Source organism: Terriglobia bacterium (genome assembly GCA_032252755.1).
In the GTDB taxonomy this organism is placed as follows: Bacteria; Acidobacteriota; Terriglobia; order Terriglobales; family Acidobacteriaceae; genus JAVUPY01.
Genome location: JAVUPY010000029.1, coordinates 57,672 through 115,342 on the forward strand (window position 1 = coordinate 57,672; position 57,671 = coordinate 115,342).

The following is a 57,671-nucleotide window of genomic DNA, read 5'->3' on the forward strand; positions in this document are numbered from 1 at the left end:
ATCCAACTGTGATCTTCATTCTCGAATCCCCGCCCGCATCGGGATTGTATTTCTACAACCCCGATGGCAAGACGACGGAGCCGCTATTCAAAGCAATGATGAAAGATGTTCTCGGGAAATTCCCAAGCACGAAAGAGGAGGGTCTGCAGGACTTCGCAGCCAAAGGCTACCTCATCATCGACGCGACCTACACACCGGTGAACAACCTCGGCGACCCCGAAGCCGACGCGATCATCGTCCGCGACTTCCTTCAGCTCCTGGAAGAGTTGCGCGCACACGCGCAACCCAGCACGAAGATAGTTCTCGTCAAAACTAACATCTGCAGACTGCTCGAAAAACGATTGGATGAAGAAGGTTTCAGGGTCCTCAACGGGGGCGTCACCATCCCGTTTCCCAGCACCGGCCAACAATCGAAGTTCAGAGAAAAGATCCAGAGAGTGCTCTGGGATACCTGATCCTCACGTACGACCTTTCGTGATGACTTTCGTCATCTTCCGCGGGATAGCAGGAGAAGATTACTATCATCAACGGCGGTATGGCGGAATTGGCAGACGCGACGGCTTCTGGAGCAATCGAGTGTCTCGGTTTCTCCACAAGCCGTTGCCTTCGGGCGTGAGGGTTCGATCCCCTCTACCGCTACAAAACGTATCAATCCCGCGCACGTCCTCGGTCCGGACTGCCGGAATCTCGGCAGCGCCCAAGAAATCGACCACCAGCGTCCCCCGCAAGGAACGCCCCCCAAAACCATATTCCCAAACGAAAACCCGCAAAATCCGCGACCCAATCCTCATGACAAATTCGAGACCTGGCACACCCGCCAGGTCTCGAATTCTGCCTCTTCAAAAATCCTAGGATTGTAAGCTTTCCAGCAAAACTCATTTTTCCGGAGTGTGCGCTCGGTTAGGGCAATTCACCTGCCAACTATTTATTTTTATTTTTGCTTTCTCCAGGTGCCTCGCCACGGAATAATAAGTATGAGAGAAAAGATCCATAGAACGCTCGGCTTGCTAGTCTCCTCACTATTTCATGTTCCACCAAACTTTCACGTTATCTCTGCGCCGGAATGCGGGGGTAGTCACAGGCTCCAGCTGTTCACTACGCCCTACAAGTCGCGATCTACTAGTTACTGCTGGCCAGACTTGGCCATTTCGCAAGGTGGAGAAATTCGCCTCATCCTTGAAATAGAGGAAGCGGCGGTAACTCCCGCCAAGATCGGGAGCAAACTGTTACCAGTGTCGCCATCCAGATACCTGTGCTGCGAAGGGACCGACCAGAATCAGTTCCCAATCAGCTCCGGGATAACACTCATTCAGGTGGTCAATATAGCTTCATTGAAACCCGCGACACGAAAGATGGTTCAATACGAAAATCTGGAAGCGGATATTCGACGGCTCTTGCCCATTGGCTGTGTCGCTCAATATTTCCTATTCCCTATTCTCGCGGCTAATGCTCTGCCAGTTGAAACGGAGAAGTACAACAATTTACTAAATGCGATCGATCGCATATTGGTTTGAGGGAAGGAGCTCAGGACCCAAAGAAGCCGCCCAAAGAGCGGCTTTTCTGCTATCGAAATGAGTCGTAGGATTGTAACCTTTCTACATCTACACATCTCAATCCGAATTGCGGTTTAAGTCTACAATCAAACTTGTGGAAATTTCTCCGCTGGATCAACCTGACATCGACAGCCCTGGATATGCCTTAGCAAGTTCGTCGATAGACGAGGAAATTGTCGTGCGCTGATCGGACAACGAAGTCCTGCAATTCTTAACGAGGGCTTCTTCTTCTTGGCTGAGTTTCAAATTAAGGAACGAAGCGGTGTTCCCAAAAAACACATAAGGTATCAGTTGCAGATACGACCAAAACCCAGCGACGTCAGTCGAACTGAATAATCCGTAATTTGATACAAAAGTGGCCTGGTTATGGATCCCGTGCTCCTTAATGAATTGGATGAGGAAGGGGTTATAACAAGTTTCAACGTCGGTAGCGTGCGTGGCCGCACAAGCTGCCCGATAAATCGTCACATAGAGCTTTCCTACCCCGAAGTCGCTGGCGAGTTTTTCGAGTGTTTTGCCAGTCCAGGCCCTATTTCCCCCTAATTGTTTTGACTCTTCTGCTAGTACATTGGCTACGTGTGCGATTCTCTTATCACCGAGAGCGACCATACGGTTCGTCCAAGTGGCATCCTCTTTTTTGTAGAATGCGCGGTAGCTCTTGACTCGTGTCTCAGTATCTTTTTCAAGAATGTGCGCCTGATACAAATAGGTTTCAAAGAAAGTTCGCACTTGGCCGATGGCGGGCCCCACAGAACCAGCTTCAATTAACGCTCGGATTGCGAAGAGTTGGTCTATACCTTTCGCATGAAAACCCAAAACCACACCTCTGGGATCCCATGGGTCCACTTCCTGCTTATCCATAGAAGCCATGCCGTCGTGGAAGATTTTGATTCCGAATCTGAGAGGCATTACGGCAGCCTCGGAGCACCACTTTAGAACGGCCTTCGTCTCAGGCGCGAGAGTTCCGTATATCCTCTTTTCCAGTTCGAAAGGGGATTTCAACATCACCCGCTCGACTGGAGAACCGTGACAGCGCTTGTATTTCAATCCACTTCCGCATGGGCACTTTTGATTCGGACCGATCTTCATGGCAGTCACCTCGCTATGGAAACTCTCAAGGGACCATCAAAATAAATCACCGTTGCCGGGGGGCCTGTCTGTGCGTCGTAGAGATCATCTTACACAAAGGCCACTTTCCAGCAGTCTTGGTTTTCGTTGCCCAGATGTGCCAGGGGGCCAATTCAGCAAAAGGGTAGAAAGAAGTGAATCCTAGAACTTCTTGCGCCTGGCAGAGCAGCTGGGATAATTACGCTGTGATCAATAAGAGGATAGCCGTCGAGATCGCCATCGCCGCCGCGAAGAACTGCATTCACGTCTTCGAAGAGAAATATCCTACCGACGATCGGCCGCTCAAAGCACTAGAAGCGGCAGAAACATGGCTCGCCGATCCGACGAATGCAAACCACCAAGAAATTGAAATGATCGAGGTCAGAGTGTGGCGATCGAGGGACTGGGAGGGGAGGGCGCGATCCGCCGCCGAAGCCTGCGCCAGCGCCGCTAGGGCGCTCCGCCATCCGCAGACTTCGGCCATGGACGCGATTTGCTGCGAGAGCTGTGCCAACGGAATCGAATTCAACGAAGACTACGGAAGATGCTTTCTCTGGCACCTCATCAGAAGTTCCAACCGCACCTGACGCAAGGTTTGCCATCATTCAAAGACAGCCTTAATCCATGCTTCACGTAGTCACAGTTATCCTTATGATCATGAGCATTTAATGATCACTATGCGGCCCAGGATTCCAATCGAAAATCAATGCCACCCAGTTCTTGAGTTACTCCGAGCAGCGCGCCGCCCGTCCGGGCGGCTTTTCTTTATTTTGCGTTTATCTACTCGCAACCCATTCTTCATTTCGCACTCCACCGAAGTTTTTGGCTCTGCATTTGTCTCGTCCGACGTTCTAAGCTGAACGTGGAGCATGAAACAAACACCCGCCCAACAACAACTCAACGGTTTGTGGATCGCCAGGAAGAGAGCGGGCCTGGAACAAAAGGTCGTGGCGCGGCTGCTTGAACAGAAGAGCACGTCGCAGGTCTCTGAGTACGAGCGCGGCAGACTTCTGCCAAATCTCCGGACGGCATTGAAACTTGCCGTGATTTACAAGACTCCGGTCTGTGAGCTCTATCGAGAGCTCTACGACCGGGCGAAAGATGATGTCAATCGCGCAGGGTACAGGGTGCAAATTCCCAATACTCGCCCTAATCCATTCTATGTCTACTCGCAGCGTGCGCATTTTGGCGATTGATCCCGGCCTGCAATACCTGGGAGTTGCGATCCTCGAAGGTGAAGAACTCTTGTGGTATGGCGTGAAGACGTTCCCGAAGGTCACATGCCCGCTCGACCTCTGCTGCCAAGTCCGCCGATTTCTCACAAACCTCGCCGCAACCTACTCACCCTCAGTCGTCGCAATCGAATCGCCGTTCTATCCCCAGGCGGTCGGAAACGAGGAACTGAACAAGCTAACCGCAGCGCTCATTAGTTGGGCAAAGTGGAAAGGACTGAAAGTCGTCACCTCCACCCCGCCTGAGGTGAAGGCGTTCTTCTGCCGGGATCAGAAGACAAAACAATCGTTGGCCGAAGCGATGATCTCGCGCTATCCATTCCTTGCGCGCTACTTGAGTCCGCTGCCGTGGAGACGTCGCTATTGGTTCTACGTCTTCGACGCGGTCGGTCTCGGCCTCATGTGTGTCCGCAAAATGGCTCGTTCTTAGTTCTCTCCCCGAACGGATTCCTTCCCGTCCATATATAAGGAACGCACTATCACCGGAGTTCCGCGGGCATAAGGCATCCTGGAGGGTTCGGGGAGAGAGGTGATCGCGAGCCAACACTAACGCCCAGGAACATGCTCCCGAGATACCTCATCATCATTCGAGGAAATACGCTCTGCGGCATCACCGAAGAGGCCCTGCACTATACCTATTTCCTGCTCGGCCGCGCCCTTGCCCAACATCGAATGGAGGGCAGAAATGGCGAGTACGAGGCCTTCGCCATCGGCGTCCTCGCCCTCCTACAGAAATATCGTCACCTCTACACCACAATGCCCGAGGCCCCCGATCCGGAGCCCGGCCAGTCACTCTAAAGCTGGATTCGGGAGCGTTACACGGTTGGAACAGGGTGGGTCCGAGGCTTACAAATTGGCTTAACCACGCGACGCGAATTTGAATGGACGCAATTTCAGGTGTGTATTTCTGGAACAGGGTACCCGGTTTTTCCCCTTATAACTCCCTCTTAACCGCCGTAACGAATACCCCCTCAATATGAGGCAACTGCGGAAAGCGCATTTCGACCTTTTCCGACTCCTGAACGAGCACTTTTTGTTCTTAACTCGAAAGCAAGTCGCGCTGATTCTGACCCTATCCGCCAATCCCACCATCAAGTGGCTGCTGTGGCTCGTATCGGAGCACTACTTGGAGCGCCGCTATCGGGCAAGTTCGTTCTCGGATTTCCAAACGCCGCTCTACTACCTGGGACCAAAGGCCTGGCGGATGCTGGGAAACCCGCCGGAGAGCTACAAGCCGTACCGTGCGGGCATCGAGCAGTGGTCAGGTGTGCAGCTGGAACATCAGCTCGCGGTGTACGACGTCATCCTGAAATTCCTCCTCGAGGCAGGGGTGAGGCGGATCGTCCAAAGCCAAGACAGGTTTTGGCACGAATCGCTTAGCTTCGAAGTGATCCCCGACGCGTGGATCGAGTACGCAGGCGGCCAAGCCTTCCTCGAAATCGACCGCGCTACCGAGAGCCGACAAGTGGTAATGCAGAAACTTGAGAAGTACATCAGGTTCAACGAATCGGGACTGCACAAGATCCTTCTCCCCGGCACCACGTTCAGAGTCCTCTTCATTACGACAAGCGAGGAGTGGATCGAAGCTCTGGAGCAGCTGACGCGCTCGGACGACGTCTGGTTCGCAACAATGGAGGAATTCCTAAAGGAGCCGCTCGACCACCAACACTGGTTCGCCCTAAAGGGCTTCTATGCTCTACAGATTGCTCCAAAAGAAGAGGTGCAAGAGCTGCGGTAAGGTTAGCCACAAAGACGTTCTCTTCTGCTGGCTGTGCGGGAGCTCATTCGATAACCGAATTTGCACATCGGGACACTTGAATCCATCCTGGGTGTGCCACTGCCTCACCTGCGGCAAAGACCGCTCCTTGATGTCGCGACCGCATTCATCAACGGATCTCTCGTTCATTAAACATCCGGATAAACCCTTCACCTATGTTCCCGGACGACGGAAGATTGATCATATCTTCCCGTGGTTCGCGATCGGCTTGGGTGCTGCGATCCTCTGGTATTTGGCTTTCTTGATCACGAGCAAGGTGTAGATTTGCTATGCACTTCTGCATGAACACGAATCAATGTCCGAAAATAAGCGAAGTGTTGGTCGGGTTTACCGAATACATGTCCGCTGAAAGGCGGTTCTCACCCCGTACAGTAAAGAACTATGGGGAGGCATGTCGATACTTTGCGAAAGAACTGGGAGATCTGGGAGTCTCGGAAATTGAACTCCGCCACTTCATCTCGCTCAAGGCCCGAATGGAGGTACGCGGAACTGGTGCCTCGCGCGTTGCCAGCATCATCGTTGGAATGAAGTGTTTGCTCCAGTATGTCCGCGACGTCTTAGGCGTTGCGGTGATGGATCTCACTGGCATCAGAACCCCGAAAGCACCAAGTCGGGAGGTGACGTACCTGACCCATGACGAACTGGGGATATTTTTCGCAGCCATTCGGTTGCAGACATGGACAGGGGAGCCACGGTATTCGGGATATTGCTTTAGGGCGCTCGCCGAGACGCTGCTTGCGACCGGAATGAGAATCTCAGAGGCGCTCGCCCTGGACCGAAATTCTATCGATCTCGTTGCGAAAGAGGCCGTCATAGTGGGCAAGGGAAATAAGCAGCGTACAGTGTTCTTTACCGATCGGGCCCTCGAATGGCTCCAGAAGTATTTGGCACTCCGCAGAGATTCGAATCCGGCCTTGTTCCTGTCATCACGTTCGAGACGGCTGACTATTGATGCTGTCGGACGAACATTTTGTCGCGTACGCACATGGGCTGGGTTGGAAAAACACGTGACGCCCCATACGTTGCGGCACACGACGGCTACGAACCTGCTCGCGAATGGATGCCCCATCGGATTCATCCGTGAAGTTCTGGGTCATCAACGGCTGGAGACGACGTGCAGGTACTACCTCGGAATTCTCAATAGAGCCGACACCAAAAAAGCCCACGAAAAGTACTCATGTCTAGCTGCGTAGCGTCCATCAGCGCTCCTTGACGGACTTCGTCACAGCGGTAGAATGGGGATAATTACCTCTTAACTTTCCTGCTGAAATTGTTGATTGTTCTGAACGACAAGGCCTTTTGTGTCGGCATGTGAGTGTCCGCCCATCGCAAGGGCTGATCCGCCCATACAGCCGAAATATCCGCCCATAGCTCAGAGAGCATTCCTTCGCTTGTCGCACCATGACTTTCATTGTGCGGCATAGAACAGCGACACATACGTCGTTGCGCGATTCCTGAGTACAGCAGTGTGTTGATGGTCGGATATTTTGCCCGACGAGAGTGCCGAGTCATTCAGCAAGGCCAGCGTTTCGGCAGGTGGCATATGCCTGACCGTTTTTTGTTGGCTCAGCCGAACTCGGCCCTTTATCGGTCCGAAGGTCGGATGAATAGTGCGGAGAATACATCTTCTCGGGGAGATGCGGAATACGCCGAGGCTACGATCCGCGATCTTCTGCCGTTGTTTCTCGCCTATGCGGAATACGAGTGGAATCTTTCACCGCGGACGATTCGAAATTACCGAGAAGCACTTCTGCGTCTTCTCCAAGCAGTCGGTGATATCAAGCCCGTCGACTTCGACGTCAAGACGGTCCTGAAACTCAAGACCGATCTCGCTACGTCTCATGTTGGAGTGTGCTGGACTCGTGCCATCGTGAACGCACTGCGAAGTTTTCTGCGCTTCTGCAAACTCGTCCTCAACTTTGACGTTTTGGACCCCAAAGCCATTCGTTTGCCCGCGATTCCGCGTCGAGAGGTGGTATTTCTCACGCCAGGAGAGATCGAGGTTTTTCTGAATGCGATTCCGGTACGCAAGCAGGACCACCGCTTCAATGTCAGATGGCTGTGTTTTCGCGCTCTGGTCGAAGTGCTCTTGAGCACGGGAATGCGTATCTCGGAAGCGCTTTCGCTAGATCGAAGTTCCGTAATCTACGACACGGGCGAAGCGAGAGTAATCGGAAAGGGGCGAAAGGAACGCACGGTGTTTTTTACTCCGCGGGCTATTGGATGGATCAAGGAATATCTCAGTCGCCGATCAGATTCTTCGAATCGGCTCTTCGCATTACCAAACGGAGAGCCCCTTGAGTACGACACCGTCCGTGTCTGGTTCAATCGAATTCGACGGAAGACGGGAATAAAGAAACCGCTCACCGCCCACATCATGCGTCACACCTGCGCGACGCTTCTGCTCTTCAACGGGTGTTCGATAGCGCATATCAAAGAAATCTTGGGTCATGATCGGCTGGAGACAACATGCCGATACTACCTGGGAGTCGATAAGGCTGCGTCTAAAGAGGCGCACCGTCATTACCTAAACTTTTAGAGGCAAGCAAAATCGTTTGCTTGCCTCCATACGTCAGAGATCGGGGCAGGGCGTCGGGAGGTTCCCTACGACATGGAGCAGGCGAGCCCGAGAGTGCGAGCGAGTTCTCCCCGAGAGCTCGCTCATGCAAGGATCTCGCATCGTGCCGAGGCTCGGTCTCGGGCTGCCCAGACGGCATACAAATACCCCTACATATCAAGGTATGTAGGGGTGCCATTTCGCAGGAACAAACAGAAGTTGTTCCTGCAATGGCAGTTATGCCATCGGACTGCACGCTCCATGTCGGTCGGTACCCTCCCGACTTCGACCTTCTTTCGGCCTCTCCCCCTAACGTTTGCCCTCTCCACTACTGTTGCTGCTGTCTTGGTCACTGCTGTACATGTTGTGCTAATGGAATGGTGCGCTTGGCGCGTTCCTTTGTGCTGTATTAGTTCGTCGTGAGATTGGTTTCGCATGCAAGTTTGTGGAGTGCTCGTGGCGAGCAAACGTCAGGTTCCGCGGTCGTGGCCGACTTCATCCGGAATTCTGGGTGAATTCCGGATTCGGGTTCATCCCTCTTCCAACTCGATACAGTTGTATCGGGATTCACCAAGAAGGTCGAAGTCGGGAGGGGCTCGATTTTCTTGCTGCGCGCCACAGAACATTTCGCAGCGTCGCAAGCTTCGTGGTGTTCAGAGAAAGTACTGAGCGTGCGCTCGTGATTTGAAACTGATCGGCGCGCAGAGAAAATCGGCTCCCGACGCCCTGCCCCGAAATCTTGCTTGAAACGGAATTTGTTTGGGAGCAAAATAGTGGTGCAGTGTAGTTTGGCTCGCTCATAAGAAGGCGGCCACTCTAACAGTTGAGAAAGGCGGAAACGCCAGGAAGACGAAAGTCTTCCTTCTTGGTTCCCGACCTTTCTCAGAGCGTGAGCTCTCGGAACTCTTCGCTTCCGACTGTTACAGTGGCCGCCTTTTTTTGTTTGCGGCCATTCGGCCAATGGTCGACGGCGGAAACGCCGACGTGATCTTTGCACAAGGCGAAAGCCAAGTGGGAATGGGAGCAACGCCCGGAGGTCGTTGCCGCGCGATGGCGCACCCAAACTCCGAATAGCGAACCCGCCAGAAGACGGCGGGGCACACGTCCTGATGATTCTTGAGTCAGTCGGGGTATACCCGACACGGCGCACAGGCGCGGACAGGACGCGAACGGCAGCTGCGTGACTGCAGCCGCCTAGACCCCGCCGGGATACACGGCACAGGCGCACACGTCGCGCGCTGAAGCGCGATGCGACCTGAACCAATCAAACGCACCACCCGAACGCTCAAACCAGGGCGTTCTGATGGCCAACCAACTCCAACCAGAGGAGGTCGCATGAAGAACTCATGCCTACGGCCATTCGTTCTTGCGACGTGTGCGCTCACACTCACGAGCGCCGCAGCTGCCCAATCGTCAACACCACAAACCGCCGCGAGCCCCCGCCTCATCGTATGGGCACATACGGCGATAGAGAATAACGGCGCACCGACCCTCGACATCCTTGATCTCGAGCGGTACGTCGTGAATCAGCTCGAGTCGCGCCAAATCATGAATGTGTCGTCGTCTTTGACGACAACAATTCCCCGCCCGCCCGTCCCCAAGACGTATCTCGGGATACTCTCGGTCGACACAATGCAAGTCGCAGAGCGGCCATTCCGAAACATTAACGATGCCGACTACACAGTTGATGGAGTGTTCGGAGTTGATCTCTCGCTCACCATCAAGGACGTGGGATCGGGAAAGACTCTAGGCACGCTTCGCGGTCGCGCTGAGAATCGGTTTCGGACCTGGGAACGAAATGACATACCCATAAAGCGGATCGCAATATATACGGCAGCTGACCGCATCGTGAATAGCTTCATGGAGGCGGCCAACAAAGGTGAGTTCGGAGACGATGTGAAATCGCTTCTGCCGCCATCGCCAAGCGACCTCGTCGCTTCATGGGTGCGCAATCCCGCTCATCTGCCGCTCGTGGTATTCGCCGCCCTTACCAGCGCAGTCATCGTGATAGTAAAAGTTGTCTTCGACTCAAGCGGAAACGAGTATTCCGTCCATGTACCAAAAGAAGATGGCGGAGGGAGAAACGATAAGAAGAAGCTGCAAGATGCTCTCGCCCTCAAGCTTGCGACGGACAACTTCTCCGACGCGGCTTGCTGGGACGCGGCACACGACGGTCAGAAAGAAATTCTGGATCGTCGAGCAGTAATTGAGGATGCGGAAGCCGCCCGGCTCCTCGACAGCAAGAATCGCGACACTCAGTATCGGAGGATCGCCAGTCACGCAGTCCTGCTCTGTGATCTCACGGAAGAAGCGGTGATCGATATGCTCCGTAACGCAGACGTGTGGGATTACCGCGTCCTGAGAGAAGCTGAGCTCCAGCAGGAAAGGAGCGTGTCTCATGCCTAAACCGAGACGACGAGCTCTGACGTTTCTCGATAAGTACGAGAAAGAAGGCAGGCGAACACAGCATAAACGCGTGAGTTCACCTAAACTCCCCGAGCCGGAGATTATTCCGCCTCCTGCACATGGTGCGCTCATTCGTTCCGCGTTGGACGCTTTGAGCGTTGACGCAATGGATACATCTGAACTCGATCGAACGCTCACTGCGGCGAAACTTCCAATCGCCTTGCAGAAGGGCGGATTTTTCGATCCCGATCCACTCGCTGAGAAAATTGACGAATTGAGACGCCTCGACGAGTACAAGGTCGCGCTGATCCGACAAGTCACCGTGATGCGCCACGCGATGGAGGAAGTCAGTGCACTAAAGCGGGCTCAACGCCAACAGTACATGGACATCTTGGCGTTCAAACAGGAAGTGCTCGAAGTTAAGGCACACCTGAAGTACGCAGATGTTGCCGCAGCCCGCCGCGACGAGGTGGCGGAAGCAGAGGCCCGCGCTACGATCGCACGGCTCGATGGCGAAGCTGAGAAAGCACGCCGTCCGGTAGTACCAGCTCCGCCTGCGTCAACCGCGGCCGCCGTTACACCTCCGAACGATCCGCGTGCGCAGAACAAAGCGCGGATCATGGCTGAGATCGAGCGCCTCGAGATCGACGAAGGCAACGAAATTCGCAGGTTGACCAAACTGCGGCCGGAAACCGAATGGTCACCAGACTTGAAGGACGAAGTAGTCCGGATTCAGAACATGTACGACGACGCCCGCGAAGAACTCCGGAAACAGTTGGGGAGGTACCTATGAAACCGCTGTTCTTCGGATTTGACGTGAAGGGGGAGAAGATTTTGCTTTCTCCAGAAGAGCGATGTGCCCATATGCACGTCATCGGCTCTTCCGGATCGGGCAAGTCAAAGTTTCTCGAATGGCTCATGAGGCAGGACTTGGACAAACGCCAGGGCTTCTGCCTCATCGACCCTCACGGGGATCTCTATGAAGAGGTTCTCCACTACGCCGCACACAAGGTGCTCCGCCGCGACACTATCCTCCTCAATCTCTCGAACGCCAGTTCCATCATCGGATTCAATCCGTTCGAGCGCACGTTGGGTGTGGAGATCTCAGCGCAGGTGGACCGCCGGATCGCGGCGACGCTCCGGGCGTGGAATGTGAAGACGACCGACGAGACGCCGACACTCGAGCGGACGCTGCGCCTCGTCTACACCATCATGATCGAGCAGAATCTCGGGTTGCGAGAGGTGAACCACCTTATTACCTACCAGGCGCGCGAAGTCCGGGCTCAATTGATCGAGCGGCTGCAAAGCCCCTTGATTCAGACGGAGTGGGAGGAACTCCAGAAGCTCAGCCGCCGCGACTGGCAGGAGGAAGTCCTCTCCGCGAAGAATCGGCTCTTTCGATTGCTCACGTCGGGCACGCTGTCGCGTTTCCTGGGAATGCCCGGGCAGTCGATCGACCTCGGCGACATCATCGAGAACGACAAGGTTCTCTTGGTGAATCTCGCCGCCAGCGACTCACTGTCGAGCGAAAACGCGCGCGTGTTTGGGGCGCTGCTCGTCAACGAGTTCTTTGAGGCCGCTAAGCGCCGGAAGAAGGATTCGCTCGGGCGCGACCCCAAGCCCTACTACCTCTATATCGACGAATTCCAAAACTTCGTCACACTGGATGTCGGCGACATGCTCGACCAAGTGCGGAAACGCGGCCTCTTCGTCATCCTCGCGCACCAACGGTTCGGGCAGCTCGATGAAAACGTCACCGACGCCGCACTCGCCAACTGCCACATTAAAGCCGTCTTCGGCGGTCTGCCGGTCGCAAGCGCGCGCCGTATGGCCGAAGAGCTCTTCATCGGAAAGCTCGATCCGAAGCGCGTGAAGGCTGCGATTTACCAGACGAAGTTCTGGCCACAGTACGGTCGTGACACCGTCTACGGCAGCGGCTCGAGTCGCGCGGCCTCGCACGGCTCCGGATGCCACTCGGCATCGGGCTCGTCCTCGAGCTTCGGGTCGGGCGAGTTTTTCGGGCCGGAGGACTGGTTCGGAGGTTCGAGCACCTCGTCACAATCGGGCGAGTCCTGGATGACGGGTTCGATCGACATGGAGACGGACTCGTCCTCCGAATCCGAGTCGACCGCCGACATCCCGGTCTTCACGCCCGTCCCTTTTGAGGAGCTCTCCAGCATCCAGTATTACACGCCCGAGGAACAGCTGCTCGAATTCACTGCGGCGCTCAAGCAGCAGTTCCCCAGGCACTGCTTCATCAAAGTCCACCAGCGCGATACCCAGCCGATGCTCGTCCCGAAGGTTACGCGATTTTACACGCGGGCGCGGAACCGCTCGTGGTACGTGGAGAAGCTCTTTCGCACGCAGCACGCGCTTCCGGCCGCGGAGGTCGACCGCCTGATTGAGGAACGGGAGCGGAAGTTGCTCGCGGGACTAAAGAGGGACGACCTCCCTGAGGACTTCCGCGAATGACCGCGCCAGCGTCAAAGCGACTCCCGCGCTACCGCCGCGCTCCGGAGGATCTCTCGTGTTCCCTCACGCTGCGCGACCTTGAGATCCTCGGCGTGACGGAGTCATTCCGGCTCGTCACCTCAGAGCACATTCAAGCCCTGACCGCCGGTAGCGGCCAGGGCGTGCTGCGACGACTGCAGAAGCTCTTCCATGCCGGTTACCTCGACCGGCTGCAACCGAGAGCCCCGTATGGCAGCGGCAGCGCGAAGATGGTTTACGCCATAACCAACAAAGGCATTCGGACACTTGAGGAAAGTGGGGAGTTGAAACGCCGTTCAAGCACCGACTGGAACGCGCAAAACCGCACTCTCCACGACTTCTCCATTCGGCACACGCTGCTCGTGAGCGAAATTCGCGCTGCGGTCACGGCGGCAAGCCGCCACAATCCGGGCCTTAAGCTCCTCTACTGGAAAGAGGGGCGGCAACTCTACGACTCGGTCGAAGTTGCGCTCCCTGATGGCTACGCACACATACCGGTCGCGCCGGACGCGTTCTTTGGCCTCCAGGATGCGCAAGGGAAGATGCACTTCTTCCTGGAGGCTGATCGCGGCACGATGACGCTGAAGCGCTTCGTGCGCAAACTCAAGGCGTACGCCGCGTATCACCGGCAGAAGAGACAGCAGGACAAGTTTGGCATCCGATACTTCCGGGTGCTAACAGTGACGTCGAGCGTCGAGCGCGCCGGGAACTTGGCCAAAGCAGCCAAGGCCGAAGACGACATTCGTCAGCTCGGTCGGATGTTTTTGTTCACGTCCGACGACGGTCTCTCACTCAGTGATCCCGAAAGCATTTCCAAAAAGATCTGGAGCTCACTCGAATCTCCAGATCGGTGCTCGATCCTGGGCGAAACGGAGACTATTCCCGCAAAGGAGGGGAAACCATATGAGCTTCGAAATAATCCTTACCATCGAGGAATTCAGTGAGTCGCAGCAGTGACTCGGTTTCAACTGCGGAGAACTCGGGCCTCATGCCAGAGTTGCTCACCGCAAAAGAGCTCGAGGCGCTCTTGAAGATTGATGTGAAGACGATCTACTCCTACGTGCAGCGCGGACTCATCCCGTACGTGCGTATCCAGTCGAACGTGCGCTTCGTGAAGCATCAGATCTTCGATTGGATTGAAGAACGGAATTACCGCCCGCGTCCTCTGAACGGCCGCAAGGCGAACTGAGCGGTGCGAATGATGCGCCGTTTCCACCGCAGTTGTAGCCAGGCGTCGCGCGACGCCTGGTATTTTTTTGCGCACGCACACGCAATCTTGCGGGGGCAATCTACATAAAAATGGAGGCGACCGGAGAATTCTGTCGCATTTGGAAAACGATCGCGGGACAATTCCCGCGACTTATCTAAGGCCATCTACAGATCGCCTCTCCGAAGCGCACAACCCTCTGTTCGGATGTACACCCCCTGAGGCGAAAGGCCCCCAAAGTCTCTAGAACGATTAACGGAGCGAATCATTCTGTGGCTTTGAGAATTTCTTAGGGATGCTTTTAGTCAAGAGTGACTCGAGGGCCCACACAAGAATCCCGGAGATCGCATATGTAATGGCAAGTACTAACACTGACGACGAAATGAGCAGCTGGGCCCTATAGGACGGTGACCGAAGAGCCAGATCGCCGTTCAGCAGGAGTAAGGGGGCAAACACGATCACTCTCAGTCGAGCAGTCGCGTTTAGCACGTGACTGCTGCAAATGCTGTTATCCGGAAGCGCGGGAGTCACAAAGAAATTGATGTTGTCGGTGAGCGCGGCGTCGATTGGAACATAACGAGAAAGGCACGCGTTCGAGCTAGTAATTAGGACCGCGAGGAGTGCAAACACGACTAGATGGGTGGGTTTGGGCTTTAGTGACGGCATAGTACTTATCTCTCATTTTGCAACGCGAGCCATTCCTGTCAAGGAATTCGCGAAAAGAGGAACAGAGTATGCGACATATAGCGACGCTAATTTGCTTGGTAGCCCTTTGCTTTCTAGCCCTACTCCCAGTTGCAGTGGCCCAGAATGCGGCAACATGGAGTCCTTCCCAGATTTCTGCGACTGTTCCTTCGGGCACGGTGCAGGTCACGGAGGCAACACTTAGTGTAAGCAGTGCGGTTACGAATGTGCACATAAGCGTCGTCCCTGAACTCGCCCCCTTTGTGACCGTTTCCCCAAGTTCCTTTTCTGGAATAGGCGCGGGAGAATCACGGACTATTGCCGTTTTCATCGCGATTCCAAAAGTAACAAAGGCAAATCCAAAAGGAACAATTCATCTCTCGGCTCGTGATCGCACCGGCAGGACTTTCGGCCGCCCGTTGCCGGTCTCCATTCGCGTTACGCAGCCGTCACTGTGGACGATTCCCGATGTCCTAACCGTACCAAGCCCCGATCGAGTGGTCACGGAGCCCGACCTAAGAGGTATTCAATTCGTCAGCGATGAAGTCAATATCTATTTCAAAGAGGGTACGACAAAAGACATTGTGACCGGAGTTGTAGCGTCAATTGGGGGCGTGTTTCTCGGGGGCATCCCGGAGTTAGGGATGTATCAAGTGCGAGTGCAGACGAATTCGTTCGACGGGATCTCAAGTCTCATAGGCCTACTGCAGTTGCAATCGTCCGTTGATTTTGGCACCCATACTGTTCTCTCAGATTCTTTCGTCATTCCGAATGATCCGGGGACTTCGATGTCCTATGTGCCTGGAATGCTCAATCTGCAGAAGGCTTGGGACATCGTCTCAAATGCTCGGGACGAGGTCGGTAGCACCGAGTTCGATGTTGCCGTTGTAGACTCGGTTTTCGATAAAGATAACCCCGATCTTCAGCCGAACATCGCCAATCTGGTCAGAAATCTTGGCCCATTGACCGTCAATCACGGAACTCGTGTCGCAAGTATCATTGGTGCGGCAGGCAATAATGGACTTGGCATAGCAGGCGTAATGTGGAAAGGGCGTTTACGCCTGTTCAGCGCTGCGGACCCGTTCAACCCGCTAAAATGGTCTTCGTTCAACAAAGCGATTACAGATGCTGTAACGCTTCGGCCTCGAATCCTAAATTTCAGCGGCGGTTTGGAGTGCAAGGAAGAGCCGTGTACGTCGAAGGAAGAAAGCGCTCTAAAGGACATGGATTTGCAATTTGCAAGACTCATTGGTTCGGCCCACAAGTTGAGCCCGCCAGCTGATATTCTCTGGGTAATTTCTGCTGGAAACGCTGGAATTCACGTTTCCAATTCCTCTCCGGCCCGCCTCTCTGGCCTTTTGCCAAATGTAATGAGTGTCTCCGCCGTGGATTCCAACGGCCATTTAGCAATTCCCTTCACATGCAATGGGCATCAGCAAGGGGGCTCGGATTATGGTCCCGAGGTAAGCGTTGCAGCCCCGGGCGTGAACGTGACCAGCGACGTGATCGGCGACGGCGCAAACGATGGCACTACTAATAACGGATGCGACGCAACTGGAACCTCCTTCGCCGCTCCACACGTAACCGGGGTTGCGGGCCTCCTCATGTCGCTAAAGCCAGACCTTACGGCTGACGATCTGAAAAGGATCATAGAACGCAGCGCAAACCAGACTGGCGAGGATCCTGATAGCAACAAGGTTAAATTGCTTGACGCGTGCCGCGCAGTTAAATCAGCAGCAATTGTCGATGATCCTCCTGCACCTCAGCTTCTCGCTCCTCTCAACTTGACTGCAATTGCTCCAAAAAATGGGGTCATACCATGCCAGGGCCTAGGGTACGACGTCGAGTTCAGTTGGTCTGATGTATCTGCAGATTCGTGCAATTCCATCGACCATTATGAATTTCGCCTCTACCCGCCGACTACAGACACTCAGTCGATCGATACGAACGTGAATGATACGACTTTCTCTTACCGTATTTGTGCCCCCGCCCCGACCGGGCAATGGACATGGAGTGTTACGGCCAGAGACAAGTACGATAACCGAAGTGACGATGTTGTTCGAATCTTCAGCTTCGAACCCACTGTTATTATCCCGCCTCCTGATGTTTCGATCACCAAGACAGCAAGTCCGAATCCACTGGCGAGTGGCGGGATTATCACCTACACGATCACGGTGCAGAACGCGGCAGGCACGACGGATGCGCAGAACGTGACGGTAACCGATCCTCTCGACAGTCGCCTCACCTATCAATCGTGCTCGACCTCAACCGGCGGAGCCTGTTCGCCAAAAGACGGGGTTCCCACTGCGTTATTCCCAATCCTAGTGGGCGGGATACCTGCAACGTTCACGATTGCAGCTACCGCACCGACCGTAACAACATCAACGCAAATTTCCAACACGGCAACCGCAACTGCGGACAATGAGCCCAGCGGAAATACCGCCAACAATCAGGCTTCCTCGATCGTTACAATCAATACATCCTCTGCACTGCCCATTGGGGGGCCGTTTGCGGGGCACGTCACCGCGCTCGAAAGTGATCCAAGCAATCCGGCAACATTGTACGCATTCGATGGTGCCGAGAATACCAATGCGGCGAGTACGCTATTCAAGAGCACTGACGGAGGGCAGAGTTGGAAACAGCTTTTGAATTTTGGTAAAGACAACACCTGGCCATTCAGGTTCCCTGGCGGTCTGAAACTAGATCCGAAAAACCCAGGGACAGTTTACGCAGGGTACCAGAAGAGCATTGATGCCGGTCTGACCTGGACCGACAACAAATGCGTAATACTCGGAATTGATCCTGTTAACACTGCGACGATCTACGGAACAGCTTGCGGACCATATCGGTGGCAAAACGATAGCGCAAATCATCTGTTCAAGAGCACCGACGGCGGCCAAAACTGGAACCTGATCTACTCTTCTCCTGCAGCAGTTATGATATTCGTTGTAGTGGATCCAATGGATCCGAGCACCATCTATGCTCTCCCATGGACAGCGAGTGTTCTGAAAAGCACTGATGCTGGACAGACTTGGGTGACACTGAGTCTGCCGACGTACGTGCCCACCTCACTCGCAATTGATCCAAAGACCCCTTCCACGTTGTATGCGGGACACCTTAAGAGCGCCGATGGAGGTCAGACTTGGACTACCTTGTCCTGCTATTTGTTGGGGATGGTAATTGATCCCGTTAACACATCCACACTCTACGGAGCTGGATACGGCGGCGTCTGGAAGAGTACGGACGGCGGCCAAAGCTGCGCGTTGGCAGTTTCTGGACTGACTAGCACGTATGTTACAGCTCTTACCATTGATTCAGTTAATCCGAACACACTTTATGCAGGAACGAATGGAAGCGGAATATTCAAGACTGCGGATGGTGGCCAACACTGGAATACGAGCAGTTCGGGATTCACTAATACGAACGTCTTTTCCTTAGCGATAAACCCTGTGAACCCCAGCATACTTTATGCGGGTCTTTCACATGGAGCTATGTTTAGAACAGCCGATGGGGGGCAATCCTGGGGTGCGCTTGACTATTTCCCATGGTCCGCGGACGCGCCGTTGTCCTTTGTGGTCATCGATCCTGTGACTCCCACCACCCTATATTCCAAATTCGCAGAGCCTACCGCAAGCACAGATAGTGGACGTACTTGGCAGTCTCTGCCGTTAAATGTCGGAGGCAACGATCTCATTGGCTTTAGTATTGATCCAAGTAATCACTCGACGTTATATGCTGCTGTGCTTGACACTCATACTTTCCATCTCCTAGACATTTTTAAGAGCACCGACGCGGGATTCCACTGGACGTCAACGAATGCTTCGGTCCTCAAATCCTCGACGACGTTCAGGACAAAGATCTTTATCGATCCGAAGAACTCTTTAAACATGTATGCACTGCTAGATTCTGGTTTATTTAAAACGGCGGATGGGGGGCAGAACTGGATACCAACAAACAACGGAATGAGCGGCATAATGTGGAGTTTTGCGATCGATCCGCTCGATTCTGCAACGCTCTACGGTGGAAACGATAGCTCCGGTTTCTTCAAGAGCACTGATACAGGGAGCAATTGGGTTGCAATTGGCCACTTACCCAATGACATCAGGCAGTTGGTCGTGGACCCGATGCAAACATCAGTAATCTACGGCGTCGGGAGTAGCGTGATAACAAAGACCACCGATGGTGGCCAAACCTGGAATGACTTGACAGGGGGGCTTCGCGACTTTGGGGGCATCACCGCGTTTGTGTTGGACCCAATTAACTCTTCTACGCTTTATACCGCGACGATCTACGGCGGAGTTTTCAAGAGCACCGACGGTGGCCAGACATGGCAACCCACCGGAGCCAATTAACTACTTCGTGAAATCAGTTTTGCCCGCCGAATCTCGGAATTCGGCGGGCATTTGCTTTGCAAATTGAACAACGCCAAAGCGTGCTCTCGCGGGCCTTTCAGCTCCAAACCAACACAAAATCCGCGTCCTGTTCCTCACGACGAATTCGAGGCCTCAAGCCTCGAATTCTGCTGCAGGTCAAAATCCATAATCTCATCTCCTCGCCTTCTCCGCAGTGTAGCGAGCACCCCAACTCTTCAAGGTCTCGATACCTAATGAGCCCGCCGAATTCGGCAGGCCTTTCTTTTTGTATCTGTCTGCGACGTTCCACCTTGATGAGATCGGGGAACCCCTCTCGCTGTGGCCGGAGCGTGGCTGGCAGCCAGCGGGCACCCACACCTAATCACTCTCCGCTGGAGAAAGCATTAATTCATATGTCTAACGTTCCGCAGTCGAACTACGAGGATATCCCCGCGGACGAGATGAAAGAACTCATGGACGAGATGACCGCCTCGGAAACCAAAGCGGAGGATTGGGGCTGGGGTGAGCCGATCAGCGTCTACAGAGATACTGAGGCCGTCGATGACGGGACTCTCGTCGATCTCAGCCAGTTCCCTCTCGTGTCCTTCCGCGGCCTTCCGATCAACCGGATGACAGATCACCTCTTCGCGGATCTCAAGCCGTTTGTGGAGGCCGAAATGCCTGCCTTCGATGGGAGTTTCGGACGCACCATCGCCTCGATCCTTCGCACGAAGTGCAAATTCGCCCAGGGCGATCCTGGCAATACCGGAGAAGTTGGCGACATCTACCGCATCCCGCCGAATCTCCGGCTCGTCATGAACGAGGGAGGCGGATGGACCGCCATGCACCCGGAGGACTACTGAGTTCTCCGCACACGAGTGCGGGACGAAAATCACGCCTTCTTCTTTTTTGCTCGGAAGCTATCGCGGTGTGATCTCCACGCAATCAAGAACCACATGCCGACCGGATTCAGGCGCATTCACTCGCCGGTGTAGTGACGCGCGAAGCGCCTCTTCTTGCCGGGCGAAGTGCTGAAATCTAAGAAACGTCAAGGTTGAAAATAACAGCATCGCTGCGCCCACCCTCACGTATTTGCCCATGTCCGTCCTTCCTCAGCAGCTCAACATACCAGAAGTGTTCACGATTGGTCTCTCACGGCGCTTCGGGCTGTGCCGAACTTATTGTGACTAGGTATCGCTCGCCAAAAAACCTACGCTGAACTCAGTACCGTTCACTTCCCGCCGCACCTTGAAAACTCACACCCTGAAAGGAGATACCCATGCAGCATGGGCAATTACTGTCCCACGTGGACACCGACCTCGTCACGCGCGAACAGCTCCGGATGATAGCCACTCCGGAATTCACCAACACGTTTCATCCGATCCCTCACGCAGAACTCGTCGACACGCTGGATCTGGTGCTCGCCAAGAACCAGATCCAGATCCTCGACGAGAAATTCGCTGTTCGCCGTGACGGGTCTGTTCTTTTTGGGGTGCTGCAGCTTGCCTATGGCGATTGTCCTGAAGGACAAGCCGCCCTGGGACTGCGCACCTCAAACAACAAGAGCTTCGCGATTCAAATCTGCGCGGGGCTCTCGGTCCTTGTGTGCGATAACCTGGCGTTCAGGGGCGACATGATCGCGCTCTGCCGCAAGCACACCTCGGGCCTCGAACTCCGCACCGAACTGAGCCGAGCGGTGCTCCGTTTTGAGGAGCACTTCGGCATTCTCGCCGGGGAAATCGCGCACTTGAAGGAGCACACGCTCGAAGACCAGGAAGCAAAGGCGTTCATCCACGACGCCTTCATTCGCGGCATCATGCCGATCCGATTCCTGCCCGAAGTCTCAACCGCCTATTTCCAGCCGCAGCTCCCCGAATTCGAGCCGCGCACGTCCTGGAGCCTGCATAACGCCTTTACAGGCGCGGCAAAAGCGATGCCAATGACGACGCGGCTCCAGGCGATCCAGGAACTCGGCCAACTCTTCGGGATGTCGAGCGAGCCCGCTCCCGAAGGCCAGATCATCCAAGCCGCCTAATCCACACCCAACGCCAAAAGGAGAACGAAATGGACACACTTGAGGAAGAGATCCTTCACCTTGAACCCGGTCGCGATCTGCTTCACGATTGTCTCGGCATTGGTCCGTTCGCGGAGATAACCATAACCTCCGACGGATTCTTCCTGGGACGGCTGAGAGGGGATTGCGGCCATAACTGTTTCCTCGGCATCCCCGCCGAAGAAGCCAAGGCCCGCACGCGAGAGCTCTTTGAACGACTCTCCCCGGAATACCAGGCAGAACTCATCGGCAAACTCCGAATTCGCGGCATCCCTCCCGCTTCGATCGGCATTCCCGAATCACCGAGCTAGGGAGGATTCCATGTCGCGAAGAAAACGTCCTCGTCGGCGCACCGGCTTTCTTTCCAAACCGGGGAAAATGCCGGGACCGTCCTACTCGCTCCCGGCGGATAACTGCCGCACCGGACACCGCCTCCGCCGTTCGCAGCATTCCGTTTGCGCATTCTGCTACGCGATGCGTGGTCGATACAGATTCCCTGCCGTCCGCCGCGCAATGCAGCGCCACCTCAGAACCATTCGCGACCCGCGCTGGGTCGACAGGATGGTTCAGGCGATCCGCAACTCAGGAGCGGAACACTTCCGGTGGCATGACTCCGGCGACCTCCAGAACATGCGACACCTGCGAAAGATCATTGCCGTGTGCAACGCGCTTCCAGAGGTGAAGTTCTGGCTCCCCACGAAAGAACACCGCCTGGTCGAGCGATATCGCAGAGTCGGCGGAGAGATTCCTCCGAATCTCTGCATCCGCTACTCCAGCCACTTCGTCGATCGAGCCCCTCCGAGCAAGTTCGGCATGCCCATGAGTAGCGTCTCCTCGTCGCCGGAGAATACTCCGGCCGGAGCCTATCGCTGCTCGGCAGAAGAGAACGGGAACGTCTGCGGTCGATGTCGGGCCTGTTGGGATCGCCGGATCACCCTCATCGACTTCCCTCTGAAGTGGTACCCCCAGCGCAACAGATAACCCTCAGAGCCAGCAACGCCTGGCTCTTTTTTACGTCCAAAAGCGGCAGGACCGGCGACCTATTCAGGAGAAATCCACGCCCCGATCCCGCGGCGAGGTCTCGAGTCCTGCGCGCTCCGCGCAGTCCGAACCTTGACAGATTCCGCAAAAGTGCTTTACTGAAAAGTCCCTTCCCAACGCTCTTCGGCGGCTCTATGAGGTCCGTCCGCCCCATTGCGGGTTGATCTCAATAGCTGATCGAGGAGAATATTGTGCCTCTTACTTCGCTGTACACGCTTCCACGAGACATTCTTGCGAACCAACGCAAGGAGCGCAAGGCCTTCCTGCAGGCGCACAACTGGGAACTGGACCGTTTTCCTCTCTTGAAGCGCCTCTGGTGGCGACACCTGCTGTGGCCGTGCCATTTGGTCACCAGAACCTGCAGTGGTCTCGTACAGCTCTTCGCTATTGACTGCGCCGAGCGATATTGCATTGTCGCCGACAGACTTTTCGGCGGGTCGCGTTGCCAGCGCTTTTCCGAAACGGTGAACGGAAAGATTGCCGCCATCGAAGAAAAGAACCGTCAGGCACGTAAGCGTTTTGAAGCAGGGCTCATCCGATCTACGCAGATGTGGCTCTCCCTAGAGGAAATGAAACAAAAGAAGCCGAACCTCCCAAGGATCGTCAACTAGACCGCCATCGCGCGGTCTGTTTTTTAGCTCTCTCCCGTCAGCAACCATTCCATCGACTTCCCAAACTCGCGGCTGATGCGAAGCAAGATTTCGGCTCCGATCTCCTTGTCCCCGCGCTCGATGGAGGAAAAATAGCCCTGGCTCACCCCAAGGCGCTTCGCCAGCTCCTGCTGCGTCGTGTCGAACCCCCGCAGCTCCCGGACACGGCGTCCGACGGCCTTCCAGTCAATGTGGGGGTGCGCGGATTTTCTTCTTGACGCTGACATTTCTTTAGAAATAAAATATTTCTATAGCAATATACGAACTCTACACCCGCCGAGCTCTACACGAGAGCTCTTTTACATTCACCCGGCCTGATTCGCAAGAAAAGAATCCGGCCACAACAAAGGAGGAGGGGATGAACCCTCGAATACCTGCCTCCGTGCACGTCCCAAGACTTCGCACTACCGCGATTTTCGCCGGGATCATTGTCTGCGTCTGCAGTACACCAGCATTCGCCGGGGACAACACGCAACAGTCCGAGCCGGAGAAGATCCTCGCCGTCTCAGTCACGATCACACCCCAAAACGCCGTGGCCGAAGCGCTCGATGCCCGCGATCTGGAGCACTTTGTCGTTACCGACCTTAAGCGGCACCGCATATCTTCGGTTCCGGATTCGAGCGTAGAGGACACCCTCGATAGCGACGATGGCGTATACGCAGTAGATCTCTTCATCGACCAGGCAGAAATCGCCCAGCGTCCCCGCTGGGATTGGTTTGACCACCAATACCGCGACGACGAGATTCTCCACCTGGAGCTGTCGCTTGTTGTAACACGGTTGAGCGACAGAGAGCAGCTAGGCTCGCTCAACCTCTACCGCGATTACCAAGCTGAGGAGTACGGTCGATTCTTATCACCACAAGCCGTACGTGGTGCAGTCTACGAAGCCGTCACGAACCTGTCCGCCCAGTTTTCAGATGGGGTCTCGAAGGGAGATTTTGGTGCGGAGATCGGGAACTTCCAGCACCCCTTCGCTCCCGCAGATGCCTTCGACTTGTGGCATGAATCCTCGCTAGGAGAAAAGGTCCTGTCAGGACTGGTCATCGTCGTGACACTCGTCGTATCAATCGCCCTTGCCTGCGCCATTTTCGGAGCCTTCTTCTCATGGCTGGCCAGGCTATGTGGCCTATCGCGACCCGCTCCGCAGATTGTCTATGTCGACCACCGCCCGAGGGGACTGAAAACCCGAAAGCCGCCCACCGTCCTTGAGGGCTACGAGCCGCCCGACGAGGAAGACGAGGACGAAACCGAAGAGGATGAAGAGGAGGTCGAAGAGTCCGCGTAGCTGGTGCAGATCAATTCAGCGTCAGCTTCCTGATCGCTTTCCGCTTGAGAGCGTCATCAGGGCTCAAGTATTTTCGAGTCGTCTCCAGATCTGAATGTCCCAACAAGTGCTGCACCGTGACAATGTCGCACCCGCCTTCAAGGAGCCTCGTTGCGTAGGTGTGGCGGAATTTATGAAGCGTGGCGTTCTGCAGTCCCGCTCTCGTCGCCGCAGCCTTCAGGAGACGCAGCATTTCGTTCCGACCGAGCCTGTTCCCTTCGCTGCTCGCGAAGACCCAGGTCGAGTCCCTCTTGCATTTCTTTAGAATCGCAACAAGGTCCGGCGGGATTGGAATCTCGCGCTCCTCGTAGTCCTTCGGGATGAAATCGCCCTTCGCACGGATGCGCAGCGACCCTTTCTTCAGGTCAACGTCTTCCCACGTGAGGTTCGTAAGCTCCTGCTTCCGAAGCCCGGAGAGGAGCAATGAGGCGAAGATCGCCTTCTCCCTCGTATCGCATGCCTTCCAGAGCTTGGTGAGCTCCTCTTGCGTGTAGACCGAGGGCCTGCGCTTGAGTCGCTCCCGCTGGGCCCGGAGTGGTTTGAACCGGGCGCACGGATTCTCCATCTTGAGCCCGCGCTCGCGGATGAGGTAATAGAAGAATGTCCGGAGCACGGTCCCTTCGAAGTTGATCGTTGCGGGAGACACCGGGCGCTCGTGCTCCCCGAACGTCTCCTTGCTCCGTGCGATCTTGTAGTCGTCGATATCCGTCCGGGTGATCGCTTCGACGTACTTCTTGCCACCGAGCACCCGCTCGAAATGTTTCAAGGCTTCGCGGTAGCGCTCGAGCGTTCGTGGCTTTGCAGGGGAGTGAGCTTTCACGTGGCTCGCGAATAGCCCGATGGCATCAGAAATCCGCGTCGCCTGCGTATTTTGGTCTTCTGCCGGTGTTTGGAGCTTCCCGCCCGCCGCGAGCTCCCCTAGGAGTTCCAGGCGCTTCCTACGCTTCGCCTCCAGAGCTTCGCTCGGCGTGAGCCCGGCTTTTTCCCGCTTCCGCCGCTTCCCTTCCCACCACTCAAGGAAGTAGGTCCCCTGGCGCTTGTCCCAGACGTAGCGCTGCCCGATCCGGTCGAGAGAAATAAAGCGCCAGACGCCCCCGGCGACCCGGATCTTCTTCGTGATCCGAACATGCTTACCGGATTCGGCCTGACCGTGCACAGGTAAGTCCTTGGTGTCTATTTTTGCAATTTTATAGACACCAAGATACCACCAAATGAGAAAAGCCCGCTATTTATGCGGGCTTAAGAAGCTTTGGTGCCGAAGAAGGGACTCGAACCCCCACACCCTTGCGGGTACATGGACCTGAACCATGCGCGTCTGCCAATTCCGCCACTTCGGCACGAAGTTCGCGCGACTGCCCGGGACCGGGGCGCGCTCTTGCTTGGCTGGGCAGCTTTTATTTTACAGGACGACATGAGAGTGTCAAATCGCTCGAAGCAATAAGCGCCGATCGAGGACGAATCACGTCCGAATCCAAGGATCCGAGAATCTGTTTCGGAACTTTGAGACCATTCTCGGTGAATGATGGAAATTAAAGGCGAGAGCTAGTCCCGCCTCCAACTTGCAGCTTCGCCTCGACTCAGTATGCGTGTCCCCGGAAGAGCAGCGCTGGAGTCCGCATCCGCCGAAGCTGGTGCTTTGTGACAGAGACTGCTGTACTTGCCGAGGAGGTCGCGCCCAGCGAATCGGTCACGATCGCAGTAACGGTGTAATTCCCCTGCTTCGTATAAGTGTGCGTCGCGCTCGATCCGCTTGACGGAGTCGTACCGTCTCCCCAGTTGATCGTGATCGACGAAACGGAGGCGCCGTTGCCAGTGGCGTACACGTTGGCCGAAACGTAGAGCGGAGCCATTCCGGAAGTCGGCGTCACGGACAGACTGACGGTTGGGGCGACGTGGACACTGACGGATACCGTTGCAGTCGCCGTGCTGCTCGCGCCGCGATCGTCGGTTACAGTGACCGTGACCGTGTAGTTACCCGCATTCGTGTACGTATGGCTGGCTTTCAGCCCGGTGACAATGATGCCGTCGCCGAAATTGATAGTCGCGGAAGCTATCGTCCCATCAGGATCGCTCGAGCCAGTCGCATCCGCAGCGACTGCCAGAGGAGCCAAACCACTGCCCGGGCTGACGGTCAATCGCGCCACCGGGGCCTGGTTCGCGGAAATGCTGACTGTTTGCGTGGCGATGGACGACGCACCCATATTGTCGGTGACGGTTGCCTTCACCGTGTAAGTGCCCGCGACCGAATAGGTGTGCGAGGCCGTCCCATCGGCGATCGAGGTGCCATCGCCGAAATCGATTGTTGAGCTTGCGATGGTACCGTCAGGGTCACTTGAGCCGGCGGTACTCGCCGAGACGCTAACCGGCGCTATGCCCGATGTTGGCGTGACCGACAGTTTCGCTATCGGGGCCTGGTTGCCGACGCTCCATGCGATCGGTCCGGACATCTTGTTGGTCAGCGACGGCTTGCCGACAGCCTTCACGTACAGTGTGTAACTCGCCGGGTCGAAGCCATACCCGTTCAAATCGAGCGAGTGCGTTCCCGCTGGGACATCGGCGACGGGCATTAGGTTCTGGCCGTCAAGAGAGATGAAGACGGTGTAGTGATCAATCGTGTTTTCCTGGCCACTGATACTCCAGGTGACTACGTTCCCATTCATTCCGCCGGCGACTGAAACGCAGTTGTCGATGCCCGTCTCGAACTCGGTTCCCTCTTCGTAGTCGTTCCAGGTGACGACCTGCAGTTGCTGGAGTTCGCCGCTCAGTGAGTAGTACTTCCCTATCTCGGCCCACGTCTTCAGCCACGTCTGGCCGCAGTTCTGGTTCATGATGCGATTGGCGCTCCACGAAGCCAGCGTGTCGTTGAAACCCTTGTAGCCGGTCGCGAAGCTCTGTTCGAGGGGATAGGAGAGTGCTGTTGAATAGTAATAGTCGAGATAGGAGAGGCCGATGTCGTCCGGGTTCGACTTGTTGATGGACACCCACGAGAAGCTGCCATTGCTCTGGGTGTGGGTGAAACCGCCGGCATTGCGGAAGATGAAAAGAGGATTTCCGAGGACTCCGGCGCGAATGGTATTCCAATCGAGGCTGTACTTTTCGAGGCCGAAGAACAGGATGACAGGCCGCCCGCCGACACGAATGTACGCGGGCGAAGGCTCGTAATTGTTATAAACGTAATTCAGGTCGCTGATGACCTGCTGGTTGAGGCTGCATCCGGCCGTGCTCGCGCATTTGCTGAGCGCGCCGACGTCTTCCATTACTGCAAATGCGAACTTGCCGCTCGTCGCCTCCGCCGCCTGCCTAAGATAGACGGTCGTCTGATTCGGCACGGTGTTGTTCGGGCCGTACCAGTCGATAATCGCGCCATCAATGCCGCGACTCATCATGTCGGAAACCTGGGCGGTGACCTGCGTGAGGTTCGCGGAGCTGTAGCCAACGTTCATGTGGTTCGATTGCCCGAACCATCCCATGAAGTGAGCGTAGATCTTCGTATGGGCGCCGTCGTACAACAAGGTCCGCAGCGGGACCTTGCTGACGTTTCCTGCGCCAACGTTGCCGTTGCTCTGCGAAACGAACGAATTCGCAGCGCTGGTGTTGTTTCCTGTTTCTTTTGCGAGAGTTGTGGTGGGTGTAACTGAGGTGCCGGCCTGTGCAGCCAGGCTAACGCTAAGTAGAAGTGCCAGACAAAGTGAGCGCACGCGATATCTCCGGTTCCCCGTTTTGGGGTTCAACGGTTTCCCTGGCCTGAATGCACGGCGGGGGCGTAGCTAGCCGGCGCGCAATCGCTTGTTTCCAATGGGAATTGAAGGGATTGTAGGAGAGACGCGCGTAATCCGTACTAAGCAAAAGCCCTTACGTGAGTCACTCAGAAGGGCAGCTCAGAGGTGTCCTCCGAGGCAGTGGCCGGTCGGACATCCGACACAAAGGAGCGGACTAGTTGCGGAATGTGGATCGGTTTGCGCCGCTGCCTGACGGGAGAGTACAGTTATTCGGACCTTATTACTCAGCCTTACGCAACGAAGCGGTGGTCAAATCGCTTCCAACGGGTGGTAGGCTTGATGCCGAGCCCGCAAGAGTCGAGGTCATGATGTCCGCCAAAGAACAAATGGAAACCACGCCCAAGATTCCCCTGGCCTTGAGCAAGCAGTTGCGTACATTGGCTCACGACCTCAGCAACTCCATCGAGACCATCATGCAGGCATCCTACCTGCTCGGTCAGGCCACGCTGGACGACAATAACAAGCGCTGGGTCGAACTGATCGATAACGCAACACGTGATGCCGCACGCATCAATCGCGAGATCCGCGACATCCTGCGCAACCAGAGCGAGACCAGCTAGGGATCATTCGTCGCGCAGCCACCCACTGCTCGAAGGATGAACGGGACACGGAGAACGCAAAGGATTCTTCAGCGCATCCGCTGCACCGGGGTGTAAAATCGCTTCCCAGTCGGCGCCGAACCACGCAAATTTCCAGTCACATCAAATCGGGGGGAATACCATGCCAGACAAGAAAGTCATTGCTGTTGTGGGTGCCAGCGGATCGCAGGGCGGCGGCCTCGTACGTGCCATCCTGGATGACCCGAACGGCGGGTTCGCGGTGCGCGCTCTGACGCGCGATCCGGAGTCGAAAGTCGCAAGAGAGTTTGCGGCGAAGGGCGCCGACGTCGTGAAGGTCGATGTCGACGACCACGAGAGCGTGATAAGAGCCTTTCAAGGGGTATACGGGGCCTACTGCGTTACTTTCTACTGGACGCACTTCTCGCCGGAGATGGAGATAGCCGAGGCTCGCAACCTGGCCGACGCGGCCAAACAAACCGGACTCCAGCACGTCATCTGGTCAACGCTTGAGGACACGCGCAAGTGGGTTCCGCTGTCCGACAACCGAATGCCGACACTTTACGGCAAATACAAGGTCCCGCATCTGGATACGAAAGGTGAGTCCGACGACTACTTCCGCGAGCTTGGCGTCCCAACAACGTTCCTCCTGACCTCTTTCTACTGGGACAACTTCATTAATTTCGGAATGGGACCGCAGCGCGGACCTGACGGGAAGCTTGCCATCACCATGCCAATGGGCGACAAGAAACTGCCGGGCATCGCTGCCGAAGACATCGGCAAGTGCGCCTACGGGATCTTCAAAAAGGGGGCCGAAACGGTCGGTAAGACGATCGGAATCGCGGGAGAACATCTGACTGGCAGCGAAATGGCCGAGGAGTTCTCAAAGGCCTTGGGCCAGGAGGTGGTCTATAACAGCATTTCGCCAGACGCGTATCGCGGGCTCGGATTCCCGGGTGCGGACGATCTCGGCAACATGTTCCAGTTCAAACGCGACTTCAACGAATACTTCACGGGCGCAAGGAATCCGAACATCGCAAGGGCACTCAACCCCAAGTTACAGGACTTCAAGACCTGGTTGAGCAGGAATCTCAGCCGCATTCCGATGGGTCAGGGCGCCGCGACAGCGTAGCTCTGCCTGAGAGATGATTGCGCCCGTCCGCTCTGAACGGGGCACGTCTCTTATGCGGCTTTCTGTGCGGTTTCTCGCAATCGCCGCAGATAGTCTTGTGCGGCGTGATACCCCTCGATGGTGCCGACATCCATGTAGTGCTCGCCCACGCTGATAGCGCGCACAGGATTACCCGCCTCGATATAGGCATTCAAGAGGTGACCGAGGTATTCGTCTTCACGGTGTCGTGCGTCCCATAAATACCTGAGTGCGCGATATGCAGCACCGCGCGCGGTTACGGCGCCCCAAACCCAGTGCGAATTCGGATTCGGTTGCTTAACCTCGACTTTTTCGACATAACCGTGGTCATCCAACACAACAGCGTCGAACACAGATGGATTCAGCACTGGAAAAAGAACAAGCGTGACCGCATCATCTCGCTCAACCGCCGACCGGTAGGCATTTTCAGGAAACCAGATAGTGTCCGGAAGTCCGATCAGCACCTGTTCATCGTCTCTCACGAAGGGTTCCGCGCGAAACAGCGCATCACAAAGACCTGCCGCCTTCTGTTGCACGACATAGAAGATCTCGGCCGCGTAATTTCTCTCGGCGTAATAACGCACGATGTCGCTCTTCTCCGACGAGATCACCATGCAGATCCGCTCCACGCCGGCGGAGATCATGCGCTCGACCAGGTATTCAGAAACCGCCTTGGGGCGCTGAACTCCATCAACCAGGCGCGAGCCCACGGGCAACAGCTCCTTGGAACATCCGAGGGGTTGGATTCTTTGCCCCACGCCCGCCGCGGGAATAATGCCAATCATGCGATATCACTCCACCCTTCTGCATGCGACGGCTCTGGGCGACTATCGCGTTTCACGCGCATCCTCGCCTCATCGCAGTAGCGCAGAAACTCTTTCGCGCGATGCTCGCCTGTGTGCTCATCCAGCGTTCGCTCGCGTGCACGTTCGGCCATACGCCGCAACTCACCGTCCGACTGATTCAGGCCAGCCAGTGTGTCCTCCGCCGAGTGTGCAATGAAGATTTCTTCTCCCGGCGTAAAAAAGCGGTCAAGCCCTTCGAACCAATCCGAGATGATCGGCGTTGCGCATGCGGCGGCTTCGAAGAACCTGCCAGATGGGCAGTAGCCCGAGGCCGCCATGTCAGCACGCGTGATGTTCAGCGTGCATCGCGAGGAAGAATAGAGGGCAGGGTGATCGGCAGAGGCGACGTGTTCCGTTTTCGTAACATTCGGGCCCCATTGCCATCCCCAAGGATACAGTGAGCCCGCCAGCAGGAAATGCAGGTCCTGGCGACGGCGCGAGGGCTCAAGAAACAATGCATCGAGTTTCTGCTGCCGGTCGCATGCGTAAGTGCCCATGTAACTCAAGGCGCAACGAAAGTCCTCCCGAATTGGCCGGCGATCATAGACGTCGGGATCCACGCAACCGTAAAGCGGCCGAGCCATTTCCGCGCCCCAGTCTGCACGCAGTTCGTCCAGTGCTCGCCCGCCCGTCCAACTCAGAACGAGGTCGAACTCCTGCAACTGCTCGGGGCGGACGTACTCCACTGATTCGCCATTACGTAACTTCGCGAGCGTTACCGGTGCGTCAAGGTCGTAATAGACGACCAGGGGATGGGAGTATTCGAAAACTTCGTCACTGATCTGAGCACCGGATGGACAGTAGCTCGCCATCACAACGATGTCCGACTCGGCAGCCGTGCGAAGGGCTTGCCTTCGGCAGTTCTGCCACTCGTCGTAGAAAACCAGGTTGCAGAAGTCGCAGTCGACAAAATCTCGGTGCCGGGCGTAATAAGGAACGTCCTTCTCAAAAAACGTGATCTCGTGTCCGCGGCGCGCCAGTGCCCGCAGAATGGCACGATACGGTGTTGCATGTCCGTTGCCCCATGACGATGAGAGCGTCAGTCCAAAGATGGTGATCTTCAAAAGAGCACTCCGCACGCGCTTGGAACCCAGAGTACGCGTACTCCGAGTGAGATGGCCGATTTCAGTGGCGTGTTTCCTTCTCTGGATTCGCCGAGAGGAACGAAAGCCCCGCGCGAGGCGGGGCACAATTGTGCAGAATATCGCGGCTTTGTCTATGCGAGCTTCGCGTCCAGTGTAATGTTGGTGTTGTTTTTGAAGAGCTTGGAAACCGGGCATCCCGCTTTGGCTGCGGCGGCCGCCTGCTCGAATTTGGCCTTGTCTGCTCCCGGAATCGTCGCTGTCAGATCCAGGTGGATCTCCACGATCGCAAAACCACCATCCGTTTTATCGAAACTGACCGTTGCTTCGGTCTCGATGCTTTGCGCCTTCATCCCCGCGTCTTCCAGTTGCTTCGAGAGTGCCATGGAGAAGCAGCCGGCGTGAGCCGCCGCAATCAACTCCTCCGGATTGGTGCCAACCCCGTTTTCAAATCTTGTCTTAAAAGAATATTGCGTGTTCGAGAGCACTCCGCTCGCACTCGAGACGGTTCCCTTGCCGTCCATCAATCCACCTTCCCAGTGGGCACTTCCCTTTCTCTTGATCATTCTCGTTCACCCTCCACCACAGGATTGGTGCGCTACTTCGCTCGGCGCACACGAGCCAGCCTTCTAAGATATCACTGCGGAACGCACTTCAACTGCGCTCACGGCCAAAACACGAACATCGACTGGGAAATTCTTAGCGACGAGTCCCGTATGTTTTGCCCTGAGAATCTCTGTTCTGTGCGATGAACCGGTCGATGGAATCAGTAGAAATCGGAACAACTCAGAAAAAACCCGCAGTTCGGACAGACGAGTTTGCAGTGATTCTCATGGAGTTGAGAGGAGCAGGTGGGGCAGTGCAGCATCGCCTGCTTCTGGGCAGAATACGTCGTCGTATCTTTTGAGGTGACTTGAGTACCCGATTTGTCGAAATTCCGGTTTTCCACAACCACTCCAAAAGTACCCAAAAGTGCCATCGTCCATAGGTACACCATAGGACGGGGTACCTTTTCGTAGTCACCCATTATATGGGTACAGACGACTTACGATTTCGGAACAGAAAAATTTTTTAGTTACTAAAGTAACTGGAAATTTTATACTTCGCCAGATTCACCAATAACCCATTTGTACCCAGGAGACTCCTCATGAAGTACTTCGTGTGGTTGGCGACCCTTTCCCTTTTGATCCTCGGCATCTACTGCGGAACCATGATTCAGGTCAATCAGCAGGTTCAGGCAGCGATGTTTAGCGAAGGAACATTCCCCACCCCAGACATGCACCAGGGATCTCCCGCACAACTCGCCGCAGAGCGAGGCGAAGGTTCCTATCCGACTCCTGCTTGCAGCCCCTCGAAGCCCGGATGCATACCGTTTGTCGTTGAGCCCAAGTTGCAGGCCGGCGAAGGTTCCTATCCGACTCCTGCTTGCAGCCCCTCGAAGCCCGGATGCATACCGTTTGTCGTTGAGCCCAAGTTGCAGGCCGGCGAAGGTTCTTATCCGACTCCTGCTTGCAGCCCCTCGAAGCCCGGATGCATACCGTTTGTCGTTGAGCCCAAGTTGCAGGCCGGCGAAGGTTCCTACCCGACACCTGCTTGCAGCCCTTCGAAGCCCGGATGCATACCGTTTGTCGTCGAGCCCAAGTTGCAGGCCGGCGAAGGTTCGTACCCGACTCCAGCTTGCAGCCCTTCGAAGCCCGGGTGCATACCGTTTGTCGTCGAGCCCAAGTTGCAGGCCGGCGAAGGTTCGTACCCGACTCCAGCTTGCAGCCCCTCGAAGCCCGGATGCGTACCGTTTGAGAGGCCCGCGACTCGCATCGCTCTTCTTGGAGAAGGTTCTGCCGCTGCTCCGTTTGAGATGCCGAGTGGTATGAACTAAGAATTGGTTACACATTTCGAATTGGACGAGGATGCCTTGCGAGTAACGATTAGGCATCCTCCAGTTCGCCTTTATCCCGCGAATTGCGTTGCGGTGTGCAAAGTTGCCGCATCAAGTGTTTACTCCTAAGTAAAACATTACGTAAGTTACAACACTATTGGGAGTAATCTCTTGCACAGGTTACCGCCTGAAGGTATTCTCTTCAGTGAAATATGCACCTCCACTGGCCTGAGTACCTTATCTGGTTTTCCGCACCAGCGATCCAGTTCCTTATCGCGGTGACCATGCTGCGTCGCAATCTGCGGCGGGAATACCCGATGTTCTTTAACTACACGGTATTCCAGGTAATCAGCCAATTAGTGATGTTCATCCTCTGGCATTGTTCCTATCCCATTTATTACAGGGGCTATTGGACAACAAGCGCTATTGGCATATTCCTCGGCTTTGGAGTAATTCGAGAGATTTTCCTGGTGTCCTTCCGGCCATATGAGGCGCTCCGCGAGTTCGGAGAAATGATTTTTAGTTGGTGCCTTCTCCTGCTGGTTCTCATCGCTTTGCTTACCGCCTTCATTCAGACGGACCCAGGAAATGGCCGGATCTATATTGCGCTGGCGACCGGAGAGCGAAGCGTTCGTATCCTCGAATGCGGACTGGTCTTTTTCGTTTTCGTTTTTTCAAAGTATCTGGGAATCAGCAACAAGCACCAATTATTTGGTATCGCGCTCGGGTTTGGCGTTTTCTCCTGCATCTCGATGACAGCCTTGCTGCTGTTTAACCAGTACACCGCAATTTCAATGTTCACGATGCGGATTACCATCAGTACTACCTATTTCCTCTGCACGGTCGTGTGGCTCGGGTACTGTCTGGCGCCCATTCCTGATCGTCGCACCGAAGTGCTGCCGCAGTCGGAGCGCTGGAATGTCGCCCTCTCCAACATCATGAACGTGCCTGAGCCGGACGGCTTCATTAACAGCATCGATCGGACAGTCGAGACCCTGCTGGGCAAGCAGAATGGCCGCGCGCAGTAGGGCAGGCAACTTTCCCTTCTAAAAACCTCTTCCCAACTGTGTCCGCTCACAGACAGACGAGCACCGCCCGGATGTTATCGTATTGGTCAACCGGTCACCTCCCGGTGTAACTACCCACGCTGCGAAAGCTGGGATATAGTGTGCCTCACCTCGGGCAAGAACCGGCTCGCGGCAGTTCTCGCCGAGTGCATGTTTTGGATTTGTCTTATGCCGGAAATCCGTGGGAACGAAACGTTGCTCGTAGTGGAAGACCAGCCGGAGATCTGTGAAGTGGTCACCACCATGCTGCGCGGATTCGGTTTCCATGCACTCGCCGCAACCACGCCTTCCGAGGCTCTTCGCATTGCATCTGACAGCGCGACCCGCATCGACCTGCTGATCACAGATGATTTCATGCCCGAAATGCGCGGGCCTGAGTTGGCGATACGCATCCGCCAAATGCGTCCCGGCATCCGCGTCCTGTTCATGACCGGATCTCTTGAGAACGAGAAACTGGAATCTTTTCCCGACGCGGACCTCATCGAGAAGCCGTTTTATCCGCAAGATCTCGGCAAGAAAGTTCGCGAAGCCCTTGACCGCCGCCGGGCGGCTTAATTCTCCGAAGAAAACTCTAGGCTACTTTTGAAACGTGCCCCGGCGCTTTGCCGAGATCACGGTTTGGCGGGCGCAGTGGAAGGAAAACCGAGAAGCAGGTTCCGCGGTGCATTTTCGTGCGGAACCGAATTGTTCCTCCGTGCCGGTGCACAATCTGGCGTGAAACCCAAAGGCCCAGCCCAGTTCCCTGCTCTTCTTTCGTGCTGAAAAATGGATTGAAGATTTGCCCGCGGACAGGCTCGGGGATACCCGCGCCGTCGTCAATAACCAGGATACGGACCCCCCTCACTTTCAGGTCTTTCCAAGAGCGCGAGGGATGAAGTGCGACGAGAAGATGCCCACCTGCCCCGACAGCTTCCACCGCATTCCTTACCAGGTTGGCGAAGACCTGCCGGATTTCTACCGCATGAGCCAGTATCTTCCCGGGGGTCCGATAGCGCCGGTCCACCGTAGCCCTGGTGCTCTGGATCTTTCGTTGGTACATATCGAGAACATCATCCATGACGTCCTGCACCGCAAATTCCGCGGGAAAACTGACAACACGGTTGAACGCGAGCGTCTGTCGCACGATCTGCGTTATGCGCCTCAACTCCTCCTGGGCATAGTGAACCAGGGTCGCATCCTCGGGCGAAAGCTCGCGTTGTGACAATACGAACAGCACATTTCCGATCGACTCGAGAGGATTGTTGATTTCGTGAGTGATTGTCGCGGCGAGCCGTCCGACCGAAGCCAGGCGTTCCGAGAGTCGAAGAGCTTCTTCGGCGCGCCTCGTTTCGGTAATGTCGCGGCCGATGGCCGAGGCACCTTTCAAGCGGCCCTTATTGTCGTAGATCGGCGAAATGGTGAGCGATATATTGAGGAGCCGGCCGTCCTTGGTTCGCCGCACCGTTTCGTAGTGATCAAGCCTCTCACCCAGGCGCACCCGGCGCATGATCTCCACGATTTCGTCCCCGCGATCCGGCGGAGAGATCATGGAGATATGTCTTCCTATCGCTTCCTTGGCTGAATAACCGTACAGACGCTCCGCCCCCTTGTTCCAACTCGTGATGGTGCCGTTCAGGTCTTTGCCGATTATGGCATCATCCGTGGATTCAACAATGGAGGCGAATTCCGAGCGAAGGCTATCTGTTAGGTTCTCCGAGTTCATTATGGCTTTAGGGCCCACTCTAGCTGTTGTCCAGCTCTGTTAGGTTGGATGCAAGAACGGCCATTCGGGGCTAGCTTTCTGCAAATACACGGTCTGCACCAGCCATTGCACGATTGTTCGCCCACGTGTTGTACGACAGTGCGCTTTTCTGGATTGTCCATTTTGCACTTCCGAGCGGAGCAAGAATTCTGGAAGTGGTGTCCGTTGCAACCAGTAACTTTGATGTAAGATCACTACACTTGAGATTGTTTCTTGCACAAAGACCCTCCGATTCGGAGCTGATGGATGCAGGACTGGGGAGACACTTCCAACTGGATTGCCCGGTTTGCGGGTTGGAGTGCTCCGAGCGTGCGCTCACCGTGGCTCCGTTACGGACTTAGCCTCCTCTTCACTGTCGCTGTCCTTCTATTGCGTGCTTGGCTTGAGCCGCTTTTGGGTGAGCATCAACCCTATTTTGTCCTCTATGCGGCTGTCTTCTTCGCGTCCTGGTACGGCGGGCTGGTGCCAGCGATTCTGGCCGTTCTCTTGGGTGGCTTCGTAGCAACGTACAACTGGGTGGTGCCTTTTCGGGAATTGCACGCCGGCACCATCGCCAATTGGATGGAACTCGCGACCTATATCGTCGTGAGCCTATTCATCATCGGTCTGGGAGAAGGATATCGCCGCGCGTTGGAGTCTTCCCAGCGGGAGAGTCTCAAACTCCATCGTTCCGAAGAACAATTGCTCTCCAGCCAGACCCGTCTGCGGATGACGCAGCAGGCGACGAAGTCTGGCACCTGGGAATGGAAGATCACGACCAACACGTATTACTGGTCGCCGGAATATTACTCGTTGCTGAACTTGAAGCCATGGATCGAGCCGACGTACCAGAACTGGCTTGGCTCCATGTACACGGAGGATCGCGACCGCGCGCATCTGGCATTGCGCAATGCGCTGGAAACCGGCCGGGAGTATGCCGAATTCGATTTCCGCGTGGTCGATCCCGAAACGCGAATCCGCTGGATTCGTTCACGCGGCAGCATTCTGCGCGACGAGAAGGGTGTTCCGATCCTCATGCTCGGCGTTGCCATGGACATCACGGACCGCAAGCAGTCGGAATCGGTGCTGATCCAAACGGAAAAACTCGTTTCGGCTGGGAGAATGGCCGCAACGATCGCGCATGAAATCAACAATCCTCTGGAGTCAGTCACCAACCTCGTCTTTCTCGCGCGCAACAACCTGCAGGAACCACAGGCGGCAGCCAGTTTCCTCCAGATGGCGGAGCAGGAGTTGGCGCGCATGTCGCACCTGACCCGGCAGACGCTCGGGTTCTATCGCGAAACCGCGGCGCCGCACAAAATGCGTATTTCCGAGCTGTTGCAGGAACTGCAAATGCTCTATGGGCCTAAGCTCAAGAAGAAGGAAATAAAACTCGAACTGGTGCTGCGCAATGAAATCGAGATTTCGGCTGTGGGTGGCGAAGTGCGCCAGGTGTTCGGAAACCTAATCAGCAACAGCATCGACGCCGTGGAGCAAAATGGCGAGATCATAATCGTAGTTTCCGAAAATAAGAACTGGGGTTCGACGATGATGCCGGGCATGCGCGTCACCGTCATCGACAACGGCCCCGGGATCAAGGCTTCGTTGCGCAAGCGCATCTTCGAGCCGTTTTTCACGACAAAGAAAGATGTGGGCACCGGGCTGGGGCTGTGGGTAACACGTAACCTGGTAGAAAAACACGGCGGCGCGGTGCGCATCCATAGCCGCACCACGCCAGGAAAGAGCTATACTGCTTTCAAAATCTTCCTGCCGATGATACCAATCGACGCCTCGCGGCAAGCAGCGCACGCGACACGACTCCGCGCCGGGTAGGAAAATAGAATCCCGAACACAAAGTCATACAAAGCTGTTTCGACTTTTTTCCCTTCGTGTCCTTCGTGGTTAAGTTACTTCGCTAGTTCCACCGGCTTCGGCTCCCACTCTCCTGTGGTCAGCCATTCGTGGATCGACTTCGCCCCTTTGCGTCCGGCTTCCATCGCCAGGATCACTGTCGCTCCGCCGGTAACGATGTCTCCGCCCGCGAACACGGCTGTCTTCGACGTACGCAGCGACTGCGGGTCCGCGCTGATGTACCCCCATTTGTTCGTCGCGAGATCCGGGGTCGTCGACTGCACCAGCGGATTCGCCGTCGTCCCCACGGCCACCACCGCCATCGAGATTGGCACCTCGAACTCCGATCCGGCGACTGGCACCGGCCGACGCCTGCCGGAAGCATCCGGCTCGCCAAGTTCCATCTTCTGGCAACGCACGGCCTTCAGCCATCCGTTCTCGCCAATGAACTCAACCGGGTTGGTCAGCATCATGAACTGCACGCCCTCTTCCTGTGCGTGCTTGATCTCTTCTGCGCGGGCCGGCATTTCCTTCTCGCCCCGCCGATACATCAGGTAGGCATTCTTCGCGCCCAGCCGTAACGATGTGCGCACCGCATCCATCGCCGTGTTGCCGCCGCCGAATACCGCGATATCCTTTCCCGCAACGTCGTACACCGGCTCGTCGTACTCTGGGAAACGGTACGCGCGCATCAGGTTCACACGCGTCAGGAACTCGTTCGCCGAATAGATTCCGTTCAGGTTCTCGCCCGGAATCTTCAGGAACTGCGGCAATCCCGCACCCGTCGCGACGAAGATCGCATGATAGCCCTCTTCATTCAGCAACTCATCGACGGTCACCGTCTTGCCGACAACTACATTCGTTTCAAACTCGACGCCCATCTTCCGAAGGTTATCGATGTCCTGCCGGACGATTTCCTTGGGCAACCGGAACTCGGGAATGCCATAGACGAGCACTCCACCAAGCTCGTGCAGCGCCTCGAAAACGCGAACACCGTGCCCCTTCTGAATGAGGTCGCCTGCGGCGGTCAGGCCCGCCGGGCCGCTTCCGACGATCGCGACGCGCTTACCTGTCGGCGGTGCCATGGGCGGCAGAGAGAGCTTCCCTACCTTGCGCTCGTAGTCAGCAACGAAGCGCTCCAGGTGACCGATCGCCAGCGAACTGCCCTTCTTTTTCAGAACGCATCCCAGTTCGCACTGCTCTTCTTGTGGACATACCCGGCCGGTGATCGCCGGCAGTACGTTGTCCTCCCGAACTTTCGCTATGGCGGCGAGGTAGTCGCCCGCGACAACGAGGTCCACGAATTCGCGCACTTTCACGCCCACGGGACACTGCTTCACACACTCCGGCTTGGCGCACGCAATGCAGCGCAGGGCTTCCGACTTCGCCAAATCGGGGTCGTAACCCAGGTTCACTTCCTGAAAGTTGTGCGCCCGGACGACAGGATCCTGCTCCGGCATGTGGTGCCGCGGAATCTTGACTCGCTCCTTCATCGAGAGCGGATTAACCGGCGCCTTTTTCTCGTCTGCCATTACTTGGTTCCTCCCTGCACAGTCGCCAGTTCTTTTTGCTTCTGCTCTTCCTGGAAGCGGGCCAGCGAGGCGCACTCCTGTTCGCGATACATCCGGCTTCGCGCCGTCATGATGTCGAAATCGACTTTGTGGGCGTCGAACTCCGGCCCGTCCACACAGGCAAACTCGCTCTTGCCGTCGATGGATACGCGGCATCCGCCGCACATTCCTGTGCCGTCCACCATGATCGAATTCAGGCTCACGATGGTGTGAATGCGCTCGCCACGTGTCGTCTCCGCCACCGCCCGCATCATCGGCACTGGCCCGATCGCCAGGACGAGGTCGACTCTCACTCCGTTTTGAATAAGCTGTTTCAGCTTGTCCGTGACCAGTCCCTTGTCGCCGTAGGAGCCGTCGTCGGTCGTGATGTAGGTGACATCGCTCACCGCCCGAACCTCGTCTTCGAGCAGCACGAGTTCTTTGGTCCGCCCACCAATGATTGAGATGACCTTGTTGCCCGCCGCTTTCATCGCCGCCGCGGTCGGCAACGCGATCGCCGTGCCCACGCCGCCCCCTATGACGACCACCGTGCCCCAGAGTTTCACATCCGAAGGCTTACCGAGTGGCCCAACGACGTCGAGGATCGATTGGCCGGCCTCGAGCGTATTCATCATGTAGGTGGTCTTCCCGATCGACTGCACGATCAGGTCGATGGTGCCGCGCTCGGGATCCGAGCAGGCTATGGTTAGCGGGATTCTTTCGCCATGATCGTACAGCCGCACGATGACAAACTGACCCGCCTTCTGTTTTCGGGCAATGCGAGGCGCCTCGATCGTAAAGCGCTTGATGCCCGGAGCAAGAAACTTAGCCGAATGGATTGCAAACACGATTTAGCTCCGCCCTTCCCGCGAGAAAAGGTGATTCCATTCAGAATTCTCAGGGAACGTTGGCCAAGGGGCTGTGATTCCCATCACATGCTTCTGGCCCTTTGTCACAGGGGAAAGTGACTGGCCCGGGCTGCACAATTCCGCCGTCCCGTGTCACCGATGGGGACATCATCCGCCTTTGAATCGGCATCTACTCACGGCGAGGAGTCGTCTGCCTTGGATTGCGCTACATGCCACCATCTGGAGGCAGTCGTCTCAAAGGCAAGCCGGGATTGGGCCTTCGCCGAGCAGCTCGCCGAGGTGAGTGGCTGGATGCCCGAGCTCGCAAAACCCGCGCGCCGAAAGGCGGAGTCTGCCCGGAAGGAGTACGACTTGGCTGTGCGCGCCTTGGCTGAGCACCACGAACAGTGCCATGCGTTCAAGTCTCGAGATGCCAACGGGGCTGGCGGAGTCTCCTAGAAATACACCCCCTGTACTCTTGTCTTATAGACAACGGACTTCATCCCCTTCACAATCGGGTGCAGTCAGTCACAAAGAATGGTCTTGGAAAGGCTGGTATGTACGCAGTCCTGTGCATCGACGATCAGATACGATCCATCAGCGCTCTGTCGATCATCGTCCGGTCCTGCGGGTATATCTGCCTCTCCGCCCAGGATCCTGACGAAGCCGCATCAGCCTACAGCCAGAGCAAAGTCGATCTTGTCATCCTGAACAATGATCTGGTCGGGGGAAATGCGCTGGCGCTCGCCAAGCGCCTGAAGCAGCTAAACGATGTGCCGCTCATCCTGCTCTCCGGGACTTCTCTCGTCGAAAAGCCGCTCAACGTCGACCTCGTCGTGCATAAACCACTCGACGCGCGGGAGTTTACGAAGATGCTGCAGTGGATCGTCAGCAAGTCTCGAACCGCTTCGTCGGTAGCCTAACTAGCTCCCTGCCCTGCATCTACCGCAGTTGGCAGATGTGGGTTGGTCGTCGCCCTTGACAGGCTGATGAGTTGCGAACTGGGGAAGGGTTACCGTTCTCCCGCGACCTTACGTTTTCCCCCGAGGAACGAATCCACCTCTCGCAGGACCTCGTGTCCGTTAACGGGCTTCGGACAAAGCAGGTCGACGAAACCCATGGTGGGAAGGACGTCGCTGAGGCCAGCCAGCATGATGAGCGGAACGTTGCGTTGCGCCTTGAGGGCCTGCGCCAATTTCTCGCTGCCGGGTAGTGCATGGTCGAGGATGACCAGGTCGGCACCGCTTCCCGCGAACGCCCCCTGTGCCTCTTCGGCCGACTCCGCCGAGATACAGATGTAACCGCGTGACCGCAGCACCAGAGTTACGCTGTGCAGCGTGTTAGGTTCTTGTGAGATACAGAGGATTGCGTACACGGCTCACCTCTCTCTTGGGAGTTGCGGAATAATACCCTGAAGTCGGCAAAATGACGAGACCGTTTCTTTGCAGCAACAATTGACCCTCTCGTCAATAACCACGGGCCTAATACCGCCCCGGACAGTCTTCTCCTCTATGTCCCACATCTGCCGTCGTCAGCAGATCTGGGTCAGTCCACCTTCTCCACCACGATCTTGCACTTGGTCACCAGGGCGGCCAAAGCTCCCACTGCCGCCAGTACTGGCGCCAGCACCGTCCCCACCGCTGCAACTGCCAGCGGGATTTCTACCAGCGTCTTATCGTGTTCATCGCGGATGATGATCCGGCGGGCCATCCCGCTCTCGACGATTTCTTTGAATTTCCGAACCAGGTCTTCGCCGTTAACGTGAAACTCTTCTGTGCGTGCCATAGTGTGATTCTAGACCGTCCGCGGGCCTACTGTTTTGTGAACGTGATCAAGTTGCCGCTGCTCAAACATCCTCCACCCATTACCTGCTCAACGGTGTTGAATGAGGTAGCTGTTGCAGGATCTTCGAGCACACCGGCATACATCAGTTGGCCGCTTCCACCGTCAACCTCGCTGGTATCCACAACGATTCCGACCATGCCACCAAGCACCAGCGACTGTGAATTAACCGTGGCCGAAACCACGCATGGTGATCCAACGTACTCGACTGTGCCGCTCAGCGGAAAGTACCCCTCCAGGCTGGGAGTCTCCTGCTGCGTAAGCTTCAACGTAATTGCGACCGAGGCTCCGTTGATAACCTCGGTAGCGTTCCACGTTCCGGTGAGCGGCGGGATATATGTTCCTGTAATGTTGCCGTGTGCCCCGTCATCACACGTTCCACTCACGGAGTAAGTGCCGGTGACGGACTTCGAATTCGAAATCGTGCCGGTTATCTTTACGACTACCGTCGTGCCCGTCTGTAGTGTCAACGAATTTCCGCGAATGCTCCCTGTAACGGGCGCGCCGTTCATCAACGACACACAATCCGGGAGACCGATATACGCCACTCCCGAGACCGTTGAACCGGTCTGCGTGAGGTTGCCGCCGAAGAAAAAGAATTGGTTGGAATCCACCGTCGGTGGGTAGAACGTCCAGTTCCCGCTGGTCAAGGTAGCCGGAGGCTGGCTATCGGGACCGTTGCCGCCGCCGCAAGAGGCGAGCAACATGCCAAGAACCACAACGGTGAAAACCCTCTTCATGGGCGATCCTCGGGACGAATCTGCCCAAAAAACTATCACCGACCCGGGAAATGGCAAGCCGCGGTATCACGAAGCGAAGTGATATTCCGCGGCTTCGAAATGAACTTTAAGCTTGTAGCTCGCGATTCGGTACTCGTTACCCTCGCAAGATATTCTTCGCGATGAAGAATACGTTCGCCGGCCGCTCGGCCAGGCGTCGCATCAGGTACGGATACCACTCCGTGCCGAACGGAATGTATACGCGCATTCCCCACCCTTCTTTCACGAGCGCTTCCTGCAGGTCACGGCGAATACCGTAGAGCATCTGGAACTCGAAGCTGCTGGGCGAGATATTTTCGGCGCGCGCCCAGTTCTTTATCTCGCTAATGATACTTTCGTCGTGCGTGGCCAGGCCGTGGAAGGTACCGCTTTTCAGCAGGTATTTCGCCACATTGAGGTAATTGGCATCGACCTCGGATTTCGGCTGGAACGCGACCTCTGGCGGTTCTTTGTACGCGCCCTTGCAGAGACGGATGCGAATGCCCTCCGAGCACAATAGTTTCGCGTCATTTTCGGTTCGCCGCATATACGACTGCAGCACCGTTCCAACCCGTCCCTTGTTGCCATTCCGGTTGTGCAGTGCGCGTGTGAAGTCGATCGTCCGCTGCGTGTAGGGCGAGCCTTCCATGTCGATGCGAATGAAGCTGTTGATGGAAACCGCGTGCGCCAGCAGTTCGTTCACGATGTCGTGCGCCAGCTTCTCGTCGACGTCGAGGCCCATGTGCGTGAGTTTCAGACTGACGTTGGCATCCAGCTTGCGCTTGTTGATCTCGTCGAGTAGTTGGTGATACAGGTCGCGGCTGTGCAGCGCCTCGTCGCGGCTGGTGACGTTTTCGCCAAGGTTGTCGACGCTGACGCGAATGCCCAGTTTATTGACCGCTTCGGTCGCATTAAGGAGTTCTTCGACCGTGGTTCCGGCCACAAAGCGGCGGGACATCTTCTGTCCCATCGCAGAACGTTCGGCAAAATGTCTTAAGGATTTGCTTTCAGATAGCCCAATGAACAATGCACGTAACATTACGGCTCCGCGGGCACACGCCCGGATGGATTCAAGTAAGGTCGCCGGAGGTGCGACCATAGTTTGTATCACATGCGGGGCGATTTCGCGGTATGACCGTCGTCACGGAAGGCAGGTACATGGCTCAAGGTGCAAGGTTCAAGAGTTTTTCATGGCCCCTTGCGCCTTGTGCCTTGCACCTTTATTTTCCGTGTTCTTCCAGGAATCTCTCGACTTCCATCGCCGCCATGCAACCGGTTCCGGCGGCCGAGATAGCCTGCCGATAACGCCGGTCCTGCACGTCACCGCAGGCGAACACGCCAGGAACGCCGGTGAAGACATAGTCGCGGGTGCGAATGTAACCGTCGCCGTCGAGATCGATAAGGTCCTTGAACATCGAGGCATTCGGGATATGGCCGATGCCGAGGAACATCGCCGACGTCGGAAAGTCGTGGCATTTTCCAGTCTTCACGTTCCGCAGCTTCAACCCCGTTACTTCCTTCTTCGCCGGCTCCTGAACTTCCTCGACAACCGTGTCGAGCAGGAAATCGATCTTCGGATGCGCCTTGGCGCGGTCAAGCATAATCTTCGAGGCGCGGAAGGCATCACGACGATGGATCACCGTGACCTTGGTAGCAAAGCGGGTCAGGAAGAGTGCTTCCTCCATGGCCGAGTCTCCTCCGCCGATCACCGCGATCTCCTTGCCGGAAAAGAAGAAGCCGTCGCAGGTCGCGCAGGACGAAACTCCATGACCGATCAACGCCTGCTCGCTCGGAAGTCCAAGCCACCGCGCGGTCGCTCCGCTGGCGATAATCAGGCTGCTGGTCTTGATTTCCTCCTTACCAAGGTAGAGCGTAAACGGACGCGAGGTCAGGTGAACCTTGTTCACGTGCGCGGTCTTGAATTCCGCTCCAAAGCGCTCCGCCTGTTTGCGCATGTTGTTGATCAGTTCCGGCCCTTGAATTCCCTCGGGAAATCCCGGGAAATTCTCAACCAGTGTCGTAAGCGAAAGCTGGCCGCCAGGCTCGTGGCCTTCCAGGACGAGTGGTTTCAGGTTGGCGCGGGCCGCGTAGATCGCGGCCGTAAGTCCGGCGCATCCGGATCCCATGATGACTGTGTTGCGGATTTCTTCCATGTGTTGATTGATTCCTTACATTGAGAAAAGATTCGACTCAGGGTTTTCGCTTCGACTTCGGACGGCTTGCCGCCGGCGGTCGCTCGGCCGTTTTCGGCAGGTCTTGCGCCACCACGGTGCGCGCGCCCATATGTTCCCGGTAGGCATTCAGGATTTCTGATGCCTTCTGGAAGAGCGGCTCGTAGGCGGATTGGTCCGCCCCGGGGCAACGCGCCAGCACAAGCGAGGACTTTCCGAACCGCTCCAGGCGAATTCGATCGGCAGGCGTTTGCGTACTAACCACCTGCGCGGGATTGGGCAGCGATTCGACCTCATCCGAAATCGTAACCTGCAAGACATCTTTCGGCTCGCGAAACCGAAATACCAATAGCTCGTCCGCCTTGTCACCGGTGAGGCTGAACGTGTACTGGGCGTTGAGATAAGGCGAACTATCAATAAACTCTTTGCGAATCCGAACCCAGCGCGAGAGTTGCGGCGGGCCCGGCCTGGCGTCCGGACCAGCCGAAAGTGCATCCTCGGCCACCGTCGTCCGCCCACGTGCAATTTCGAAGTCGGTGCTGAAACGCGGCACGGCCGGAAGCCGCTCAAGTGCCGCCAGTATCGCGGCCTTCTCGCCCGTCCCGGGGGTGCAGACGTTGAGGTAGTTAACCTTGATCTGCGGCTGTTGCGCGGCCTGCTGCGCCGACAGAGTGCCGGCAAACCCAAGGAGCGCTACCTGCAGGAAATTGGCTGGGAGTTTCACCGGGGCAATTGTAAATGACAAGACAATGTCCCGGAAATGCACTTTGATTCAGTTATTCCGTGCGCAGTGCATCCATCGGGTTAAGCGAGGCCGCCCTCCGAGCCGGGAGATAGCTCGCCAGGATGACCGCGACCGCCAGCACCAGCACGACAACGCTCAATGTACCCAAGTCCCACGCATGAACCTGGAACAGGAGCTTCCGAAGCAGGGTTGCGGCAACAATAGAGGAGACGATACCGAGAATGATTCCCATGGCCGCAAGTCGCCCTGCCTCCTTAAGGATGAGTTGATACACGGAGCTGCGCTGCGCGCCGAGCGCCATTCGCACTCCAATTTCGCGTGTCCTGCGACCGACGGAATAGGCGATGACACCGTACAGTCCGATAATCCCGAGCAGGAGTGCCAACGCTGCGAAACCGCCAATGAGGTATGCTGCGGAGCGATGCAGATATGCAGTCGGCGAATCGTTGATGCGCTGCATCATCGTGGTTTCATCCAACGTGCCAACTCCCGGGTCGATCTGGCGAATTGTAGACACGATCGATGGCAAGAGAGACGCTTCCGACTGCGAACTCCGCACTATCACGCTCAGATAATTCTCTGGACTTTGATCGAAGGGAAGGTATTCGGCCGGCATGATCTCGCCATCGAGCGACGCCTCCCGGATATCGGCGACGACCCCGACAATCTCCCGAAGAGACTTTGGCGTCAGCGTCGTATCTCCGATCTTCTTGCCGATCGGATCTTGCCCAGGCAGGAACTTGCGGACAAACGCCTCGTTTACGATAACTACGTTTGGGTGTGAGGCATCGTCGGTTTCGGTGAACTCCCGCCCGCGCAGGAGGGGAGCCTTGATCGTCCTGAAATATCCTGCGCTGACTTCCCTCTCGTTGGTCTCATGATGTTCGCCGTTATAGGGCATGCCGACAATCCGGATCCAACTGGTGTTTCCGTTACCGCTGACTGGAAGCCTGCTGCCAATCGCGACGGAAAGAACACCGGGCAAACGCTGAACACGCCTCTCAATCTCATGCGCAAATGCGACTTGCTGCTCATTCTTTCCATACTTTTCGTCAGACGCACTAACGGTTAGCGTCGCCAGGTGTTGCGGCTCGAATTCAAGATCTACGTTCAACAGGTTATAAAGGCTCCGGGTCAGCAATCCAGCCCCAACCAGGAGCACCATCGCGAGCGCCAGTTCCACGACAACGAGGTTGGAGCCGAAACGTTTCCACATCGTGTTCGAGGCGGCACGACTTCCCTCGTTTAGATCAGCTCTCATCTCCGTGACGGAGAGGCGCATCGCGGGCGCAATCGAAAACATCAGCCACGAAAGCAGGGCAACTCCGACCGCGTACAGCAGCACATGCACAGTCATCCCAACGTCCCGCAAGTAAGGCATGCTGAACAGGATGTCCTCGGAGAGCATTCCGATCAGGACGCGCATCGCCAGATACGCAGCAGCCAGTCCGGCGGCCAGGGAAACAGCCACGAGAACAAATGCTTCGGTGATGAACTGTCGAATCAGGCGCGAAACAGAAGCACCCAGCGCGCCGCGGACCGCGACTTCGCGACGGCGGGCTTCGAACCGCACCAGCAGGAGACTCACGACGTTCACTCCGGCAATCAATTGCAGCAGGCCGGAGCCGGCGAGCAGGACCAGCAGAATCGGCCTGACATCGCCGACGATGAGTTCGTAGAGTGGTTGTACTACGGCGCCCTGATCCCGGTTCGAGTCTGGATACTGCAACTCGAGTTGGCGGGCGATGGCCTTCATGTTCGCCCGAGCGGCCGCCACGCTGATCCCTTCCCTGAGCCGCGCAATGCCATAGAGGTTATGGCAGCTTCGTCGAGTCTCGCACAAGCCGCCGGGACGGAGTGGAACCCAGAATTCTGCATCCCCGCGAGGCGGAAAATAGAAGTTGCGCGGAAGCACGCCAACAATAGTCGTCGCTGTATCGCTCAGCACGACAGTCTTCCCAATGACGTCGGCTCGGCCACCGAATCTTCGCTGCCAGGCACCATAGCTCAGGATGACGGTGTTGGGGGCGTCAGGCTTGTCCTCTCCGGCATAGAAATCTCGGCCAAGAACCGGCTTCACGCCCAGGGTTCGGAAGAAGCCATCGGTGACTCGCGCTCCGGAGACCAGGTCAACCGCGTTACCGGCCTTCATCATGAATCCGCGGCCGGTGTAAATGTCCATCGAGCTGAAGACGTGATTCAGTCTCTTCCAGTCGAGATAATCAAGATAAGAGAGGTTTGCCCGAGGGAAGACGGATGCGCTCTCGGTGACATCGACCAGCCGGTTGGGGTCGCGATACGGTAGCGGTTTCAGCAGCGTTGCATCGACGAAGCTGAAAATCGCGATGCTCGCCCCCATTCCGAGCGAGAGCATCAGGATCGCGGTGATCGTGAAACCCGGGTACCGCGTCAGTTGGCGGACGGCGAAACGAATGTCTTGCAGAAACTTCTCGATGGATGGAATGGTCCCGCGCTCGCGATAAGCCTGGGTGGTCTGTTCTGTGCCGCCGAGCTTGAGCATGGCGTCGCGACGAGCTTCTTCCGGAGTCATCCCAGCCCTCAGATTGTCATCGATGTGCATCTGCAGATGAGATTGGAGCTCTTCATTGAATTCACACTGACGACTCCGGCTTGGAAAAAGGCCGAAGAAGCGGACGAGAAATACTCGGAGCTTTTTCATGGCAAATCCTCCCCGGTCGCGAGGAATCGCGCGAGGATTGCCGTCGCCTGCTCCCATTCACGAGTTTCCTTTCGAAGCTGCGCGCGGCCAGAACGTGTGAGCCGATAGAACTTCGCCTTGCGATTGTTCTCGGAGACGCCCCACTCCGAAGTTATGGAACCCTCCTGCTCGAGCCGCAGTAACGCGGGATAGAGAGTGCCGTAGTTCAGCGAGAGAAGATCCCCGCTGGTCTGCTCGATGCGGCGGGCGATGCCGTACCCGTGCAGCGGCCCCATCGTTTCCAGCGTCTTCAGCACCATTAGTGCGAGTGTTCCTTGCCAAACGTCGGTCTTGTCTCCCACTATCGCTCCTATTGCTTTCCCATAGTTGTCATATTGGATAGCCATAGATACTGGCATAGCTTGGACGGAGAAAGCAAGTTGGGGTTAGGAGAATAACAGGGCTCAAACAAACTCGCATGTGCTCGCCACCGCGCGAGCACACGGCACAACGAAGTTCTAGTCCTCGCGCAGTGCCTGTATCGGTTCCACGGTGGCTGCCCGGCGCGCCGGGATCAGCGACGCCATTGTCCCGATCAGCAGGGCGATGAAGACAACGGCTCCGTAAGTCAGCAAGTCGAGCGGCCGCACATTGTAGAGGAATCCGGTGATCAAGCGTCCTGCCAGTGCGGCAAGCACCAGGCCAGCAACGAGACCACCGGCCAGTAGAACGGAGCCCTGCTTGAGAACTAGATAGGCCATGCTTTCGCGCGTGGCGCCGAGAGCCATGCGAATGCCGATCTCGCGGCGTCGATAGCTGACCAACTGCGCCAGCACGCCGTAGAGTCCCGCGACGACCATAACGACCGCGAGTCCCGCAAATGCGGCGATCAGGTAAAGACCTAGGCGCTCCGAGAAGATGTGGCTGCTCACGATCTCGCGCATGGCCTTGAAATTATCCAGCGCGTAGTTGGGCGCAACGTCGTGGAAGATGGAACGCATTTCGGGGGCGACGGGAACATCCCCACGGGTCTTTACGACAAACGTGATGATGGTCTTGAGCAATGCCGGGTAGAAGAGCGACGTCGTCGGAACCTGCTGGTAAGGCACAAACAGCATTGGGTGCGCCTGTTGCCCAACTTTGTCGTCGGTCTGATCGGCGATCACGCCGATGATCGTGTAGGGGCGCAACATCCCCGTATCCTTGCCGCCCAGATCGATCTGGTGCTGCAGCGGATCTTCATTGGGAAAGAATTGCTTCGCCAAAGTTTCATTTATGACGATCACGTAGGGCGCGGCTGCATTGTCGTCATCGGTGATCATGCGGCCGCGTACAACTGCGGTGCCCAGTGTCTTGCCGTAGTCGCCGCTCACGGCAGTGATCCGCGCATCGAGCTCATGGCCGGGATCCTTGGGCCGTCCGAGAACCTCGAAGCTCGTGCCCAGTTGTACGCCAGAAAGCGGCGGTGCCGTTGCAAGCGCGGCGTCTTCTACTCCGGGCGAGTGGCGAATGCGGTTGAGCACGGGCGCGTAGGCGGTGACGCCGACAGAGGTGGGTGCGTTCGCGATGTCCGGTGAAACCAGGAGGTTGGAGAAACCAGCGGCGTCGGCAGGCATCGCCGTGAACGTCGTGATTCGGGAGACGTCGAAGCCAAGGCGCGTGTGCTCAAGGTTCCACAACGTATGGAACAGTAGTCCGGTTCCGCACAGCAGCACAGTCGCGAGTGCAACTTCTGCGATGACGAGCGCGCGGGTGAGGCGTCCGCTGGCGGAACGCGAACCGACTCCGCGCGAACCAGCCTGGAGCGCCGGTTGCGGATCGGTTCGGCCGGCGAGAAATGCTGGGGCGATCGAGGAAACGACGGTTGTGAAGGTAGCGATGGCAGCCAGCAGCAATACAACGTTCCAGTGAACCGCGATGTAACTCGCGCTGGGAATCGTGTCAGGCGGTAGTTTGGAAACTCCAATCAGGATTATCTGCACCAGAGCAAAGCCGAAACCGCAGCCGAGCAGGCTGAGCACTGCGCCTTCCGTGAGCATCTGGCGGACAAGACGTGCGCGACCGGCGCCGAGAGCGGCGCGTACGGCAAATTCATGGCGACGCGCGATACAACGTGCGATCAGCAGGTTCGCGACATTGGCGCACGCGATGAGCAATAACAGCGCAAGCGCTCCCAGCAGCCCATAAAAGACGGGGCGAACCGGCCCGGTCAGCATCTCCTGGTAGGAACCAGTGACGAACCGCAAGCCCCTCTCATTCTTGGGATCGACGCGAGCGATGTAATTTGAGACCTGGCTCAGGTCGGCGCGCGCCTGCTCGATCGACACACCGGGTCGAAGTTGTCCGATGATGCTGAAGAAGTGATACCCGCGATCGTTCAGCATCTCTCCCGTGGGCTGAATCGGCAGCCAGACACCGTCGGTGATGTCGTGGCCCATTTCCTCGGGAAAGCGGAACGACTCGGGCATCACGCCGACGATCGTGCGCGGGATGCCGCCGACGCGAACAGCTTTGCCGAGGACGTTCGGGTCGGAGTGAAAACTCGACCGCCAAAGTCCTTCGGAAATAATGACGGATTGCTCGCCGTTGGGCTGCCCTTCGGCTTCGGTAAACGTGCGTCCCAGTAGCGGCTGCGCGCCAAGCATCGGGAACGTGTTGGGCGTGACATGCGGAGCGACAACGCTAATGGAGCGGTCTTTCGTTTCAACGACACTGACGTCGCTGGAATAACCCGCGACGGCAGCGAAGACGTGCGACTGATCGCAGATGTCGCGATAGTTCAGCCAGGACGTTGTTCCCTGTCCGGTCTGCAGTTTAGTACCCGCCTCAATCGCTACGAGGCGATTGGAATGCAGGTATGGCAGCGGTCGCAGCAGGACGGCGTTGACGATCGTAAATAGCGCGGTGTTCGCGCCAATGCCCAGCGCTAACGTGACAATCGCCAGCGTTGCAAAACCTTTGGCTTTCCACAGCTGCCGGAACGAGGAACGCAGATCCTGGACGAGAGTCCCCATGCAAGTCTCCGAAACCCTTCGCTTAGAGCACGTTCGGAGCCAAAGTCCGCGTGCTTAAGCCCTTGAAGAATGGCGGTACTGAAGTTCAGAAGTGAAGATCGTGTCCGATATTGACGCAACTTGTCCGAAAACGAACAGTGAAACTTCGGCCATTACTCCCGGGTCACAGCCTTCACGAGATTGCGAGGTCTGTCCACGTCAACACCGCGCAGTCGCGCGACGTGATAAGCAAACAACTGCAGCGGAACAATTTCGACGAGCGGAAGCAGCAGTTCCGGCGCGCTGGGGACTGTTATCACATCCTTCGTGAGCGCGTGTACCTCTTCGGCGGCGTCGCTGACGATCGCAATCACGCGAGCTCCGCGCTCCTTGACATCGCGCATGTTCTGGACGGTCATGTCATAGCGCCGCGCTGAACCTGAATCATTGCCGTCGCGAGTCGCAATGAAGACGACCGGCATAGTTCCATCGATGAGAGCGTAAGGGCCGTGCTTGATCTCGCCAGTGGGATAAGCCTCGGCGTGTATGTACGAAGTTTCCTTGAGCTTCAGCGCGCCGTCGGCAGCAACTGGGAAATGAATGCTGCGGCCCAGGAACAGGAAATCCGCCGCAATCGCGTATTTTTCCGCGAGCGACTGGCAGGCGGAATCGGCCGCGAGAACCGCCTCAACCTTTTCGGGAACGGCGCGCAACGCTGACAGCAGTTCGCGCTCCCGCTCGCGATTCATGGTGCCGCGAACCCTCCCGAGATGGATCGCCAGCAGCAGGCATGCTGCCATCTGTGCCGTGAAGGTCTTGGTCGACGCGACGGCGATTTCCTTCCCGGCGTGGGTATAGAGAACGCTCTCTGCCGCACGCGCCAGCGACGACCCTTCCACGTTGACTATGGCAAGCGTGCGTGCACCGCACGACGCGGCTCTTCGCAACGCTGCCAGCGTGTCTGCCGTCTCACCAGATTGAGTAATGAAGATAGCGAGTTCGCCGTTCTTGCACTCCGTCGCATCGCTGTACTCGAATTCGCTGGCGTAGTCGACCGTGACGGGCAAACTCGCCAGCTTCTCAATCATTATCTTCGCCATCAAGCCGGCGTGACGGCTGGTGCCCGAAGCGAGAATGACGATGTCGCGCAACTCTCGCAACACCGACGACTCCAGGTGCAGACCTTCGAGAACAACCTCATCATCCGGCGAAACGCGCCCGGCGATCGTCTGCCGTACAGCCGCAGGGTTCTCGAAAATCTCCTTCAACATGTGGTGCGAAAATTCGCGTGTCGACATTCGTTTTCATTTCCGTTCGTACCGGCGCTCAGCGCCGAAGATATAATTCCGTAGTCTCGCTAGCGGTAGCGACGAATCCGCAGCACGTGGCGATCTGCCCGATAGAGTCCGAGTACGCACACCGTCGGCGTTCCGCGACCCGAGAAAATCGTCTGCCGTATACGAAGCAACGGATGACCTGGATTGACGGCGAGCACGCGCGCCAGGTACGCATCGGCAACCGTCGCATCCACCTCCTCATCGGCATGCGCAATCTCAACTCCATACTCGCGTTCCAGTAGCGAGAACAACGAACCGCGCTCCAACGCCGCTCGCGTAAGTTCGGGAAAGCTCTCTGCTGCGAGATAACAGGTTTCTATTGCGAACGGCTCTCCAGAGCCGAGGCGCAATCGCTCCAGTTTGATCAGCGGCGCGTTAAATGGCAGCGAGAGCCGCGCTGCAACTTCCGGCTCATCCGCGACGACTTTGTGGGAGAGAACCTTCGATGTCGGGTTCAAACTGCGCCCAGTGAGCTGCTCGGTAAAGCTCATCAGCTTGTTGAAATGGATTTTCGGAGGCGCAACGAAGGTTCCGGCACCACGCCGGCGCTCGACCAGGCCTTCGCGTTCCAGGCCCACGAGCGCCTGGCGAGCGGTCATCAGGCTCACGCCATGCGCTTTTGCCAGCATGCGTTCGGATGCGACCGAGTCGCCCATCTTCAAGTCGCCGTTTTCAATCCGTTGCAGGATCTCGCTCTGGATGCGGCGATAGGCCGGCGTCGTGGCGCCGCTCCGGCCAGTGCGGCTTCCAGTTGCTGCTACAGGCATGATTATGTCTCGGGGTGCCGAGCCGATTGACGGCCTCAGTTGCATTGATACCACTGCTATAGAGCAATTACAAGCACTGGGATAGAGGAAATCCTCACGCCTGTGTTTTCGGGTCCTCTTTTCAGAGACTTACGTTAATTCCCGAGCGAGAACACCTGCCGTTTGCGATTTGGATAGTCTTCTGTGCTTCGCGCAGAGCCAAAGCAACAATCCCAGCGCGATGAGGTAGCTTGGGCCGGCAGAAGGTGGATCGACAAACTCGAGTCCTCGGAAGTTCTTCGTCATCTCCTGGACGAACCACACGCTTCCGGAGGATGCCAGCAAGGAAGCGATTCTCTCCTGCGCGAGGATCCCCAGCGAATGCTTCATGCGAAAAACTCCGAGGAAGAATGCGGCAAGAGCTTTTCCGACGAGCAGAGCGAGCACGAGAACTCCAGCCATGGCCGAAATCGCCGGCTGTTCTGCTTCCGCCTCGGCATCATCTGCTCCAGAGGAGCGGGCGGTGGATCTTTCGGCGGCCAGGCGCTCTGCCAGCGGTACGGTCCTATAGAGCTGCTCTTGAATGTCCGCTGGACGAACCGGATAGAACACCCGCGAGGCGTAGCAGCGGTCCAGGAGCTGTGCATCGACCGGGGCGGAGGTGACTGCCATTACGACGCTGTGCAGGTTCACGCCGGAGTTCAACGTGTCGATGAGGATGGAACCCTTTTCGGCGGAGTCGAGATCGAGAATCAGGTAGTCGAACTCTTCCTTGCGGAGATATTCCAGGGCGAAGCTCGAGTCATAGAACATGACCCAATCGGCAGGAAACTCGGCGAAAGCCTTTGCGCAGCGAGCAGCCAGGGAGGAATTCTCGGTGTAGACGAGAGCCTCGAATCTTGATTCTCGCTGTTCGTACATCGGATGCTCCAGAACCACCTTCGTACCTGATAGCACCGCCGATGGTAACCTCCGGAGGTTCGAGCCTCAACTTCCGCTGGTACAAGCCCTTCCGGCGCAGGCAGTTCTCCAGGCCCCACCCCCCCGTTTTGCCCGGACCTGTTTTCAACGAGTTACGGAAATTCTCGCGTTAGCGCACTGAAAAGAAAGAATTTAAATCTGAAAATATCAAAATGTCGTTTGTTTTCAGGATTTTGCGTACGAAAAAGTGTGATCTTGGGGGTACCGGGTAACGGGTGCGGGCAGACGCATAACAAGCGGTCAGCAGCGAAATGACGCTCATACCAAAACGACACTCATACCGCCGCGAGGCGGCGGGTAAGAAGCCAGGATGAGAAAGAGCGTAAAAGGCAGCCGTAGAACCGGAAGATCAGCGGCAACGGGAAAAACCGCAAAACTTGCGGACTTCGACTGCTGAAAGCAACGGCGCCCGCCGGGGGCGCCGCTCGATGGACCTTGTCCAAGACTATTGTAAATCGAGGGTCAACAGTTTCGGACGACTCCGCGGTGGAAAAAGTCGAGCGAGTTCCAAAATGGGATTTACGCAGCCTGTTCCACGATTGCGGATTGGTGCTGGCGATGCAGGAGAATCCTGAATGCCAGTCCGTGAGTGATCAGCAGCAGAGGCACGATGAGCGTCGGAATTATATACGTGGCTCCCAGTTGTCCCGCGTGAAGTCCGGCGCGATTGCCCTGGTAGAAGGCGTTCAAGAGATCGGCCGCGCCCCAGAGATTGAATATCCAGGTCATGGCGGAGCCAACTCCGGAGGACAGCGTGAAAAGCGCCAACAGAGCGAGGATCGCCGCGATGAAGTCTCCATAGGCCGTGGGACGCGCAAAGGCAGCAGGCAGTTCGGGGGAAACGACACCGGGGACGAGGAACACCAGTCCGAAGAAGCGGAAGCTGTGAAGCATGAGAATCGGGCGTAAAGCTTCGGTCCGATCGAGGTCGCGGAGCTTCGGCCAGATGTAGCGGCTGGCGACGATTCCCCACGCGATGAAGCTGAATGCGACGCTGGCGAAGAAGATGAGTTGGGGTGACATAAATATCTCCTGATCGAGTGATGGTCGGGCCGACACGCGGCTCTTACAGGTCATAGGATTATATTCATCATCCTATGGATTCAGGTTTATTTCGCCTTTGGAAGAGCGTGGTGGGTCGATAGATGATGGGTAGCATCCTATAATTAGCTATGCGCTACGGACCGGAACATAAACTCGAAACCCACCGGAAGATCGTGAAAGATGCGTCACGGCGCGTTCGCGCGGAGGGCTTAACCGGCGCGGCGGTGGCCACGGTTATGCGGGACACCGGCCTGACTCACGGGGGCTTCTACAAGCACTTCGAGAGCAAGGATGAGCTGCTCGTGGAATCGATGCACGAGGCTTTCGGGGAGATCATCGACAACCTGGAGTGCGCTGCTGCACAGTCGCATGCGGGAGAGGCGTGGAAGAGGATCGTTAGAACGTATCTCAGCCTCGAGTACTGCGATCGGGTCGAGACTGGTTGTCCGATGGCGGCGCTTGCGCCGGAATTGGCGCGCGTGGACAGGAGGATGAAGCCTCGAGTCGTCGCGGAACTGGTGAACTACAAGAGCCGAATGACTCCGTTTATGCCGGGTCGACGAGGTGAGGATAAAGAACGGGCGTTCTTCGTAATCTTCTCGACCATGATCGGGGCCATCCAGATCGCCCGTCTGCTTCCCGATCCCGCGATGCGGAAAAAGGTGCTGGGGAACGCGAGGGAGTTTCTGTTGAGGAGCTTCTGACCGCGGAACACCGGCGAGAGATCGTCCCGGAGGAGGCGTCGGGAATGGTGCCCACATCTGCTGACGGCGGCAGATGTGGGGCACGTATCTGGACACGGACCCATGGGCGCGTACGATTTGGGTAGTGGCTACTTTTCGGCTTCCTGGGCCGAGAGCTTGTTGGCGACGAACTGCATGGTGGTTCCATGGAGTTTGTCGTTGATTTCATATTTCAGGGTATCGCCTTCACGGGTGATCGTGGCGACGCTGATGATCTTTCCGTCACGTTTTTGGGTTTCTTCGAAGCTATTGTCGCCAAGTTTCTTGAGGGAGATGGTGGTCACGCCGGGATCGCCGACATAGGGCGCGTCCTTGCCGTCAAAGCTGGCGGTATAGGACTGGCCGCCGGGTGTCGACATGCTCATGCCATCGGGTGTGCTCTTGTAGGTGAAGAGGAGCCCTTCCTCGGAGACGTCGCTGAACTTTTCGGCCTTCCAGGAGCCGGAGACAAGGTGGGCTCCCTTGGGGCCTTCCGCGACGCGAGTCATGGTGGTCTTTCCACTGATTGGTTTTCCGCTGGGCTGGCTGGTATCGAGCCAATCGACGTTCATGGACTTGCCGTCGGTCGAGACCATGTAGTTGGCGGTGCCGCCGGGTTTGCCGTTCTTCGTCCACGACTGCTGGATGTGATGGTCATCGACGACCTTCACGGCGAGGGTATCCATGGAGGGATGGCCGGTCAGTTTCTGCTGCTCGCCATCGGCCTTGATCATTATGGGCGGGACGCAGGATTGGCAGTGGTACATATCCTTTTCGAGAACAAAGATTTCGGGTTTATCGGGGGCTTTGACCTGGTTGAGGTCAATTTTCCATGTGCCGTCGAATGAACTCTGAGCCCATCCGAGAATCGGCAGCAAAAACAACAGCACCAAGAGTTTTCTCATGGGATCTCCT

The 57,671-nt window shown here is 56.6% G+C and carries 54 protein-coding genes and 2 tRNA genes (2 of these 56 cut by a window edge); 31 read left to right on the top strand and 25 right to left on the bottom strand.

Going from position 1 to position 57,671, the window contains the following annotated elements:
* Together ROO76_07215 and ROO76_07220 are read left to right on the top strand one after the other, a co-directional pair.
* Positions 1 to 455 carry the 3' portion of a hypothetical protein gene (locus ROO76_07215; protein MDT8067944.1) on the top strand. It extends 49 nt beyond the left edge of the window, so only the last 455 of its 504 coding nucleotides appear in the window; its start codon lies off the left edge, out of view; its stop codon occupies positions 453 to 455.
* A gap of 74 nt (positions 456 to 529) precedes the next feature.
* Positions 530 to 639, top strand: a tRNA-OTHER gene (locus tag ROO76_07220).
* A 1,028-nt stretch (positions 640 to 1,667) separates the two neighbouring features.
* Here ROO76_07220 and ROO76_07225 read toward each other — a convergent pair.
* On the bottom strand, positions 1,668 to 2,642 hold the full coding sequence (locus ROO76_07225) for an SEC-C domain-containing protein (protein ID MDT8067945.1): 975 nt from the start codon (positions 2,640 to 2,642) through the stop codon (positions 1,668 to 1,670).
* A 224-nt stretch (positions 2,643 to 2,866) separates the two neighbouring features.
* On the opposite strand from ROO76_07225, the gene ROO76_07230 reads away from it, so the two are divergent.
* The 18 genes from ROO76_07230 to ROO76_07315 all read left to right on the top strand — a co-directional run bounded on the left by ROO76_07230 (position 2,867) and on the right by ROO76_07315 (position 23,070).
* Positions 2,867 to 3,247, top strand: a complete 381-nt coding sequence (locus ROO76_07230; protein MDT8067946.1) for a hypothetical protein — start codon at positions 2,867 to 2,869, stop codon at positions 3,245 to 3,247.
* 282 nt (positions 3,248 to 3,529) lie between these two features.
* On the top strand, positions 3,530 to 3,856 hold the full coding sequence (locus ROO76_07235) for a helix-turn-helix transcriptional regulator (GenBank protein MDT8067947.1): 327 nt from the start codon (positions 3,530 to 3,532) through the stop codon (positions 3,854 to 3,856).
* Positions 3,822 to 4,322, top strand: a complete 501-nt coding sequence (locus ROO76_07240; GenBank protein MDT8067948.1) for a hypothetical protein — start codon at positions 3,822 to 3,824, stop codon at positions 4,320 to 4,322. Before ROO76_07235 ends, ROO76_07240 begins: the two co-directional genes overlap by 35 nt.
* Positions 4,323 to 4,453: 131 nt before the next feature.
* Positions 4,454 to 4,690, top strand: a complete 237-nt coding sequence (locus tag ROO76_07245; protein ID MDT8067949.1) for a hypothetical protein — start codon at positions 4,454 to 4,456, stop codon at positions 4,688 to 4,690.
* A gap of 178 nt (positions 4,691 to 4,868) precedes the next feature.
* Positions 4,869 to 5,630 carry a replication-relaxation family protein gene (locus tag ROO76_07250; protein MDT8067950.1) on the top strand — a complete coding sequence of 254 codons (762 nt, stop codon included), beginning with the start codon at positions 4,869 to 4,871 and terminating at the stop codon, positions 5,628 to 5,630.
* A 320-nt stretch (positions 5,631 to 5,950) separates the two neighbouring features.
* Positions 5,951 to 6,862 carry a tyrosine-type recombinase/integrase gene (locus tag ROO76_07255; GenBank protein ID MDT8067951.1) on the top strand — a complete coding sequence of 304 codons (912 nt, stop codon included), beginning with the start codon at positions 5,951 to 5,953 and terminating at the stop codon, positions 6,860 to 6,862.
* 410 nt (positions 6,863 to 7,272) lie between these two features.
* The gene (locus tag ROO76_07260; protein ID MDT8067952.1) at positions 7,273 to 8,208 is read left to right on the top strand and encodes a tyrosine-type recombinase/integrase; all 936 of its coding nucleotides are present in this window, start codon (positions 7,273 to 7,275) and stop codon (positions 8,206 to 8,208) included.
* A gap of 1,353 nt (positions 8,209 to 9,561) precedes the next feature.
* The gene (locus tag ROO76_07265; protein ID MDT8067953.1) at positions 9,562 to 10,632 is read left to right on the top strand and encodes a hypothetical protein; all 1,071 of its coding nucleotides are present in this window, start codon (positions 9,562 to 9,564) and stop codon (positions 10,630 to 10,632) included.
* Positions 10,625 to 11,425, top strand: a complete 801-nt coding sequence (locus ROO76_07270; GenBank protein ID MDT8067954.1) for a hypothetical protein — start codon at positions 10,625 to 10,627, stop codon at positions 11,423 to 11,425. Before ROO76_07265 ends, ROO76_07270 begins: the two co-directional genes overlap by 8 nt.
* Positions 11,422 to 13,104, top strand: coding sequence for a type IV secretion system DNA-binding domain-containing protein (locus ROO76_07275; protein ID MDT8067955.1), 1,683 nt, complete (start codon positions 11,422 to 11,424; stop codon positions 13,102 to 13,104). Before ROO76_07270 ends, ROO76_07275 begins: the two co-directional genes overlap by 4 nt.
* Positions 13,101 to 14,066, top strand: a complete 966-nt coding sequence (locus ROO76_07280; GenBank protein ID MDT8067956.1) for a replication-relaxation family protein — start codon at positions 13,101 to 13,103, stop codon at positions 14,064 to 14,066. Before ROO76_07275 ends, ROO76_07280 begins: the two co-directional genes overlap by 4 nt.
* Positions 14,063 to 14,311: a helix-turn-helix domain-containing protein gene (locus ROO76_07285; protein ID MDT8067957.1), complete on the top strand. Its 249-nt coding sequence runs from the start codon at positions 14,063 to 14,065 to the stop codon at positions 14,309 to 14,311. The genes ROO76_07280 and ROO76_07285 overlap by 4 nt, the downstream gene beginning before the upstream one ends.
* Before the next feature lie 818 nt (positions 14,312 to 15,129).
* Entirely contained in the window at positions 15,130 to 19,365 is a 4,236-nt protein-coding gene (locus tag ROO76_07290; protein ID MDT8067958.1) for a S8 family serine peptidase, read from the top strand.
* Positions 19,366 to 19,778: 413 nt separating this feature from the next.
* The gene (locus tag ROO76_07295) at positions 19,779 to 20,228 is read left to right on the top strand and encodes a hypothetical protein (GenBank protein ID MDT8067959.1); all 450 of its coding nucleotides are present in this window, start codon (positions 19,779 to 19,781) and stop codon (positions 20,226 to 20,228) included.
* A 416-nt stretch (positions 20,229 to 20,644) separates the two neighbouring features.
* Positions 20,645 to 21,400 carry a DUF932 domain-containing protein gene (locus tag ROO76_07300; GenBank protein MDT8067960.1) on the top strand — a complete coding sequence of 252 codons (756 nt, stop codon included), beginning with the start codon at positions 20,645 to 20,647 and terminating at the stop codon, positions 21,398 to 21,400.
* Between the two features lie 29 nt (positions 21,401 to 21,429).
* Complete coding sequence (locus tag ROO76_07305; GenBank protein ID MDT8067961.1) at positions 21,430 to 21,729, top strand: hypothetical protein; 300 nt, start codon at positions 21,430 to 21,432, stop codon at positions 21,727 to 21,729.
* Positions 21,730 to 21,739: 10 nt separating this feature from the next.
* The gene (locus ROO76_07310) at positions 21,740 to 22,399 is read left to right on the top strand and encodes a hypothetical protein (GenBank protein ID MDT8067962.1); all 660 of its coding nucleotides are present in this window, start codon (positions 21,740 to 21,742) and stop codon (positions 22,397 to 22,399) included.
* Positions 22,400 to 22,650: 251 nt separating this feature from the next.
* The gene (locus ROO76_07315) at positions 22,651 to 23,070 is read left to right on the top strand and encodes a hypothetical protein (protein MDT8067963.1); all 420 of its coding nucleotides are present in this window, start codon (positions 22,651 to 22,653) and stop codon (positions 23,068 to 23,070) included.
* Positions 23,071 to 23,093: 23 nt separating this feature from the next.
* Here the strand turns inward: ROO76_07315 and ROO76_07320 are convergent, their stop codons facing one another.
* Complete coding sequence (locus ROO76_07320; protein MDT8067964.1) at positions 23,094 to 23,336, bottom strand: helix-turn-helix transcriptional regulator; 243 nt, start codon at positions 23,334 to 23,336, stop codon at positions 23,094 to 23,096.
* A 131-nt stretch (positions 23,337 to 23,467) separates the two neighbouring features.
* Between ROO76_07320 and ROO76_07325 the strand changes: the two genes are divergently transcribed.
* Positions 23,468 to 24,394, top strand: a complete 927-nt coding sequence (locus ROO76_07325) for a hypothetical protein (protein MDT8067965.1) — start codon at positions 23,468 to 23,470, stop codon at positions 24,392 to 24,394.
* 10 nt (positions 24,395 to 24,404) lie between these two features.
* On the opposite strand, the gene ROO76_07330 is transcribed toward ROO76_07325, so the two are convergent.
* The 3 genes from ROO76_07330 to ROO76_07340 all read right to left on the bottom strand — a co-directional run bounded on the left by ROO76_07330 (position 24,405) and on the right by ROO76_07340 (position 28,131).
* On the bottom strand, positions 24,405 to 25,589 hold the full coding sequence (locus ROO76_07330) for a tyrosine-type recombinase/integrase (protein MDT8067966.1): 1,185 nt from the start codon (positions 25,587 to 25,589) through the stop codon (positions 24,405 to 24,407).
* Positions 25,590 to 25,683: 94 nt separating this feature from the next.
* Positions 25,684 to 25,770, bottom strand: a tRNA-Leu gene (locus ROO76_07335).
* 240 nt (positions 25,771 to 26,010) lie between these two features.
* Complete coding sequence (locus ROO76_07340; protein MDT8067967.1) at positions 26,011 to 28,131, bottom strand: PKD domain-containing protein; 2,121 nt, start codon at positions 28,129 to 28,131, stop codon at positions 26,011 to 26,013.
* A 386-nt stretch (positions 28,132 to 28,517) separates the two neighbouring features.
* Between ROO76_07340 and ROO76_07345 the strand changes: the two genes are divergently transcribed.
* Both ROO76_07345 and ROO76_07350 read left to right on the top strand, forming a co-directional pair.
* Complete coding sequence (locus ROO76_07345) at positions 28,518 to 28,772, top strand: hypothetical protein (GenBank protein ID MDT8067968.1); 255 nt, start codon at positions 28,518 to 28,520, stop codon at positions 28,770 to 28,772.
* A 160-nt stretch (positions 28,773 to 28,932) separates the two neighbouring features.
* The gene (locus tag ROO76_07350; protein ID MDT8067969.1) at positions 28,933 to 29,901 is read left to right on the top strand and encodes an NmrA/HSCARG family protein; all 969 of its coding nucleotides are present in this window, start codon (positions 28,933 to 28,935) and stop codon (positions 29,899 to 29,901) included.
* Positions 29,902 to 29,951: 50 nt separating this feature from the next.
* Here ROO76_07350 and ROO76_07355 read toward each other — a convergent pair whose 3' ends face one another.
* From ROO76_07355 to ROO76_07365, 3 genes are all read right to left on the bottom strand, one after another.
* A complete protein-coding gene (locus ROO76_07355) occupies positions 29,952 to 30,704 on the bottom strand; it encodes a sugar phosphate nucleotidyltransferase (GenBank protein ID MDT8067970.1) in 753 nt (250 codons plus the stop codon).
* Positions 30,701 to 31,828 carry a glycosyltransferase gene (locus tag ROO76_07360; GenBank protein ID MDT8067971.1) on the bottom strand — a complete coding sequence of 376 codons (1,128 nt, stop codon included), beginning with the start codon at positions 31,826 to 31,828 and terminating at the stop codon, positions 30,701 to 30,703. The genes ROO76_07355 and ROO76_07360 overlap by 4 nt, the downstream gene beginning before the upstream one ends.
* 152 nt (positions 31,829 to 31,980) lie before the next feature.
* Positions 31,981 to 32,409 (bottom strand): OsmC family protein, encoded by a 429-nt coding sequence (locus tag ROO76_07365; GenBank protein ID MDT8067972.1) that lies wholly within the window; start codon positions 32,407 to 32,409, stop codon positions 31,981 to 31,983.
* 584 nt (positions 32,410 to 32,993) lie between these two features.
* On the opposite strand from ROO76_07365, the gene ROO76_07370 reads away from it, so the two are divergent.
* The 3 genes from ROO76_07370 to ROO76_07380 all read left to right on the top strand — a co-directional run bounded on the left by ROO76_07370 (position 32,994) and on the right by ROO76_07380 (position 35,344).
* Positions 32,994 to 33,722, top strand: a complete 729-nt coding sequence (locus tag ROO76_07370) for a hypothetical protein (GenBank protein MDT8067973.1) — start codon at positions 32,994 to 32,996, stop codon at positions 33,720 to 33,722.
* A gap of 212 nt (positions 33,723 to 33,934) precedes the next feature.
* Complete coding sequence (locus ROO76_07375; protein MDT8067974.1) at positions 33,935 to 34,750, top strand: hypothetical protein; 816 nt, start codon at positions 33,935 to 33,937, stop codon at positions 34,748 to 34,750.
* Positions 34,751 to 34,957: 207 nt separating this feature from the next.
* Positions 34,958 to 35,344 (top strand): response regulator, encoded by a 387-nt coding sequence (locus ROO76_07380; GenBank protein ID MDT8067975.1) that lies wholly within the window; start codon positions 34,958 to 34,960, stop codon positions 35,342 to 35,344.
* 16 nt (positions 35,345 to 35,360) lie between these two features.
* On the opposite strand, the gene ROO76_07385 is transcribed toward ROO76_07380, so the two are convergent.
* The gene (locus ROO76_07385; protein MDT8067976.1) at positions 35,361 to 36,491 is read right to left on the bottom strand and encodes a PAS domain S-box protein; all 1,131 of its coding nucleotides are present in this window, start codon (positions 36,489 to 36,491) and stop codon (positions 35,361 to 35,363) included.
* A 285-nt stretch (positions 36,492 to 36,776) separates the two neighbouring features.
* Between ROO76_07385 and ROO76_07390 the strand changes: the two genes are divergently transcribed.
* Entirely contained in the window at positions 36,777 to 38,342 is a 1,566-nt protein-coding gene (locus ROO76_07390; GenBank protein ID MDT8067977.1) for an ATP-binding protein, read from the top strand.
* A gap of 74 nt (positions 38,343 to 38,416) precedes the next feature.
* Here the strand turns inward: ROO76_07390 and gltA are convergent, their stop codons facing one another.
* Together gltA and ROO76_07400 are read right to left on the bottom strand one after the other, a co-directional pair.
* Positions 38,417 to 39,892 carry an NADPH-dependent glutamate synthase gene (gene gltA / locus ROO76_07395; protein ID MDT8067978.1) on the bottom strand — a complete coding sequence of 492 codons (1,476 nt, stop codon included), beginning with the start codon at positions 39,890 to 39,892 and terminating at the stop codon, positions 38,417 to 38,419.
* Positions 39,892 to 40,758 carry a sulfide/dihydroorotate dehydrogenase-like FAD/NAD-binding protein gene (locus tag ROO76_07400; protein MDT8067979.1) on the bottom strand — a complete coding sequence of 289 codons (867 nt, stop codon included), beginning with the start codon at positions 40,756 to 40,758 and terminating at the stop codon, positions 39,892 to 39,894. Before ROO76_07400 ends, gltA begins: the two co-directional genes overlap by 1 nt.
* A 216-nt stretch (positions 40,759 to 40,974) precedes the next feature.
* Between ROO76_07400 and ROO76_07405 the strand changes: the two genes are divergently transcribed.
* Positions 40,975 to 41,217, top strand: a complete 243-nt coding sequence (locus ROO76_07405) for a hypothetical protein (protein MDT8067980.1) — start codon at positions 40,975 to 40,977, stop codon at positions 41,215 to 41,217.
* A gap of 98 nt (positions 41,218 to 41,315) precedes the next feature.
* Positions 41,316 to 41,681, top strand: coding sequence for a response regulator (locus ROO76_07410; protein ID MDT8067981.1), 366 nt, complete (start codon positions 41,316 to 41,318; stop codon positions 41,679 to 41,681).
* 89 nt (positions 41,682 to 41,770) lie between these two features.
* Here the strand turns inward: ROO76_07410 and ROO76_07415 are convergent, their stop codons facing one another.
* The 13 genes from ROO76_07415 to ROO76_07475 form a co-directional block, all read right to left on the bottom strand.
* Positions 41,771 to 42,133, bottom strand: a complete 363-nt coding sequence (locus ROO76_07415) for a hypothetical protein (GenBank protein ID MDT8067982.1) — start codon at positions 42,131 to 42,133, stop codon at positions 41,771 to 41,773.
* A 170-nt stretch (positions 42,134 to 42,303) separates the two neighbouring features.
* Positions 42,304 to 42,543, bottom strand: coding sequence for a DUF4342 domain-containing protein (locus ROO76_07420; protein MDT8067983.1), 240 nt, complete (start codon positions 42,541 to 42,543; stop codon positions 42,304 to 42,306).
* Positions 42,544 to 42,569: 26 nt separating this feature from the next.
* Entirely contained in the window at positions 42,570 to 43,340 is a 771-nt protein-coding gene (locus tag ROO76_07425; GenBank protein ID MDT8067984.1) for a hypothetical protein, read from the bottom strand.
* 136 nt (positions 43,341 to 43,476) lie between these two features.
* Complete coding sequence (locus ROO76_07430) at positions 43,477 to 44,316, bottom strand: proline dehydrogenase family protein (protein MDT8067985.1); 840 nt, start codon at positions 44,314 to 44,316, stop codon at positions 43,477 to 43,479.
* 262 nt (positions 44,317 to 44,578) lie between these two features.
* The gene (trxB, locus tag ROO76_07435) at positions 44,579 to 45,511 is read right to left on the bottom strand and encodes a thioredoxin-disulfide reductase (protein MDT8067986.1); all 933 of its coding nucleotides are present in this window, start codon (positions 45,509 to 45,511) and stop codon (positions 44,579 to 44,581) included.
* A gap of 37 nt (positions 45,512 to 45,548) precedes the next feature.
* Entirely contained in the window at positions 45,549 to 46,274 is a 726-nt protein-coding gene (locus ROO76_07440; protein ID MDT8067987.1) for a hypothetical protein, read from the bottom strand.
* Between the two features lie 31 nt (positions 46,275 to 46,305).
* A complete protein-coding gene (locus ROO76_07445; GenBank protein ID MDT8067988.1) occupies positions 46,306 to 48,954 on the bottom strand; it encodes an ABC transporter permease in 2,649 nt (882 codons plus the stop codon).
* Entirely contained in the window at positions 48,951 to 49,295 is a 345-nt protein-coding gene (locus ROO76_07450) for a PadR family transcriptional regulator (GenBank protein MDT8067989.1), read from the bottom strand. The genes ROO76_07445 and ROO76_07450 overlap by 4 nt, the downstream gene beginning before the upstream one ends.
* 156 nt (positions 49,296 to 49,451) lie before the next feature.
* Positions 49,452 to 51,947, bottom strand: coding sequence for an ABC transporter permease (locus ROO76_07455; protein ID MDT8067990.1), 2,496 nt, complete (start codon positions 51,945 to 51,947; stop codon positions 49,452 to 49,454).
* Positions 51,948 to 52,099: 152 nt separating this feature from the next.
* Positions 52,100 to 53,224, bottom strand: coding sequence for an isomerizing glutamine--fructose-6-phosphate transaminase (locus ROO76_07460; GenBank protein MDT8067991.1), 1,125 nt, complete (start codon positions 53,222 to 53,224; stop codon positions 52,100 to 52,102).
* A gap of 59 nt (positions 53,225 to 53,283) precedes the next feature.
* Entirely contained in the window at positions 53,284 to 54,030 is a 747-nt protein-coding gene (locus tag ROO76_07465; protein MDT8067992.1) for a GntR family transcriptional regulator, read from the bottom strand.
* 129 nt (positions 54,031 to 54,159) lie between these two features.
* Complete coding sequence (locus ROO76_07470; GenBank protein ID MDT8067993.1) at positions 54,160 to 54,930, bottom strand: hypothetical protein; 771 nt, start codon at positions 54,928 to 54,930, stop codon at positions 54,160 to 54,162.
* A gap of 579 nt (positions 54,931 to 55,509) precedes the next feature.
* Positions 55,510 to 56,013, bottom strand: coding sequence for a hypothetical protein (locus ROO76_07475; protein MDT8067994.1), 504 nt, complete (start codon positions 56,011 to 56,013; stop codon positions 55,510 to 55,512).
* A gap of 149 nt (positions 56,014 to 56,162) precedes the next feature.
* Here ROO76_07475 and ROO76_07480 point away from each other — a divergent pair, with 149 nt between their 5' ends.
* Positions 56,163 to 56,738, top strand: coding sequence for a TetR/AcrR family transcriptional regulator (locus ROO76_07480; protein ID MDT8067995.1), 576 nt, complete (start codon positions 56,163 to 56,165; stop codon positions 56,736 to 56,738).
* 128 nt (positions 56,739 to 56,866) lie between these two features.
* Here the strand turns inward: ROO76_07480 and ROO76_07485 are convergent, their stop codons facing one another.
* Positions 56,867 to 57,661, bottom strand: coding sequence for a hypothetical protein (locus tag ROO76_07485; GenBank protein ID MDT8067996.1), 795 nt, complete (start codon positions 57,659 to 57,661; stop codon positions 56,867 to 56,869).
* Here ROO76_07485 and ROO76_07490 point away from each other — a divergent pair.
* A protein-coding gene (locus ROO76_07490) for a hypothetical protein (protein MDT8067997.1) crosses the window boundary here: on the top strand, positions 57,660 to 57,671 show its 5' end (the start). Its footprint extends 147 nt past the window's final position; the window shows 12 of its 159 coding nt (coding positions 1-12); the start codon lies at positions 57,660 to 57,662; the stop codon falls past the right edge of the window. The genes ROO76_07485 and ROO76_07490 overlap by 2 nt on opposite strands.

Bases quoted from the DNA above. Each gene is read 5' to 3' on its own strand.
- ROO76_07345 (MDT8067968.1), top strand. From the start codon at position 28,518: ATGATGTCCGCCAAAGAACAAATGGAAACCACGCCCAAGATTCCCCTG.
- ROO76_07310 (MDT8067962.1), top strand. From the start codon at position 21,740: ATGTCGCGAAGAAAACGTCCTCGTCGGCGCACCGGCTTTCTTTCCAAA.
- gltA (MDT8067978.1), bottom strand. From the start codon at position 39,892: ATGGCAGACGAGAAAAAGGCGCCGGTTAATCCGCTCTCGATGAAGGAG.
- ROO76_07385 (MDT8067976.1), bottom strand. From the start codon at position 36,491: ATGAACTCGGAGAACCTAACAGATAGCCTTCGCTCGGAATTCGCCTCC.
- ROO76_07445 (MDT8067988.1), bottom strand. From the start codon at position 48,954: ATGAAAAAGCTCCGAGTATTTCTCGTCCGCTTCTTCGGCCTTTTTCCA.
- ROO76_07460 (MDT8067991.1), bottom strand. From the start codon at position 53,224: ATGTCGACACGCGAATTTTCGCACCACATGTTGAAGGAGATTTTCGAG.
- ROO76_07280 (MDT8067956.1), top strand. From the start codon at position 13,101: ATGACCGCGCCAGCGTCAAAGCGACTCCCGCGCTACCGCCGCGCTCCG.
- ROO76_07480 (MDT8067995.1), top strand. From the start codon at position 56,163: ATGCGCTACGGACCGGAACATAAACTCGAAACCCACCGGAAGATCGTG.
- ROO76_07235 (MDT8067947.1), top strand. From the start codon at position 3,530: ATGAAACAAACACCCGCCCAACAACAACTCAACGGTTTGTGGATCGCC.
- ROO76_07250 (MDT8067950.1), top strand. From the start codon at position 4,869: ATGAGGCAACTGCGGAAAGCGCATTTCGACCTTTTCCGACTCCTGAAC.
- ROO76_07375 (MDT8067974.1), top strand. From the start codon at position 33,935: ATGCACCTCCACTGGCCTGAGTACCTTATCTGGTTTTCCGCACCAGCG.
- ROO76_07465 (MDT8067992.1), bottom strand. From the start codon at position 54,030: ATGCCTGTAGCAGCAACTGGAAGCCGCACTGGCCGGAGCGGCGCCACG.
- ROO76_07275 (MDT8067955.1), top strand. From the start codon at position 11,422: ATGAAACCGCTGTTCTTCGGATTTGACGTGAAGGGGGAGAAGATTTTG.
- ROO76_07265 (MDT8067953.1), top strand. From the start codon at position 9,562: ATGAAGAACTCATGCCTACGGCCATTCGTTCTTGCGACGTGTGCGCTC.
- ROO76_07320 (MDT8067964.1), bottom strand. From the start codon at position 23,336: ATGTCAGCGTCAAGAAGAAAATCCGCGCACCCCCACATTGACTGGAAG.
- ROO76_07325 (MDT8067965.1), top strand. From the start codon at position 23,468: ATGAACCCTCGAATACCTGCCTCCGTGCACGTCCCAAGACTTCGCACT.
- ROO76_07260 (MDT8067952.1), top strand. From the start codon at position 7,273: ATGAATAGTGCGGAGAATACATCTTCTCGGGGAGATGCGGAATACGCC.
- ROO76_07380 (MDT8067975.1), top strand. From the start codon at position 34,958: ATGCCGGAAATCCGTGGGAACGAAACGTTGCTCGTAGTGGAAGACCAG.
- ROO76_07470 (MDT8067993.1), bottom strand. From the start codon at position 54,930: ATGTACGAACAGCGAGAATCAAGATTCGAGGCTCTCGTCTACACCGAG.
- ROO76_07295 (MDT8067959.1), top strand. From the start codon at position 19,779: ATGTCTAACGTTCCGCAGTCGAACTACGAGGATATCCCCGCGGACGAG.
- ROO76_07370 (MDT8067973.1), top strand. From the start codon at position 32,994: ATGAAGTACTTCGTGTGGTTGGCGACCCTTTCCCTTTTGATCCTCGGC.
- ROO76_07390 (MDT8067977.1), top strand. From the start codon at position 36,777: ATGCAGGACTGGGGAGACACTTCCAACTGGATTGCCCGGTTTGCGGGT.
- ROO76_07455 (MDT8067990.1), bottom strand. From the start codon at position 51,947: ATGGGGACTCTCGTCCAGGATCTGCGTTCCTCGTTCCGGCAGCTGTGG.
- ROO76_07305 (MDT8067961.1), top strand. From the start codon at position 21,430: ATGGACACACTTGAGGAAGAGATCCTTCACCTTGAACCCGGTCGCGAT.
- ROO76_07350 (MDT8067969.1), top strand. From the start codon at position 28,933: ATGCCAGACAAGAAAGTCATTGCTGTTGTGGGTGCCAGCGGATCGCAG.
- ROO76_07420 (MDT8067983.1), bottom strand. From the start codon at position 42,543: ATGGCACGCACAGAAGAGTTTCACGTTAACGGCGAAGACCTGGTTCGG.
- trxB (MDT8067986.1), bottom strand. From the start codon at position 45,511: ATGGAAGAAATCCGCAACACAGTCATCATGGGATCCGGATGCGCCGGA.
- ROO76_07410 (MDT8067981.1), top strand. From the start codon at position 41,316: ATGTACGCAGTCCTGTGCATCGACGATCAGATACGATCCATCAGCGCT.
- ROO76_07245 (MDT8067949.1), top strand. From the start codon at position 4,454: ATGCTCCCGAGATACCTCATCATCATTCGAGGAAATACGCTCTGCGGC.
- ROO76_07300 (MDT8067960.1), top strand. From the start codon at position 20,645: ATGCAGCATGGGCAATTACTGTCCCACGTGGACACCGACCTCGTCACG.
- ROO76_07270 (MDT8067954.1), top strand. From the start codon at position 10,625: ATGCCTAAACCGAGACGACGAGCTCTGACGTTTCTCGATAAGTACGAG.
- ROO76_07475 (MDT8067994.1), bottom strand. From the start codon at position 56,013: ATGTCACCCCAACTCATCTTCTTCGCCAGCGTCGCATTCAGCTTCATC.
- ROO76_07485 (MDT8067996.1), bottom strand. From the start codon at position 57,661: ATGAGAAAACTCTTGGTGCTGTTGTTTTTGCTGCCGATTCTCGGATGG.
- ROO76_07240 (MDT8067948.1), top strand. From the start codon at position 3,822: ATGTCTACTCGCAGCGTGCGCATTTTGGCGATTGATCCCGGCCTGCAA.
- ROO76_07430 (MDT8067985.1), bottom strand. From the start codon at position 44,316: ATGTCCCGCCGCTTTGTGGCCGGAACCACGGTCGAAGAACTCCTTAAT.
- ROO76_07425 (MDT8067984.1), bottom strand. From the start codon at position 43,340: ATGAAGAGGGTTTTCACCGTTGTGGTTCTTGGCATGTTGCTCGCCTCT.
- ROO76_07225 (MDT8067945.1), bottom strand. From the start codon at position 2,642: ATGAAGATCGGTCCGAATCAAAAGTGCCCATGCGGAAGTGGATTGAAA.
- ROO76_07255 (MDT8067951.1), top strand. From the start codon at position 5,951: ATGAACACGAATCAATGTCCGAAAATAAGCGAAGTGTTGGTCGGGTTT.
- ROO76_07355 (MDT8067970.1), bottom strand. From the start codon at position 30,704: ATGATTGGCATTATTCCCGCGGCGGGCGTGGGGCAAAGAATCCAACCC.